Source organism: Streptomyces sp. NPDC056628 (genome assembly GCF_042792555.1).
Classification (GTDB): Bacteria; Actinomycetota; Actinomycetes; order Streptomycetales; family Streptomycetaceae; genus Streptomyces.
Window position 1 is genome coordinate 1 of record NZ_JBHTWG010000035.1, and the last position, 57671, is coordinate 57671.

At 71.7% G+C, this 57671-nt stretch carries 35 protein-coding genes and 3 pseudogenes (1 of these 38 running past the window's edge); 18 read left to right on the forward strand and 20 right to left on the reverse strand.

The window, feature by feature from the left end:
- The first annotated feature begins 140 nt into the window (after positions 1-140).
- The 3 genes from ACFRAC_RS30050 to ACFRAC_RS30060 all read left to right on the forward strand — a co-directional run bounded on the left by ACFRAC_RS30050 (position 141) and on the right by ACFRAC_RS30060 (position 4023).
- Positions 141-638: an Hsp20/alpha crystallin family protein gene (locus tag ACFRAC_RS30050; RefSeq protein WP_382934881.1), complete on the forward strand. Its 498-nt coding sequence runs from the start codon at positions 141-143 to the stop codon at positions 636-638.
- A gap of 767 nt (positions 639-1405) precedes the next feature.
- Complete coding sequence (locus tag ACFRAC_RS30055) at positions 1406-2527, forward strand: hypothetical protein (protein ID WP_382934884.1); 1122 nt, start codon at positions 1406-1408, stop codon at positions 2525-2527.
- 443 nt (positions 2528-2970) lie between these two features.
- Positions 2971-4023: an acetate/propionate family kinase gene (locus ACFRAC_RS30060; protein ID WP_382934886.1), complete on the forward strand. Its 1053-nt coding sequence runs from the start codon at positions 2971-2973 to the stop codon at positions 4021-4023.
- A 437-nt stretch (positions 4024-4460) separates the two neighbouring features.
- Here ACFRAC_RS30060 and ACFRAC_RS30065 read toward each other — a convergent pair.
- A pseudogene (locus tag ACFRAC_RS30065) lies at positions 4461-5144 on the reverse strand (acetoacetate decarboxylase family protein).
- A 250-nt stretch (positions 5145-5394) separates the two neighbouring features.
- On the opposite strand from ACFRAC_RS30065, the gene ACFRAC_RS30070 reads away from it, so the two are divergent.
- A complete protein-coding gene (locus ACFRAC_RS30070; protein WP_382934888.1) occupies positions 5395-6531 on the forward strand; it encodes a PQQ-dependent sugar dehydrogenase in 1137 nt (378 codons plus the stop codon).
- A 224-nt stretch (positions 6532-6755) separates the two neighbouring features.
- On the opposite strand, the gene ACFRAC_RS30075 is transcribed toward ACFRAC_RS30070, so the two are convergent.
- Positions 6756-7763 carry an alpha/beta hydrolase gene (locus tag ACFRAC_RS30075; protein ID WP_382934890.1) on the reverse strand — a complete coding sequence of 336 codons (1008 nt, stop codon included), beginning with the start codon at positions 7761-7763 and terminating at the stop codon, positions 6756-6758.
- Between the two features lie 217 nt (positions 7764-7980).
- On the opposite strand from ACFRAC_RS30075, the pseudogene ACFRAC_RS30080 reads away from it, so the two are divergent.
- A pseudogene (locus ACFRAC_RS30080) lies at positions 7981-8154 on the forward strand (IS5/IS1182 family transposase); the annotation flags it as partial.
- A gap of 12 nt (positions 8155-8166) precedes the next feature.
- Here the strand turns inward: ACFRAC_RS30080 and ACFRAC_RS30085 are convergent.
- Positions 8167-8544: an NEW3 domain-containing protein gene (locus tag ACFRAC_RS30085; RefSeq protein WP_382934893.1), complete on the reverse strand. Its 378-nt coding sequence runs from the start codon at positions 8542-8544 to the stop codon at positions 8167-8169.
- A gap of 388 nt (positions 8545-8932) precedes the next feature.
- Here ACFRAC_RS30085 and ACFRAC_RS30090 point away from each other — a divergent pair, with 388 nt between their 5' ends.
- Positions 8933-9298 (forward strand): VOC family protein, encoded by a 366-nt coding sequence (locus tag ACFRAC_RS30090; RefSeq protein WP_382934896.1) that lies wholly within the window; start codon positions 8933-8935, stop codon positions 9296-9298.
- Between the two features lie 276 nt (positions 9299-9574).
- Here ACFRAC_RS30090 and ACFRAC_RS30095 read toward each other — a convergent pair whose 3' ends face one another.
- Genes ACFRAC_RS30095 through ACFRAC_RS30110 form a run of 4 tightly spaced genes read right to left on the reverse strand, consistent with a single transcriptional unit; the run spans position 9575 to position 14698 of the window.
- On the reverse strand, positions 9575-11482 hold the full coding sequence (locus ACFRAC_RS30095) for a glycogen debranching N-terminal domain-containing protein (RefSeq protein WP_382934899.1): 1908 nt from the start codon (positions 11480-11482) through the stop codon (positions 9575-9577).
- Positions 11479-12810: a hypothetical protein gene (locus tag ACFRAC_RS30100; protein ID WP_382934902.1), complete on the reverse strand. Its 1332-nt coding sequence runs from the start codon at positions 12808-12810 to the stop codon at positions 11479-11481. The genes ACFRAC_RS30095 and ACFRAC_RS30100 overlap by 4 nt, the downstream gene beginning before the upstream one ends.
- Before the next feature lie 20 nt (positions 12811-12830).
- Positions 12831-13631, reverse strand: a complete 801-nt coding sequence (locus ACFRAC_RS30105) for a sugar phosphate isomerase/epimerase family protein (protein ID WP_382934907.1) — start codon at positions 13629-13631, stop codon at positions 12831-12833.
- Between the two features lie 20 nt (positions 13632-13651).
- A complete protein-coding gene (locus tag ACFRAC_RS30110; protein ID WP_382934909.1) occupies positions 13652-14698 on the reverse strand; it encodes a zinc-binding alcohol dehydrogenase in 1047 nt (348 codons plus the stop codon).
- A gap of 128 nt (positions 14699-14826) precedes the next feature.
- Between ACFRAC_RS30110 and ACFRAC_RS30115 the strand changes: the two genes are divergently transcribed.
- The 5 genes from ACFRAC_RS30115 to ACFRAC_RS30135 all read left to right on the forward strand — a co-directional run bounded on the left by ACFRAC_RS30115 (position 14827) and on the right by ACFRAC_RS30135 (position 20370).
- Positions 14827-16230: an ABC transporter substrate-binding protein gene (locus ACFRAC_RS30115; RefSeq protein ID WP_382934915.1), complete on the forward strand. Its 1404-nt coding sequence runs from the start codon at positions 14827-14829 to the stop codon at positions 16228-16230.
- A 31-nt stretch (positions 16231-16261) separates the two neighbouring features.
- The gene (locus ACFRAC_RS30120) at positions 16262-17278 is read left to right on the forward strand and encodes a carbohydrate ABC transporter permease (RefSeq protein WP_382934921.1); all 1017 of its coding nucleotides are present in this window, start codon (positions 16262-16264) and stop codon (positions 17276-17278) included.
- Positions 17278-18144 (forward strand): carbohydrate ABC transporter permease, encoded by an 867-nt coding sequence (locus ACFRAC_RS30125; RefSeq protein ID WP_382934927.1) that lies wholly within the window; start codon positions 17278-17280, stop codon positions 18142-18144. The genes ACFRAC_RS30120 and ACFRAC_RS30125 overlap by 1 nt, the downstream gene beginning before the upstream one ends.
- A 16-nt stretch (positions 18145-18160) precedes the next feature.
- Positions 18161-19363: an ROK family protein gene (locus tag ACFRAC_RS30130; protein ID WP_382934930.1), complete on the forward strand. Its 1203-nt coding sequence runs from the start codon at positions 18161-18163 to the stop codon at positions 19361-19363.
- Between the two features lie 92 nt (positions 19364-19455).
- Positions 19456-20370, forward strand: a complete 915-nt coding sequence (locus ACFRAC_RS30135; RefSeq protein ID WP_382934935.1) for a Gfo/Idh/MocA family protein — start codon at positions 19456-19458, stop codon at positions 20368-20370.
- Positions 20371-20469: 99 nt separating this feature from the next.
- On the opposite strand, the gene ACFRAC_RS30140 is transcribed toward ACFRAC_RS30135, so the two are convergent.
- The 6 genes from ACFRAC_RS30140 to ACFRAC_RS30165 all read right to left on the reverse strand — a co-directional run bounded on the left by ACFRAC_RS30140 (position 20470) and on the right by ACFRAC_RS30165 (position 26850).
- Positions 20470-21687: a PP2C family protein-serine/threonine phosphatase gene (locus tag ACFRAC_RS30140; protein WP_382935028.1), complete on the reverse strand. Its 1218-nt coding sequence runs from the start codon at positions 21685-21687 to the stop codon at positions 20470-20472.
- A gap of 213 nt (positions 21688-21900) precedes the next feature.
- Positions 21901-22164, reverse strand: coding sequence for a DUF2630 family protein (locus tag ACFRAC_RS30145; protein ID WP_382934938.1), 264 nt, complete (start codon positions 22162-22164; stop codon positions 21901-21903).
- A gap of 299 nt (positions 22165-22463) precedes the next feature.
- Positions 22464-23273: an SAM-dependent methyltransferase gene (locus ACFRAC_RS30150; RefSeq protein WP_382934941.1), complete on the reverse strand. Its 810-nt coding sequence runs from the start codon at positions 23271-23273 to the stop codon at positions 22464-22466.
- A gap of 89 nt (positions 23274-23362) precedes the next feature.
- Positions 23363-24421: an ABC transporter permease gene (locus tag ACFRAC_RS30155; protein ID WP_382934943.1), complete on the reverse strand. Its 1059-nt coding sequence runs from the start codon at positions 24419-24421 to the stop codon at positions 23363-23365.
- 515 nt (positions 24422-24936) lie between these two features.
- Positions 24937-25560: a hypothetical protein gene (locus ACFRAC_RS30160; protein ID WP_382934945.1), complete on the reverse strand. Its 624-nt coding sequence runs from the start codon at positions 25558-25560 to the stop codon at positions 24937-24939.
- A 351-nt stretch (positions 25561-25911) separates the two neighbouring features.
- The gene (locus tag ACFRAC_RS30165; protein ID WP_382934953.1) at positions 25912-26850 is read right to left on the reverse strand and encodes a LysR family transcriptional regulator; all 939 of its coding nucleotides are present in this window, start codon (positions 26848-26850) and stop codon (positions 25912-25914) included.
- Between the two features lie 122 nt (positions 26851-26972).
- On the opposite strand from ACFRAC_RS30165, the gene ACFRAC_RS30170 reads away from it, so the two are divergent.
- Positions 26973-27980, forward strand: coding sequence for a DMT family transporter (locus tag ACFRAC_RS30170; RefSeq protein WP_382934958.1), 1008 nt, complete (start codon positions 26973-26975; stop codon positions 27978-27980).
- Between the two features lie 123 nt (positions 27981-28103).
- A complete protein-coding gene (locus tag ACFRAC_RS30175; RefSeq protein ID WP_382934960.1) occupies positions 28104-28679 on the forward strand; it encodes a dihydrofolate reductase family protein in 576 nt (191 codons plus the stop codon).
- Here the strand turns inward: ACFRAC_RS30175 and ACFRAC_RS30180 are convergent.
- Positions 28661-29371: a helix-turn-helix domain-containing protein gene (locus tag ACFRAC_RS30180; protein WP_382934964.1), complete on the reverse strand. Its 711-nt coding sequence runs from the start codon at positions 29369-29371 to the stop codon at positions 28661-28663. The two genes, ACFRAC_RS30175 and ACFRAC_RS30180, sit on opposite strands and share 19 nt — an antisense overlap.
- A 741-nt stretch (positions 29372-30112) precedes the next feature.
- Between ACFRAC_RS30180 and ACFRAC_RS30185 the strand changes: the two genes are divergently transcribed.
- Positions 30113-30997 carry a hypothetical protein gene (locus ACFRAC_RS30185; RefSeq protein ID WP_382934967.1) on the forward strand — a complete coding sequence of 295 codons (885 nt, stop codon included), beginning with the start codon at positions 30113-30115 and terminating at the stop codon, positions 30995-30997.
- On the opposite strand, the gene ACFRAC_RS30190 is transcribed toward ACFRAC_RS30185, so the two are convergent.
- Complete coding sequence (locus ACFRAC_RS30190; RefSeq protein WP_382934970.1) at positions 30972-32165, reverse strand: acyl-CoA dehydrogenase family protein; 1194 nt, start codon at positions 32163-32165, stop codon at positions 30972-30974. The genes ACFRAC_RS30185 and ACFRAC_RS30190 overlap by 26 nt on opposite strands.
- A gap of 360 nt (positions 32166-32525) precedes the next feature.
- Positions 32526-33440, reverse strand: a complete 915-nt coding sequence (locus tag ACFRAC_RS30195) for an SDR family oxidoreductase (protein WP_382935032.1) — start codon at positions 33438-33440, stop codon at positions 32526-32528.
- 591 nt (positions 33441-34031) lie between these two features.
- On the opposite strand from ACFRAC_RS30195, the gene ACFRAC_RS30200 reads away from it, so the two are divergent.
- Entirely contained in the window at positions 34032-34847 is an 816-nt protein-coding gene (locus ACFRAC_RS30200; protein ID WP_382934975.1) for an alpha/beta fold hydrolase, read from the forward strand.
- Positions 34848-35135: 288 nt separating this feature from the next.
- Here ACFRAC_RS30200 and ACFRAC_RS30205 read toward each other — a convergent pair whose 3' ends face one another.
- Positions 35136-36005: a helix-turn-helix transcriptional regulator gene (locus ACFRAC_RS30205; RefSeq protein ID WP_382934977.1), complete on the reverse strand. Its 870-nt coding sequence runs from the start codon at positions 36003-36005 to the stop codon at positions 35136-35138.
- Between the two features lie 162 nt (positions 36006-36167).
- On the opposite strand from ACFRAC_RS30205, the gene ACFRAC_RS30210 reads away from it, so the two are divergent.
- From ACFRAC_RS30210 to ACFRAC_RS30220, 3 genes are all read left to right on the forward strand, one after another.
- Positions 36168-36950 (forward strand): SDR family oxidoreductase, encoded by a 783-nt coding sequence (locus ACFRAC_RS30210; protein ID WP_382934982.1) that lies wholly within the window; start codon positions 36168-36170, stop codon positions 36948-36950.
- A 72-nt stretch (positions 36951-37022) separates the two neighbouring features.
- Positions 37023-37250 carry a tautomerase family protein gene (locus ACFRAC_RS30215; RefSeq protein ID WP_382934985.1) on the forward strand — a complete coding sequence of 76 codons (228 nt, stop codon included), beginning with the start codon at positions 37023-37025 and terminating at the stop codon, positions 37248-37250.
- A 318-nt stretch (positions 37251-37568) separates the two neighbouring features.
- The gene (locus ACFRAC_RS30220) at positions 37569-38243 is read left to right on the forward strand and encodes a CBS domain-containing protein (RefSeq protein WP_382934992.1); all 675 of its coding nucleotides are present in this window, start codon (positions 37569-37571) and stop codon (positions 38241-38243) included.
- Between the two features lie 103 nt (positions 38244-38346).
- Here ACFRAC_RS30220 and ACFRAC_RS30225 read toward each other — a convergent pair.
- The 3 genes and pseudogenes from ACFRAC_RS30225 to ACFRAC_RS30235 form a co-directional block, all read right to left on the reverse strand.
- A pseudogene (locus ACFRAC_RS30225) lies at positions 38347-38487 on the reverse strand (calcium-binding protein); the annotation flags it as partial.
- A 37-nt stretch (positions 38488-38524) separates the two neighbouring features.
- Positions 38525-57229: a hypothetical protein gene (locus tag ACFRAC_RS30230; RefSeq protein ID WP_382934995.1), complete on the reverse strand. Its 18705-nt coding sequence runs from the start codon at positions 57227-57229 to the stop codon at positions 38525-38527.
- A 72-nt stretch (positions 57230-57301) separates the two neighbouring features.
- On the reverse strand, positions 57302-57671 hold the 3' portion of the coding sequence (locus ACFRAC_RS30235) for a hypothetical protein (protein WP_382934999.1). It continues 5 nt past the right edge of the window; only the last 370 of its 375 coding nucleotides appear in the window; its start codon lies off the right edge, out of view; it ends in the stop codon at positions 57302-57304.

Sequence of the window (57671 nt, forward strand, 5' to 3'; positions counted from 1 at the left end):
GGCCGTCCCCGGCACCACGGGCACGTCAGCCGTCGCAGGCCACTCGGACGTCTCCCCCCACACACGTCACAAGGAGTCCGCCTGGCTCGCATGACCCCGAAGAGAGACGAGATCACAAGAAGAAGAAGGAGGCGTTGGGAATGGCTACACCTGTCCGGCACCAGCGGGGTGCCACAATGCAGGCCAGGCCGGTTGGCTGGGCACGCAATCCGCTGACGGAGTTCGACCAACTGCTCAGCGAGATGAGCGGGCTGATCGAATCCACGGTGGGAGCCGCGGCGCCCGCAGTCGCGTGGACACCCCTGGCGGACGTCACGGAGTCCGACGACAGTTTCCGCATCGAGATCGAACTCCCCGGTGTCAAGAGCAAGGACATCGACATCGAAGCGAACGGCCAGGAACTGGTGGTCACCGGAGAAATCAAGGAGAAGGAACGCAAAGGTGTCCTGCGACGGAGCACCCGCCGCACTGGAGCCTTCGAGTATCGGCTGCGGCTGCCGGGAGAGGTCGACACCGAAAAGATCAACGCGCAGATGTCGGACGGGGTGCTCACCATCACCGTCCCGAAGGCGGACGTCGCAAAGCCCCGCCACGTCGAGATCAGCCAGTCGAGTGAAAGCACCGGGAACAGCGGCTGAGACGCGAACGCCGCGGTTCCGGACACCCGTCCGGAACCGCGGCCGGGTTGGCGAGGCGCGACATCCGGGGTGACCCATGCGCGACGACCCGCATCACAGCCCGTCACGGCGGCGGGGGCTCGCCATGTTGCTCGCCAGCGGCTTCCTGTCGGCGCCGCAGACGCCAGCCGCGCAGCAGCCGAAGGGGAGCAGACCCAGCGGGTCAACTCCCCACCAGTCACACGGTCCTGTTCGGGCAAGGCCGACCTCACGAACTGAGCCCGTGAGGCGCCCACAATGAAAGGCGCTCCTCCGGGGGGACGGTTGAGGAGGCTTTCGAGTGGCCCGCAGAACGGCCCAGCTATGCCTACCGCGACCAGGTTGCGCCTTCCTGCTCCCGCGGTCACGGATCAACGACGCCGTCCGCGTGGAGCGGTATGCGCTCACCGGGTTCGAGGCCGACGTCGTGCACCCGACGGGCGGCCCCGGCGAGACTGCCGGGCAGGCCCAGAGGAAGCTCAGGTGGCCCGCCAGCCGTCCCGACGCCGAGGAGCACGCAGCGCTGCGCCTCACAGGCCGGTCGGCGGCGCGGCGTGCGGTGCGTGCCGGGGTGATGCCGGGGAGGTCTTCGCGGTGGTCGACGCGCTCGTGGACCGATGGTCGGAGCGGGTCCTGTGACCGCCTGCACCTGCGGGTGGGGGCCGGAGTGTCACGCGGCGTCGACGTTACCTCTGCGGCGTCTGTGGGCACTTGGGATGCGGCGGGGCAGCCGACGAGGAGGTCCAGTCATGCAGGTCTCGTCGCAGGGCGTTACAGTCGTGGCTCTCTTGGCGGATCCGGACGCGCCGACGGAGATCGCTCAGCGCATGGCCCGGACTCTTTCCTCTCGGCTCGCCGACAAGTCGGGCCAGGGGCGACGGTTCGACGTCGAGGTGGTCAGCGAGCCCTTCACCGCCGGGGCGGAAGACCCGCCCACTTTGATGCGGCGGATCATGGACCGTGGGAGTACGGAGAACTGGGACATCGTCGTGGCCCTCACCGACCTTCCGCTGCACTCACACGGGCGCAGGCTCGCTGTGAACCTGAATCACGAACAGGGCCTGGCGCTGCTCTCCCTTCCTTCACTGGGAGGCCTGCGGCTGCAGACGAGGGCCCGGCAGGCCGTAGAAGAAGCCGTGCTCGGCATGGCGGATCCGGACATGACCGGGGCCGACGGGCCTCCACGAAATCAGCCGCTGCCGGGGCCCTCCGTCGATCGTCCCGGGCCTGATCATCCGGACCAGACCGGTGAGAAGGAGACCGAGGATCTTCGGTACGTCGTCGGTGGGCCGCGCGGTTACCTGAGGGTGCTCGCCGGTATGGTCCGCGCCAACCGGCCGTGGCGGTTGGTGCCGGGCTTGTCGAAAGCCCTGTCGGCCGCGCTCGTCACGGGGGCGGTCGCCACCGTGAACTCCACCGTCTGGACCCTGGCCGCGTCCTTCGGGACGCCACGCCTTGTGATCGCCACGGTCGGATCTGTCGCGATCATGATCGGCTGGCTGATCATAGACGCGGAGCTATGGGATCGATCGGCAGAGAAGTCGCCGGAGGCGAGGCAGAGGACGCGGCTGTACAACGCCTCGACGGTCGCGACCGTCGGCATCGGGGTGCTCGTCTGCTATGCGGGGTTGCTGGTCATCAACTGGGTGTTGGCCCTGTTCATTCTCAACGACCATGTGTTCGCTTCCACGACGCGGACCCCGCTGCACGCCGAGGACTACGTGACGCTGGCCTGTTTTGTCGCTGCCGTCGCCACGGTGGGCGCCGCGCTGGGATCAGGGTTGGAGAGCGACGAGGCGATCCGGGCGGCCGCCTACTCCAAGCGCGAACAGGAGCGTCGCCGCCAGCTTCAGGAGAACCACGATGACTAGCGCGCCGCGGGCCGGCCTGCCGCCGGCCCTGGGTCGGCCCTCCGGTTCGGGCAGGGACCTCGCCTCCGGTCTGCGGGAGGAACCGCCCCCGCACCGCCTGGGGCGTCCGCCGGCAGACGGACGCCACGGCGCCACCGGCGGCTAACGGACAGGTCGACCTGGCCGAGGCGTGGGCACCCGTTCTGGAGGAGGGCGACGGGGACATCGGCGTCCTTCCCGGCCGACCCGCCGAGCCGGGCGGGGCACCACCCGATCATGACCGAGGCCACCCCTGAGCAAAGGTCGAACTCCGCGGCGGGCCCACCGTGCCGGAGGACGCAGCGCACTGGAGGTGCGTGATGAGTGCCGACCGCTCCGACGAGAGCCTTAAGGGTCATGTACTGGTCCTCGCCGCCGGCTCCTCGAGCCTTCACACAGTTCTGTTCGCGGCGGACGGTGAACGGGTGACGGATCGACACTCCTCGGAACCCCCGGGGCCCGCTGCGGCGGCGGAACTACGGAACCTCCTCAGCGAGGTGCCCGCTCCTGCGGCGGTTGGTCACCGCATCGTCCACAGCGGTCCCCACCTGACGGGACATACGCCGATCGACGCACGCGTACGGTCTCTGCTGGCGGACGTCGCCGATCTCGCGCCGCTGCACGTGACCCCTGCCCTGTACGTGGTCGACGCCGCACGGGAACTCCTGCCCGATGTTCCTCATGTCGCCTGCTTCGACACTGTCTTTCACAACGATCTGCCGGCAGAAGCGCGCACGTACGCCGTGCCGGAGCGGTGGCGAGCCGAATACGGGCTGCGCCGGTACGGCTTCCACGGGCTTTCCTACGCGTGGGCCCTGCAGAGGACGGCGCAGGCCCTGGGCCGACCCGTCGACGACCTCCAGGTCGTGCTCGTGCACCTGGGCGGTGGCTGCTCGGCCTGTGCCGTCCGGAACGGACGCAGCGTGGACACCACCATGGGCTTCACTCCGCTGGAAGGGCTGGTGATGAGCCGGCGCAGCGGCAGCCTCGACCCCGGCGCGCTGCTGTGGCTGCAGCGGCGGCATGGTCTGAGTACGGACGAACTGGATGACACGCTCCACCGGCATTCCGGTCTGCTCGGCCTCTCCGCCACCTCCGGGGACACCCGGGACCTGGTGCGTGCCCGCGCGGAGGGTGATGCCGCGGCCGCGTTGGCGCTGGCGACGTTCACGCTCAGCTGCCGCAGGGGCATCGCCGCGATGGCCGCCTCGCTGGACCGGCTGGACGCACTGGTCTTCACCGGGGAGATCGGCGAGGACCAGCCCGAGGTACGCGAGGAGATCTGCTCGGCTCTGGCTGTTCTCGGTGTACGAGGCGGGCTGCTCGTCCCCCCACTGGAAGATCTGATGCGGGAGGGCCACCGGCGCATCGATCAGGCGGTGAGAGGTGTCCCGGTCCTCGTGGTCGCCACCGGCGAGATACGGCAGATCGCAGCCGAGACACGACGGGTACTCGGCATTGCTGACGGGACGCGGTAGCTGTCACCGGTTGTTCGTCGTCACGTCTGGCGCGTGGCCAGTCGTGTTCTGCCCAGTCAGCGGAACGTCACCCTCGAGGTCGACCCCCTGGACGCTGCCCGGAGCCAGGGCTGAGGCGTGCTCGCCGTGGGCCTGCGGAAGCCGACGTCCGCACGCCCTGCCGCGATGTGGCGGTAGCCGTCAACGCGACGAAGCGTCCGACGCGTCCTGGGCTTCGCCTTCCCCGCCGCCGAGCTGCGCCGGGCACAGCCGCGCGCTGTACACACGCTCCGCCGGCTCGCGCTCCGCCTCCGCTGTGCGCCGGGCACGTGCCTCGGCGTCGGCACAGCCGTGGGACGACGGTAACCGCCAGGTCAGCCGCCGGAGCGCGGTGCGAGTGAGGACACGGGCAGGGACCGGGCCGCGGGCGACGCCGGAGCGGGTGGCCTGATCGGTGGTCAGGCGGTGGCTCCTCGCAGCTTGTGCCGGTACGGGACCGAGGTGGGGACCGGCATGTGCAGGGCGAGCTGCCCCTCCGTCATCACGTCGAACTGAACGGTCCTGAACGGCTTCAATGAGCGCAGGTCGTCAACCATACGGCCCTGACCGACCTGGAGGGTGAGGTCCGGTGCCGTTGGCCACGCGGGCGGTCGTCCGGTCGCGGTCGATGTCCACGTCGAGCCCGGTGACCCACTTGGGGAAGCCGTAGCCGTCGTGGCCACATACCTGGGCGATCTCCGTGCTGACCGGCAGGGACAGCACGCATGACTCGAGGCGTTCGTTCTTGAGGCCGGTGACCAGGTCGAAGAAGCCGAGCCCCGTGTGCCGTGCGGGTTTGACGGCGACGCCTACCGCGGCCTCGGTGTAGAAGTCGATGTCGCCGATGTCGTAGCGGAAGAACATGACGGAGACCAGGCCGAGCCCCGGGGCGACTTCCAGGGGCGCCAGCTCTGCGGGCAGCCGGTTCCGATCGCACGCGACGGCGCGAGCGTCGTGAGCCGGGCGGTCGAGATGCGGTAGGAGAAGTTCGGGGTGAGCGTGGGGCCGATCGGGGATTCGACCTGGGTCTTGGGCAGTTGACGGAAGAAATCCACGCCGCTGACGCGCGGGTCGCGGGCGATCTCGTCGAGGTCGGGATCCATGCGGTACCGGTCGTAGAGGCCGCCCTTGGGGGGCGGGGAGCCGGGCGGCGAGGACCGGCCGATTGGCGACGCTCGGCGCAGCTGGTCTATACCAAGGGCGGCCGTCCCAGTATCCTCCCCCGTATCCGGCCGGTAGCACAGGGTTCCCTCCCCACACCCCCCACAGGTTGCACGCTGTCGCAGACGACCCCGCACGACCGGCCCGGGCAGTCACGCGACCTGCCGATTCACCGCCTCCAGGAGGAACACGGTGAGAGTTCGCACCAGAAGCTCGGCGATCATCGGCACCATCTGTCTCGTCGCATCCCTCGCCCTGACCACGGCGTCCGCCGACGAGCCCGCTGCCCCACGGCAGGCGGCGCACATCACCCTCAAGAACGTGGCCACGGCCAAGAACCCCACGGCAGGGGCCGCCGGACCCGGAGGGAAGCTCTGGATCGCCGAACGCGCGGGCACGGTCCGGGTCCTCGGCGACCGGGGCCTCGGCAGGCCCGTCCTGGACATATCGGCGGAGACCACCGTCGACGGCGAACGCGGGCTTCTCGGCATCGCGTTCGACAGACGGTTCGCGCACTTCTACATCTCGTACACGAACCTCGAAGGCACCAGCACGGTGGACGAGTTCGCCGTACGCAGGGGCAAGATCCAGCCCCACACCCGCCGCACCGTCCTCACCCAGACACAGCCCTACGCGAACCACAACGGCGGCGACATCAAGATCGGCCCCGACGGCTACCTGTACATCGCCCTCGGCGACGGGGGCTCCGGCGGCGACCCGCATGGCAACGGACAGAACCTGGGCACACTGCTCGGCAAGCTCCTGCGGATCGACCCCAGGGGCGGCACGCCCTACGCTATCCCGGCGGACAACCCGTTCGTGAACACCCCGGGCGCCAAGGGTGAGATCTGGTCGTACGGACTGCGCAACCCCTGGCGGTTCTCCTTCGACGCGGGCACGGGCGACCTGCTGATCGGCGACGTCGGCCAGAACGACTGGGAGGAGATCGACTGGGCCCCCGCGAGCAGCACGGGCGGAGAGAACTACGGCTGGGGCCAGATGGAGGGCACCCATCCCTTCCGCGGCGGCACGGAGCCCGCGAACCACGTACCGCCGGTCCATGAATACGACCGCACCAACTTCGGCTGCTCGGTGACCGGCGGCTACGTCTACCGTGGCAGGGCGATACCAGCCCTCAAGGGCCAGTACGTCTTCAGCGACTACTGCGACGGCACCATCCGCTCGCTGCGGCTGAAGAACGGCAAGGTGACGGCCGTGAACGACCTCGGGGTCAACGGCGGCGAGGTCATCTCCTTCGCGCAGAGCGGCAGCGGCGAACTGTACGTCTTCGCCATCGGCGGCAGCGTCTTCCGTATCGATCCGGCGTAACGACCCGCAGCCGGCAGCCGGCAGCCGGGCGACCAAGCTCCACCCCGGCGCGCTTGAGCACCTCCGCAGGACTCCCGTCCGCCTCGGCGTCCTCGTCCTGCGTCGCAATGATGCGGCCACGAGGACGCCAAGTCCTGCTCCCTTTGCGACGGGTGGCGATCGTCCGCCGCGGTGCGTGACCTCGTTCCTGAAACTCACCTAGGAACCGGTTGCGGGAAAAAGATTCACTGGCCATACACGTTCAGAAGGTGCTCCAGCCAGTTGCGGCGTGCCGCGACAGCGGCCTTGCTGATCCGTGCCTCGGGGGCTTTCCGGTCGAAACCGTGGATTCCGCCGGGCCACACGTGCAGCTCGGCTTCGCCGCCGGCCTGCCAGATCCGGTCGGCGTAGGCGAGGACCTCATCGCGCAGGCACTCGGCGGAGCCGACGTCGAGGTATGTGGGCGGCAGGCCGGCCAGGTCGGTGGCGCGGGCGGGCGCGGCGTACTGCGGCACGTCAGCTTCGCCCTGGGCGTCGCCGAGCAGCGAGCTCCAGGCGAACCCGTTGCGGCTGCGGTCGAAGAGTTCGACGTCGTCCATCTGCAGGGCTGAGGCGCTGTCGTTGCGGTCGTCGAGCAGCGGGGCAATCAGCAGCTGGCCGAGCAGGCGGGGACCGCCCTTGTCGCGCACGGTCAAAGCGAGCGCGGCGCTGAGGGTGCCGCCGGCGCTGAAGCCCGTGACGACGATGCGTTCCGAGTCGATGCCGAGCTCGTCCGCGTGGTCGGCGACCCACAACAGACCGGCGTAGGCGTCGTTGATCTGGGCGGGGTAGGGGTGCTCGGGCGCGAGCCGGTAGCCGACCGAGATCAGCGTGGCCCCGAACCGCTCGGCCGTCTCGAGTATCTGGTCGAGCCCGGTGCGGTGATCGCTACCGTAGAAGCCGCCGCCGTGGATGAAGTAGAGCGCCGGCCGCGATGCGGGCGCGCCGGTGGGTGTGCACACCAGCAGCGGGATCTCGGGGGCGCCGTCCAGGCCGGGCACCGAAGGCTGGACGACGGTGAAGCGCCCGCCATGGCTGAGGTCCTCGAGCGCCGCCACCGCGGCGTCGACCTCCGCGCGGACCACCGACAGCTTTTCGAGGCTCATCGGCGCCGAGTCCGGTTCCTCCGCCAGGTAGGCGTCATAAGCGATTTGGAGTTCGGCATCGAGAGGAACGGGAACGGCGGGCACGTTCTTTCCGGGTGCAAGATCCATACGCGCACGCTAGCGTCCCTGTTCCGTTCGCATCATCCGGATTTCGGCACCTTGCCGATCGCGCAGCAGGGCCGGGCGGATCAACGGCGCGGGTCAGGCGTGGGCCTGCTCGATCTCGACCAGGCCCACCGAGTAGGTCCGGATCTTGATACCGGAACACAGAAGTGCCCCTGAGCTGCGCTGAACGGACTTATCGCAGCAGGCGACACCGGTTTGCAAGGCTCAGCGCAGCCCTGCGGACAAGGCTTACGACGTGCCTTGCCCGCGGACATGGTTGCGGGGCAAGCGCATCGGGGTGCGCATCGACCGCAAGGGCATCGAGAGTGGCGAACGACGAGGCCGGCGCCGCCTGGTGATCGAGCGGACGATCTCCTGGTTGTCGGCTGTGCGGGTGGCCCGGGGTTCAGGAAGTGCTCACCGTGAGGGTGCCGTCGCCGTAGGACCGCTGTGTTCCGCGCACGAGGTAGGTCGCGGTGGTCGACGCGGTGCCCGGGGTGGCGGGGATGGTGACGGGGACCCTCGCGGTGGCGCCCTGACCCCGCTTCAGGGTGGGCACGGTGACGGACGGCGCGCTCCAGCCGGACGGCAGTTTGAGGGAGACCCAACCCGAGGGCAATCCCTTGTCGTTCTGGCTGACGACTCGGACGGTCACCTCGGTCGCCGTTCCGGCGGGCAGGGAGACGGGCGGGGTGACCGTGACGGGCGCGCAGACGCCGCCGAGCCACCGCATGTCGAAGGACGAGAAGGTGATGTGCTGGTATTTCGCGCGCTCCCACAGCATGCCCACCCGGTCGTTGCCGGCGGTGCCGCGGCCCAGTGGGGTGAGCGTGGAGTAGGCGGCTGCGCCGGTCTCGGCGGTCCTGCGGGTCGGCCAGTTCCACCCGTTGTCGCAGGAGAGCCGGACGGCCCCAACCGATGACCGACCCGCAGAGGGTGCACGACGACCGCCCGGACCAGGGTCGGTCGGCATGCCGATCGGCGCCTCCGACGGCCGAGCATCGGAATCGCTGATCATCAGGCCGGAGACCAGCTGCCGGCACAGCGCAGCCGAGAGGCGCGAACATGGCGCCGGTTCAGGGGATGCGCCCAGCGGTGACGGCGGTTGGGGCGGGATCATGCCCCACCTCTAGGCTGTTGATCGCGGAAGTCCCCGACGGCTCGGAGATGCCATGCCTCTGCGGTTGGTTGCGATAGCGCTGGACTGCCCCGATCCGCTGGCTCTGGCGGCGTTCTATCAACAGGCCACAGGCCTGGCATTGCACCCGAAGTCGGACGCCGACTTCGCGGGCCTCACCGGCGAGCATGGACTCTCGCTCGGTTTTCAACGGGTCGACGGCTACCGGGCCCCGAGCTGGCCTGACCAGATCGTTCCGCAGCAACTGCACGTCTGCTTCAAGGTCGATGAGGACCTGGGAGAAGCCGAGGCACGGCTGAGGGAGCTCGGTGCGGGCAAGCCTGATCATCAGCCTCACGGGGACAAAGCTCGAGTTCTCACCGATCCAGCCGGACACCCCTTCTGCGTCATCGCACGCTGATCGCCGGACACGGACTGCTGCGGCGGAGTGAAACGACGACCCGTGCGGCGTTCTTCGGCCGGTTGACGGTGTCTAGCGTCAGGTTCAGGTGCGTCTTCGCGTCTTCGCCCCGCCGCTCCCTCCAGCCGGCCAGTGGCACAGCGCCTGCCCGGACGGCGCACTGGGTGCGGCGTGCTAGGTGCTCACCTGAGCTCGTTCAGCGGTGCCTCGGCTCCCTACCGCTCCCGGAGGTCGCTCCGAGGCGGGTCGGTGGTGGTCCATTCGTTCGGCTCGGCGTCAGACGGACTCCAGTGCCGTCCGCAGGGCCAGGGGTGTTGCCGCTGCCCAGGCCTGCGGGGAGCAGGAGTGGGGGTAGGGGACGGGCCGGGTGGTCGCGGTGCGGTCGTAGCCGGCCAGTACCTCCGGGAGGCGGTCGCCGTGACAGGCGGCGGCCGCCAACAGGCCCTGGGTGAGTCGGCGGACCTCGTCGGCGAGGCCGTGGCGGGCCAGGCCGAGAGCGATCACGGCGTTGTCGTGGGGCCAGGCGCTGCCGCGGTGGTAGGACAGCGGGTGGTAGGGCTTCTGCCCGGCGGCGAGGGTGCGGACGGCCCAGCCGGAGAAGAAGTCCGGTTCCATCAGCCGCCGTCCGACGCGCCGGGCGGCCTCGGGTTCGAGAATGCCGGACCACAGCAGGTGTCCGGCGTCGGAGGCGAGGGCGTCGACCTGGCGGCCGCGGCCGTCGAGGGCGAGCGCGGGGAAGTCGGCGCCCGTCATCCAGAAGTCCGCCGTGAAGCGACGGCGCAGGTCCGCGGCGCTTTCCCGGAGGCGCTGTGCGTAGGGTCCGTCCTGCCAGAGGACCTCGGCCAGTTCCGCGGTGCGCAGGAGGGCGTCGTAGGCGTAGCCCTGGGCTTCGGAGACGGCGATGGGGCCGTCGGCCTGGGTGCCGTCGGTGAAGCAGACGGCGCCGGCGGAGTCCTTCCAGTTCTGGTTGACCAGGCCGCCGGGGTCGGGTTCGTAGACGAGGTAGCCGTGGCGGGTGAGGCCTCCGTCGGTGAACATCCAGTCGACGGCCCGGCGGGCGTGCTGTTCCAGGCGCCTGGCCACGGAGGGGTCGCCGGTCCGCTGGTAGTGGGCGTGCAGGAGGACCAGGAAGAGCGGGGTGGCGTCGACGGCGCCGTAGTAGCGGCCGTAGGGGACCTGGCGGAAGTGGGCGAGTTCGCCGTGGCGGGTCTCATGGACGATGCGTCCGGGCTGCTCGCGGCTGACGGGGTCGTGGCGGGTGCCCTGGGTGGCGGCGAGTGCGCTGAGGGTAGCGGCGGCCGTCCAGGGGCGGTGGGGCAGGAGGAAGTAGGAGGTGAGCAGGGAGTCGCGTCCGAAGAGGGTGAGGAACCAGGGGATGCCGGCGGCCGGGACGTGGACCTCTTCGCCGTCGACGCCGGTGGCGGTGATGGTGAGCAGGTCCAGGTCGGCGAGCCCGCGGTCACAGGTGCGGGTCAGGTCGTCGGTAGCCGTGGTCGCCGAGAGGGCCGGCCGGGGCAGCGCCGGGGGCTCGGGCAGTCCGTGCGGCCGTGCGTGCACGGTGAGGTGGAGGTCCGCTTCGCCGTGGGCGTCGAGCGGGAGGTGCCAGGTGAGGGTGCGGGCGGTGAAGTGCGGGGTGTCGTCGGCGGGTGTGACGTCGTGGGGAACGGGCCGGGAGGTCAGGGCGGTTGAGGAGTGCCAGTCGGCGCGGCGGTAGTCGAGGAGCACTCCCTCCGAGGTGACGTGGGTGGTGTGCTGGGCGCCGGGTTTGTCGTAGTGGCGGTCGTCGGCGCGGAGTTCGAAGAGGTCGGCGAAGTCGGCGTCCACGGTGAGGGCGACGTGGGCGGTGACCGGTTCGGGACGGTTGCTGACCAGGCGCAGGTGTTCGCTCAACGTCCCTGCGGTGAGGGTCTGCTCGCGGAAGACGGTGTAGGCGGGCGGGTCGTCGCGGGTGCCGGCCGGGGTCAGTACGCAGGTGGCGGTGTCGTCGCTGTCGGCGTCGGCTGGTGCCAGGGCGAGCGGTGTTCCGCCGTCGACGGTGAGCTGCCACCGGCTGAGGTGGCGGGCGTCGCGCAGGAACAGGCCGTCGGGGGTGCGGCCGCGGGTTCCGGTGATGGCGCCCGCGGCGTCGAGGCGGACGAAGGTGGCGTCGCGTACGAGCTGGATGTGGTCGTCGGCCGGGCTCATGCGGTGGGCTCCTCGCGGTCGGCGCACAGCAGGTCGAGGGTGAGCGCGGCGGTCCAGGAGAAGTGCCGGGCGCCGCGTGCGTCGCCGGTGGCGGGATCGACGTACTCGGCGAAGTCGGAGGCTCCCGCTTCGGTGACGATGCCTTGGCGCAGGTTTTCGGCCTGTTCGCGCAGGCCGTGGGTGCGCAGGCCGCGGTGGATGAGCCAGGCGGTGTTGAACCAGGCGGGGCCGCGCCAGTAGCGCTGGGCGTCGAAGGCCGGGCCGGTGAGGTCGTGGCTGGGGACCAGCCGGGTGGCCGGGGCGCTGAAGCGCGGTCCGGTGAGGGTGGCGACGAGCCGGGTCGTGATGTGTGCGGGGAGGCTGGGGACGAGGAGGGGGATCAGGCCGCTCACGCCGTCCTGGGCGACCAGGGTGTCGTCGGTGAGGTCGCGTGCCCGGAAGATGCCCGCCCCCTCGTCCCACAGGCGGCCGACCAGGTGCCGGGTGAGGGTGTGGGCGCGCTCGGTGTGACCGGTGCCGTCCCCGCCCAGTTCGCGGACGATGGCGGCCAGGGCGTGTTCGCCTGCGATGAGCAGGGCGTTGAAGCAGGGGTCTTCGACCGCGAACGCGAAGGAGGTGGCCCGGTCGTCGTAGCCGGCGTCGCGGTAGTCGGTCGCCAGGCGGACGTAACGGCCGTAGTCGAGGTCGGTGGGCCGGTCGGCGGGGTGTCCGTGGTCGAGGTCGGCGCGCCGGAAGGTGTCCGGTGCGGTGGGTTCGACACGGGTGAGGGCGCGGTCCCAGCTGGGGCTGTTGTCCATGCCGGGCTCCCAGGGGTGGACCACGGCGGCCAGGCCCGCGCCACCGAGGTCGCGGCGCGTGAGGAGGTAGTCGTGCCAGGCGGCCAGGCGAGGTGCCACGCGGGCGAGGAAGCCGCGGCGCGCCGACTCGACGGGGTCCGCACGGTGCACGAGCCAGGCGGCCAGGGCGTGGACCGGAGGCTGGACGATGCCGGAGGTCTCGGGGGCGGCGGGTGCGCCCGCCGCACGGCCCGCGCTGGAGGAACGCCAGAAGTCGGGGCTGGGGAAGTAGGCGTCGTGGGGCAGGGCGGGGTTGAAGACGATGTGCGGGACGCGGCCGTCGGCCCACTGGGCGGTCAGGAGGGATTCCAGCTCCTGCTGGGCGCGGCGCACGGACAGGTGCCGCAGGCCGATGGCGATGAACGCGGAGTCCCAGCTCCACTGGTGGGGGTAGAGGGTGCGGGAGGGGACGGTGGAGGTGCCGGTCCAGTTGTCGATGAGGACCCGCGCCGCACCGCGCCGCAGTGTCAGGGCCGCGGTCGCGGTGGGCACGGGCCGATCCAGGAGGGACTTCACGCGCCGGACCTCTTGAGGAAGGCGGGGACGGAGCGGACAGCCTCGACGGGGTCGCCGGTCAGCCGGCATTCGAGGGCGAGATGGCCGTCGTAGCCGATGGTGTGCAGGGCGCCGAGCCAGGCGGGCCAGTCGAGGTGTCCGGCGCCGGGCTGGAAGCGGTTGGAGTCGGAGACCTGGGCGTGGCCGATGAGGTCGGCGTGGGCGAGGATCGCGGCGGCGGGGTCGGTTTCCTCGATGTTCATGTGGTAGCTGTCGATGCCGATGCGGACGGAGTCCAGGCCGACGGTGCGGACGAGGTCGGCGGCCTGCTCCAGCCGGTTGACCATGTGGTCCTCGTAGCGGTTGAGCGGCTCCAGGAAGAGGGTGACGCCCTCGTCACGGGCGTGCTCGCCCAGCTCGGTCAGGCCGGTGAGGAGGATCTCGCGGTCCTCCCCCTCGCCGCGCGGGGGTTCGAAGGGAGGCAGCCGGCGGGAGAACATGCCGTAGCTGGCGGGGGTCTGGGCGCCCAGGCCGCCTATCTCCGCGATCACGGTGAGCTGGGACTTCATCTGGTCGAGGGCGTCGCGGCGCCGGTCGGCGTCGAAGGCGCCGAAGAAGTGCAGCATGTCGACGCACACGGTGGGCATGACCACGCCGTCCTTGCGGGCCTGGCGCAGTTCCTCCAGGCGGGAGGCGAAGTGCAGTTCGCCCTTGCCGCGCAGTTCGATGGCGTCGTAGCCGGCCTGCTGGGCGAATTCCCACTTGGCCTGCAGGGTGTCTCCGGGCAGGAGTTGCTCCTGTGCCGCGGTCTTGAGCATGAGGGGGCCTTTCGAGACGTTCAGAATTCCAGCACGACCTGCAGCGCCTCGGCGGGGCGCTCGTCCAGCAGGACGTAGGCGTCGGCGGCGTCGGCGGCGGGCACGACATGGCTGACGAGGGAGGTGACGTCGATCTGTCCCTCGGCGACCAGGCGCAGGAAGGTCTGCTGGAGGCGCTCGACGGTCCAGCGGTGGGACAGCTGCGGAGGGACGCCGCCGATCTGGGAGCAGACGAGCTGGACGCGGTTGTGGTGGAACTCGTCGCCCAGGCGCAGTCCGATGCCGTCGCCCTGGTAGAAGCCGGATGCCACGACGCGTCCGCCGGCCGTCACGGAGCGCAGGGCCTGGTGCAGGGCCGGGTAGGCGCCGCTGATCTCGATGGCGAGGTCGGCGCCGAGGCCGCCGGTGGCTTCGCGGATGCGTTCGGCGACGGCTTCGGTGCGGGCGTTGAGGGTGGTGTGGGCGCCGTAGCGCTTCGCGGTCTCCAAGCGGCTGTCGAGGGCGTCGACGGCGGTGACGCGGGCGCCGTTGAGCTGGGCGAGGCGGGTGGTGAGCAGACCGATGACGCCCTGGCCGAAGACGGCGGCGTCCTCGCCGAGGTGGATGTCGGCGGCCAGGACGGCGTTGTAGGCGATGGCGCCGACGCGGGCGAAGGCGCCGGCGAGGGGCTCGAGGCCGGCGGGCAGGGTGTGGCCGATCATGCGCTCGGCGGGGACGATGCCTTCGCTGCGGTGTCCCCAGATGCCCCAGACCAGGTCGCCGGGGCGGGGCAGGCCCGGGACGCCGTCGAGGTCGGGGGCGGTCTCGACGACCTCGCCGACCTCGGAGTAGCCCCAGCCGGCCACGGGGTACTCGATGCCGGCGGCGCCCTCGCGGAACAGGCGGGCCTCGGGATCCCAGGTGCGCGTCAGGTAAGGATTCGTGCCGCGGTACGCGGTGAGTTCGGTGCCGGCCGAGATGCCCGAGTAGCGGGTGCGGACCCTCAGATGACCCGGGGGCAGATCGGCGGTGACCTGCTCGGCGACCTCCACCTGACGGGGGCCGGTGAATTGGACGACACGTTCCACGGATGACTCCGGAAGGGGGATTGCGAGTGCGGTTGCGTCGACAATAGCCCCCACTTATGTCTTGTCAACACGCATAAGTGATGCTGAGATGCGTGAGCAGTAGACGTAAGTCGGAACGAGGACACGCAATGCGCACCAAGAGCCGGCGATCCAACGCGATCGCGGTGGGCATCACCGCAGCCCTGACACTCGGGCTGCTCACGGGCTGCGCCAGCAGCACCGGGCCCGGGAAACCCGACCGGGAGATCACCGTCTGGACGCAGGAGAACCTGCCGGACCGGGTCGCGGTCACCCAGAAGATCATCAAGGGGTTCGAGGAGGAGACCGGGATCAAGGTCCACCTGGTCGGCGTCGACGAGGGTCAGATGCCGCAGCTGATCATGTCGGCGGCGGCCTCCGGCACACTGCCCGACGTCATCGGCGCCGCCCCCATGGGCCAGGTCTGGCAGATGTACAGCAACGGCCTGCTCAACACCGACATCCCCCGACGGATCGTCGGTGAACTGGGCCGCAGTACCTTCAACGCCAACGCGCTCCAACTCACCTCAGACGGCGCCACCAGCCTCGGCGTCCCCTCCGACGCCTGGCTCCAGCTGCTGGTCTACCGCAAGGACCAGCTCGACCAGAAGAACCTGGCCGCCCCCGGCACCTACGACCAGGCGCTCGCCGCCGCCAAGGCCCTCACCACCAAGGGCTCCTACGGCATCTCCGCGGCCACCGACCCCAGCGACGCCTTCACCTCGCAGAGCTTCGAGAGCCTCGCCCTCGCCAACGACTGCCAGCTCGTCGACGACCAGCACGCGGTCGCCCTCGAATCCCCGCAGTGCGAGACGGCGTTCACGACCTACGACGCACTCGCCCGCGACTACGGGGCCCCCGGCACCCAGACCGTGGACTCCACCCGCGCCACCTACTTCGCCGGCCGGTCCTCGATGATCATCTGGTCCTCGTTCCTGCTCGACGAGCTCGCCGGCCTGCGCAAGGACGCCCTGCCCAGCTGCTCTCAGTGCAAGGAAGACCCCCGCTACCTCGCCCGGAACAGCGGCATCGTCACCGCCATGAAGGGCCCCGACGCCGCCGAGGCCGCCCAGTTCGGTGAGATCACCTCCTGGGTCACCACGAAGACCGCCGAGACGGCGGCCTCCCAGGAGTTCATCGAGTACATGATGGGCACCGGCTACGAGTCCTGGTTCGGCATGGCTCCCGAGGGCAAGATCCCCGTCCGCAACGGCACCGCCACCCAGCCCCACCGCTACCTCGACGCCTGGCGGCACAGCGAGATCGGCGTCGACACCAAGAAGCCGTTCGACCAGGTCTACCCCGCGAGCCTGCTCAACCAGCTCGCCGCGGGCGTCAGCGACATGCGCCGCTGGGGCATCACCCAGGGCGAGGGAGCCCTCGTCGGCGCCACCAACGGCGAACTGCCCGTCCCCAAGGCCATCGGCGCCATGACCAGCGGACAGATCTCCCCCTCCGAGGCGGCCCACGAAACCGACGACGACGTCTCCGCCCTGCAGAAGTCCCTCCAGTAGCCGCCCGCATGCACGTCACAAAGGTCCGCTCATGACAACAGCCCCCGCCGGCGCACCGCAGCGCCGCGACACCCACACCGCGCCGGCCGAGCGCCCCGCCGAACACCGCCGGCCCATGACCGCCAGCCGCCGCGCCAACCGCGCCGGCCTGGCGTTCGTCTCCCCCACCTTCATCGTCGTCCTCGTCGTGGTGATCCTCCCCATCGCCTGGACGATCCTGCTCGCCTTCCAGCACGCCAAGCTCGTCGACATCCAGGGCATGGGCCTGTTCGGCAACTGGACCCTCGACAACTTCGACCAGGTCTTCGCCTCCGCCGGCTTCTGGTCCAGCCTCACCACCACCCTGCTCTACACCGCGGGCTCCACCTTCGGCTCGGTCGCCCTCGGCCTGATCGCAGCTCTCGCCCTGCGCAAGCCCTTCCGCGGCCGCGGACTGCTGCGCGCCGCCATGCTGTTGCCCTACGTCGCCCCCGTCGTCGCCGTCGCGTTCGTCTGGGAAGTCGCGCTCAGCCCGCAGTACGGCGTGGTCAACGACTGGGGACGGCGGCTGTTCGGCTGGGACGACCCCGTGGCCTTCCTCTCCACCCGCGCCTACGAAGTCGACGTGCTGGGCTGGCACTTCGACATCCCGCTCGCCCTGCTGACCGTCATCGCCTTCGAGTGCTGGCGCTACTTCCCCTTCGCCTTCCTCTTCATCCTGGCCCGTCTCCAGGCCGTCCCCGGCGCCCTGGAGGAAGCCGCCCTCGTCGACGGCGCCACCCCCACCCAACGCTTCCGCCACATCCTGCTGCCGCAGCTCATGCCGGTCATCGCCCTGCTGTGCGTCCTGCGCTTCATCATGACGTTCAACAAGTTCGACGACGTCTACCTGCTCACGGGCGGCGGCGCGGGCACCGACGTAGCCGCCGTGCGCGTGTACGACTTCCTCACCGCCCGCTACGACGTCGGCGCCGCCGCCGCCCAGGCCCTGGTCCTGGCCGCCTCGCTCATGATCCTGCTCGGCTTCTACTTCAAGTTCTTCGGCAACAAGGTCCAGGAGGAGTCGTGATGACGCGCGCCCGGTTCGAGGAGAGGTTCTTCGGCGTCCTGCGCTGGTTCGTCATCGCCTTCCTCGCAGTGATCACCCTGCTGCCCTTCTACTACATGCTGCTGCTGTCGCTGAGGCCCATCGACGCACTGCTGCTCGACCCCGGATCCCTGTGGATCTCCGCCAAGGACTTCACCCTCACCACTTACCGCGACGTCCTGCGCTCCACCGACGCCGGCGGCCAGGGCTTCCTGAAGTTCCTGCTCAACTCCGCCCTCGTCTCCCTCGGTACGGTCGCCCTGACCCTGCTGGCCGCCGTCCCCGGCGCCTACGCCATCAGCCGCCTGAAGTTCTTCGGCCACCGCCAGGTCAGCGCGCTCTTCCTGGCCGTCTACCTCTTCCCCGCCACCCTGCTGGCCGTGCCGCTGTTCGTCATCTTCGCCAAGCTGCACCTGTCCTCCAGCCTGACCGGACTCGCCATCGTCTACGTCGCCCAGACCGTGCCGGTGTCGATCTACATGCTGAAGAACTACCTCGTCACCGTCCCCTACTCGATCGAGGAGGCCGCGGCCCTGGACGGCGCCAGCCGCCTGCAGACCGTCCGGAAGGTGATCCTGCCCGTCGCCCTGCCCTCCCTCATGGCGACCGGCCTGTACGTCTTCATGATCGCCTGGAACGAGTTCCTCTTCGCGCTGCTCTTCCTGGCCGCCGACCCCGGCGAGTGGACCGTCTCCCTGGGCCTGGCACAGCTCTCCAACGGCGTGGAGGTGCCCAAGACCGTCCTGATGGCCGGGTCCGTGGTGCTGACGATCCCCGTGGTACTTCTGTTCTTCGCCGCCGAACGCCTGCTGACCGAAGGTCTGACCAGCGGTGCCGACAAGAGCTGACCACATGAGGGGCCAGATGCTGACGACGAATCAGGTCACCGCCGGAGAGCTGCTGGAACTCATCCGCAGCGGACGGGCCAACACCCGCTCCGATCTGCAACAGGTCACCGGACTATCGCGGTCGACCGTGGGCCAGCGTCTGGACCTGCTCAACCGCGCCGGCTGGCTCAAGCACACCGTCGGACCCTCCACCGGCGGGCGTCCCACCCAGCAGATCGTCTTCGACCCCTCGCACGCCGCGGTGATCGCCGTCGACCTTGAGACCCGCCACGCACGGGCCGCCGTACTCGACCTCGCCGGCACGATCCTCGCCGAGCAGACCGGGCCGATGCGCATCAGCGACGGCCCCGACAACGTGCTGGACGCACTGGGGGGCTGGTTCCCCGAGCTGATCACCGCGGCCTGCGTCGACGCCGAACGCGTCTGCGGCATCGGCCTGTCCGTCCCCGGACCCGTCGACTGGAACACCGGACGCGTCGTCCAGCCCCCGATCATGCCCGGGTGGGACCAGTTCCCCATCCGGGAACGCCTGCAAAGGGCCTACGCCGAGCACGTCGGCCCCAGCATGGAGAACGGCCCCGTCCCCGTCTTCGTCGACAACGACGCCAACCTCATGGCGCTGGCCGAGCACCAGGCCAACCACCGCGACTGCACGGCGTTCGTCCTGGTCAAGGTCTCCACCGGCATCGGGGCCGGCGTCGTCGTCGGTGACGAGGTCTACCGCGGTATCGACGGCGGCGCCGGCGACATCGGACACATCCGCCTGCACGACCGGCCCGACGTGCTGTGCATGTGCGGCTCCCACGGCTGCCTGGCCGCCGTCGCCAGTGGCCGCGCGATCGCCGGTCAGCTGTCCGCCCTGCACACCGACGCCGCCTCGGCCTCCGACGTCAAGCGCCTGCTGGCCGAGGGCAACCCCGACGCCATCCGGCTCGCCCGCGAGGCCGGCCGCCGGGCCGGGGAGGTCCTGGTGACCGTCGTCAGCCTCCTCAACCCCGGAGTCCTCATGATCGCCGGGGAGTTGTCCGGGGCCCCGTTCATGACCGGCGTCCGCGAACTGCTCTACCAGCGCGCCTTCCCCCGCGCCACCGCCAACCTCCAGGTCGTCACCTCACGCCTGGGAGACCACGCCGGCGTCATAGGTGCGGCCTCCATGGTCGTGCAGTTCCTCTACTCCCCCGCCCGCGCCGACACCCGACTGGCCGCCCTCACCTCGTGAAAGGCGCGACGCCCGCGGCGAGAGCCGTCCCACCCCCACCGTTCCGCGGGCCGTGCCCAACCGAGGGCCCGAGCACAGACAGGACCACCGCCGTGACCACCCCTTCCGGCCCCTTCACCCACCCGCCCGTCGAGGTCGGCCTCGTCGGCGCGGGGCCCTGGGCGCGCGCCATGCACGCCCGCATGCTCGCCGCCGGGCCCGAGACCCGCCTGACCGCCGTATGGGCCCGTCGCCCCGCGGCAGCGCAGGAGACCGCAGCACCCTACGGCGCCCACGTCGCCTCCTCCTTCGACGAACTCCTCGACCGCTGCGAGGCGATCGCCTTCGCCGTACCGCCCGCCGTCCAGGCCGAGCTGGCCCCCCGCGCGGCCCGCAGGGGGAAGGCCCTGCTCCTGGAGAAGCCCCTCGGTCCCGATCTCGCCGCCGCCGAACGCGTCGCCGACGCCGTCCAAGCCGCCGGCGTCGTCTCCCAACTCGTGCTGACCAAGCGCTACCACCCGGCCACCGACGCCTTCCTGGAGGCCGCCCGCGCCCACGAGATCACCGGCGCCCGCTCCTGCTACCTTCACGGCGCCTTCCTGGGCGGGGAGTTCGCCACCGGCTGGCGACTGGAACACGGCGCGCTGCTCGATCTCGGCCCGCACCTCCTCGACCTGCTCGACACCGCCGTCGGCCCCATCAAGGCCATCCGCAGCAGTGGCGACTCACGCCGCTGGATCGAGCTGACCTGCGAACACGAGAGCGGCGCGGTCAGCCAGGCGTCCCTGTCCGGCGCCGTCGCCGTACCCCGCGCACTCACCCGCATCGACCTCTTCGGCCCGCAACAGCCTTTGTCCTACGACACGGCCGACATCGACCACGAGGAGTGCTGGCCGATCCTGCGCCGCGCCTTCGCCACCGCGGTGCGCACCGGCCGACCCACCGCGCTCGACGCGACACGCGGGCTGTACCTGCAGCGCCTCATCGAACAGGCGACCCGCTCCCTGGCGGACCGCCCAACGGCCTGACCCACCGGCGCTCCGATACCGCCCGCATCCGCTCGCGGTTCCGCCGACCGGCGGCAACCGCCTCGCCCGCACGCCCGCGCGGGCTGCGGGCCGGGTGGTTCACGGGGTCAACTCCCCCTGGTCACCGCCGCGCCATTCGGTGAGCAGGACGGTGGCGTCGTCGTCGAGGTTGCCGTCGTGGTGCTCCATGACCGCCGTCATCAGCCGGCGGAGGGTCTCGTGCAAGCTGAGTCGGCCGGAGTGGTGGCGGCGGATGAAGTCGACGAACCGGTCCCGGCCGAACTCCCGTCCCCAGACGTCGCGGGCTTCGACGACGCCGTCGGTGTACAACAGGAGGCGGTCGCCGGGTTGAAGCTGCTCCCCGGCCGTGACGATGGGCAGGCCCAGGTCGGCTCCCATGGGCCCGGCCGGCGGGCAGGACAGGTCAGTGGTCCATCGGTTGTCGCGGATCAGGATCGGCAGATGGTGGCCACGGTTGACCCACGTCAACGTACCGCTGCTCATGTCCAGTTCTGCCAGGATCGCCGTCACGTAGCGGCGCGCGTCGAACTGCTCGATCAGGACGCGTTCCACTTGCCGGCTGGACTCGTCCAGTGAGGCCCCCTGTCGGCGGGCGTTACGGCAGGCGGACACGGCCACGTTGGCCGTGATGCCGGCGGTCGTGTCGTGTCCCATCGCGTCGAAGACGCCAAGGTGGAGGGTGTGGCCCGCCACGGCATAGTCGAAGGCGTCCCCGCCCACCTGGTAGGCCGGTTCCATCACCGCCCCCACAGTCACGTCGTGCCCGGCATAAGCGGGCGGCGGGGTCAGATTCCACTGCATCTCCGCGGCCACGTTCATCGGCTCGGTCCGCACCAGACGCGCGTGGGAGTCGCTGACAGCCCGTTTGCTCAGAAGCAGCAGGGCAGCCACCGAGGCAAGATCGCTCAGGGCCTGGCGGACGGCTTCCGTGTCGGCGTCGGTGTCGGCCCGCAGTACCCCCAGCCGCTCCACACCGTCGGTGACAGCCACCCACCAGCGCCGCCGGGCGGCATCGCCGGCCCGAACCTGTGCGGCTTCCGGGATCACTTCCACGCGCTGGTACGCCTGCCCGGGCAGACTGCCCGACACGGTGAACGACTGCCCGCCCTCCCCCGCATCCGGACCGTGGCCGGTGAGCTGGCGCAGCACTGTCTCCCGCATGTCCACCACAAAGAGCAGCACGTCGTACATGCCCACGCCGGCGGCGTGATCGGCGATCAGACGCGGCAGCTGCTCGAACGTTGCCGTATGGCTGACCTGCATCAACCGCAACAGCGACGCCGCACAGGTCTCGATCACGGTCAGGTCCCCTCGCCGGCCGGACGCACGGGCCCTGCACCGCGTGCCACGCCACGGCTGAGGCCGTTCCTCCACTCCAGTGTCCTGCGAGTACCCGCTTTCCGACGGCATCCCCGATCCGGTCAACCTCCTTCGAGGAGCAGCGCCGCCTCATCGGCATCGAATGGTTGCGGCCGCTTCATCGGCGGAGCCGTTCACCGGGGCCTGAGGTCAGGAAAGGTAGTCCTCCACCTGCGAGGCCGGGCGCACCTGCGCCTCCGCAGGGTCCTGCCCGGCCGCGGCCCGGGCACGGCGCTGACGCAACAGGTCCCAGCACTGGTCGAGCTCCGTCTCCAGCTGGGCCAGTCGCTCGTGCTCGGTCGGCTGGTCGATGGTGTTCTCGGCCAGGCGGTCGCGCAGGTCCTTCTCCTGGCTGATCATCTCTTGGATACGACCGAGGATCTGCCTCTCGGCGTCCGCTTCGGGGTTCGACATGGATCGCTCCCTCACAATGTGGTGCGTCTCGGCATTCCGGCGGCCTGCCGAGTCCGCTCCGTCCGAGCCTCTCGTGTATTGGACGGCCGCGCTCGCAGCCGAAGAGGTGTGGATCAGTCGGTCCAGGCGTTGAAGAGCTTGGTCAGGCGAGGGCCTTGCCGCCCTTGCCACCCCCCACGACGAGCAGATCGACCTCCTCCACGCCGGTGTCCGCCTGCGCGATGCCCCACTCCTCCACCGACAATCCCGTACCCGTCCATCGTCATGCGGCCACCCGTCCGCCGCACCCGACACACGTCTCAGGTCTTGCGGGCCATGCCGGCGACGATGAGGCGTTCCCAGACCGTGAGCTCCCCTTCACCTCGGGCTGGGTCGGACTCGTCCGGCCGCCACAGGGACGCGGGGACGATCCCCGGGTCGAGGATCTCCAGGCCGTCCAGCAGGGAGGCGATCTCCGCGTCCGTGCGCCATCGTCCGCGGCCGAAGGTCTGCTGGAGCACCTTTTCGGCCTCCACGGTCTCGGGGTTGTCGCCGGAGCGGAAGTGACTGATGAAGAAGCAACTGCCGGAGGGGACCTGGTCGCGCCAGTAGCGGACGATGCCGGCCGGGTCCTCGTCGTCGTTCACGTGGTGAAGGATGGCGCTGAGGATGACGGCCACGGGACGAGAGAAGTCGATGATCTCGAGCGTGGCGGGGTGGCGGCGGATGCCTTCGGGGTTGCGCACGTCGACCGCGACGACGCGGGTCAGGTCGTTGTTCTCCAGAAGCGCGCGGCCGTGGACCAGCACCTGGGCGTCGGTGTCGACGTAGACGACCCGGGACTCGGGAGCGTGCCGTTGCGCGACCTGGTGGACGTTGTCCGCGGTGGGCAGGCCACTGCCCAAGTCGATGAACTGCCGGATGCCAGTGGTCTTCGCGATCTCTCCGACCGCCCGGGTCAGGGCCGCACGGTTGGCGAAGGCGATCGCCACCGAACCTGGCAGGTCGCGCTTGAACGTGTCGCCGATCTCGCGGTCCACGGCGTAGTTGTCCTTGCCGCCGAGCAGGTAGTCGTAGACACGGGCGATACTGGGCCTGGTCGGATCGATGGCGGAGCCTTCGTGCGTCATGGCGGCCATTCTTCCCGGCGACATGGCGTGCGCACTCCCGCTTTCGGCACACCCGTCGACCGGCCGGACGGCTGCCACGAGCGCCGGTGTCAGGCGCCGTCGCTCCCGGGTGCCACGTCGTCCGCCGGCCGGCGCTCCCGCCCGCCCGGGTGGCGGTGCCGCCAGATCAGGAACACCGCGCAGGACACCACCGCCCAGCCGGCCAGCACCAGGAACGGGAAGGCGTGCTGGTGCCGGGGGAAGTACACCGCCGTGTGCTGGGCATTGACCGAGGCGCCGGGCGGCAACCACCGTCCGATGACGCCCAGCGCCGACGGCAGCAGCGGCCACGACACCGCGCCGCCCGACGACGGGTTGCCCAGCAGGACCATCACGCCCCAGGTCGGGATCATCGCCCATCGACCCATCCACGTGTTGAACATGGTGAAGGTCATGCCGCTGGCGAACATGGTGAGCGCCAGGATCAGCCACGACTCCACGAACGGCAGATCGAGCGCGCCGAGCAGCCAGTCCACGGCCGCTGCGATGGCGAATCCGCCGAGCAGTGAGTAGGCGGCCGTGAAGGCGATCCGCTCCAGGGCGGTGAGCCCCCGGGCGTGCACGCTGAGCTGGATCGCGCCGACGAAGCCGATGATCACCGCGGCGAGCGAGATGTAGAAGATCGCCAGGCCCCGCGGGTCGCCCTTCTGCAGCGGATTGACGTCCCGGACGGTCACCGACATCCCGGTCGCCCGTCCCACCCTCGGCGCCGCCTGCCGCAACAGCTCCGCCACCGAGGCACCGGAGGCCGACGTCACGTCCAGCAGCACGTGCCGCCCGTCGTCACGCACTTCGAAGATCGCGAAGACACGCTGCTCCTCGACGGCTTCCAGCGCCGTCTCCCGCGAGTCGTAGACGCGCGCGTGCAGCGAGGAGTTGAGCGCCTTGCCCATCCTCGACAGGAAGACCTGGGCCCGCGCGTCCTCGTACGACCCGACGACGGCCGTCGGGATCCGGCGCGGGGTCGGATTGGCCATGGCGTACGTGTACGACCAGGCGAACAGCCCGGCCGCCGCGGCCAGGATGAGTGTGAGCACGGTCGCCGGCCACAGGGGCGTCCTGCGGAAGCGGGCCCAGCGGCCCTCGGGCTCTTCCGGACTGTCTTGCACGTTGCCCGTCCTTGGTCCTTGCGGCTCCTGCTGCCGACTCGCACGCAGGCAGGCCGGACTGCGTCGGGGCCGCACCGGCATGCGTACGAAGCGCTCCACGACGGACTGCGCCGGCAAGCGGAGGATCCCGACCGCCTCCCGCAGCACACGGCGGCACGACGTCGTGAGGTGCGGCTCCATCGTCACGCGGTAGGCACGGCCATCCGGTCACCGACACCCTGCTCGGTCGGGTGAAGACCGCCGCGACGGGAACGGCGGACGTTCACCGCCCCCTCCCCTGACAGGGCCCCTGCCCAGGGGCCTGCCTCACTCGACACCGCGGCCGGCAGCCCGTTCCCCGCCTCCACCACGCACAAGGGAGCCGGCCGATGGCCGATGCACCGTGGCCAGGCCGGCCCGCCCATCGAGGCTCTCCCGGCTGCTACGCACCCGTACGCACCGGACCGGGACCGGGCCGTCCCTCCGATCCCCGTACCGAAGGGACGGCCCCGGCCACCATTGCGGTGGCCGCCCGGTCAGTACAGCTTGTTCACCGCCGTGGTCGTGGTCTTCTTGAAGGCGGCCACCGGCGCGTCGCCGAAGTCGCCCATCTGTCCCCACTTGACGACGGTGACCGTGTTGCCGTCCCGCCCGACCGACAGCAGGGCGACGTCGTTGGCCCCCCACGACGTCTCGGTGTGCAGGCCGCGCACGCGAGCGCCCTCCTCGACGGGCAGCTTGCCGTAGTCCCGGACCTCGGCCTCGACGTCGGGCGAGGATGCCTCGATGCGCTCGGCGCAGGTGCGGATCAGGTCGTCGTAGTGCTTCGCCAGGGCCTTGGCGAGAGAGGCCGAGTCCGCCACGACGGTCAACTGCACGGCGCCGGTGTCCAGATCGGTCCAGAACTCCCGGTTCCGGTAGTCGTAGGAGGGCACGCCCTCCGTGCTCACGCAGAGACCGAGCCCCTCCGGGAACCCCTCGGTGACCGGCCCGGCGGTCCACGACGACGTCGGGTGCGGGGGCAGTTGGGTGGCTGACAGGAACTTGGGCACGGCGGCCTTCGGCGCGGCGCCGGCCGACGGCGCTGCGAGAACCGTGCCCGCCGTCAGGGCGGCGACGGCGAGCGCGGTCAGAGCGCTCGTTCGGATACGCATGGACATGGGTGTTCCCCCGTGGATGAGTGCGTGGACCTGAATACCGGCGGCAAGGCCGGCTGGTCAGCCCGGGCCTCATCGCCGCGACACCAAAAGCATCAACGGTCACAACGGCCGAACGCAACAACCAACGGGCGATCAACCACCATGGAACCATCCCATGCCTTCTGACCTGCGGGAACTTGGGGTGCCTGGGACACCGTTCCGAGCCTCCTTCAGCGAATGAATGCCATCAGTTCCCCGCGGCATGCCTCTCGACGTCCAGCGTGCACGACCGGATGCTGAGTGCTCTTGGTCGGCCCGCCGGCGCAACCCGTCCACGCTGCCGCGCGGTTGACGGCGAGCCACCGACCACTGTCAGATCCCCGGGGCCGTCCCGGCGCCCCCCTCCTGCGTCAGAGGGCCGGTGGCGCAGGCCGCGCCCCGCAGCGCCTTCAGCAGGGCGCGCGGCGCGGGCTGTTCCAAGGCGATCTCCCGTACGGCCGCCGAGATCACCCGGAACGGTTCGGGGCCCCGGACCGGGCGTACGACGACCCCCGGGTGACGGGCGCGCAGTCCCAGCATCGGCATCAGGCCGACGCCGAGCCCTGCCGCGACGAAGCCCTGAGCGGTGGCGTAGTCCTCGCTCTGGACGACGAAATCAGGGCTGAACCCCGCAGCCGCGCAGGAGTCGATCACCGGTTCCAGACAGGGCCCGGGAGGCTCGCTGCCGACCCACTGCTCGCCGGCCAGTTCGTGCAGGTCGACGACCTCCTCGCCGGCGAGGGGATGGCCGAGGGGCAGTACGGCGGCATACGGGTCATCGAGCAGCCGGACGAGTCGGAAGCCGTCTCCGGCGTGGTCAGCCGACCGGACCACCACGGCCAGGTCGGCCCGGCCTCGCGCCACTTCCTCGAAGGGATCGTCCGGATCGCTGAGTCGAAGGTCGACACGGACTCCGGGGTGCTCGACGCGGAGGCGGGCCAGGGCCGGGGCCACCAAGGTGGATCCCGCGGTGGCGAAGTAACGCACGGACAGGCGGCCGGTGCGTCCGGCGCGAAGGTCGGCGAGGGCGCTCTCCGCCCGGGCGAGCGCCGCGCTGATCAGAGCCGCGTGCTCGGTCAGCAGCAGGCCGGCGGCCGTGGGCCGCACACCCCGGCCGACTCGCTCGAAGAGTGCCGTACCGGCTTGTCTCTCCAGGGCCGCGATCTGCTGACTGACGGCGGACGGTGTGTAGCCCAGATGGGTCGCGGCGGCGGTGACCGTTCCGCTCGTGACCACCGCGCGCAGGACCTGGAGTCGCCTCACATCAAGCATGTAGTGCAGCTTAACAATCCAGGTAGAACTATTCGCTTGTTCTGAAGGTCGGGCTGAGGCAGGTTCGTAGGGCCCGAGATCGAACGAGCCGTCGGACCTGGTGGGGAGAACGCAGTATGAGCATGGGGAGTTTGAAGGGCGTCGTGCGGGTGGTGGTGCTGGCCTTGCTGTGGGGCTCGACCTTCCTCTGGATCGAGCTTGCGCTCCGGGGGCTCTCTCCGCTCCAGGTCACGTTCGTCCGCTGCATACTCGGCGCGCTCGTCCTCGCCGTCGCCTGCCGTGTGTCGGGCCGGCGCTTTCCGCGAGGTGCCTCCGTCTGGCGGCACATCATCGTCGCGGCCTTCTTCTGCAACGCGCTGCCGTTCGCGCTGTTCAGCCTGGGGCAGCAGACCGTCGACTCGGGTCTCGCCGGCGTCCTCAACGCCACGACGCCGCTCTGGTCGATGATCCTCGGGCTCGCCCTGGGCTCGGAACGAGGTCTCCGCCCGGTCCGCCTCACGGGCCTCGTACTCGGCTTCGCCGGTGTGCTCCTCGTCTTCGCGCCCTGGCAGACGACGGGGCGGATCGGCTGGGGCGCTCTCGCCATCCTCGGAGCGGCCGCCAGTTACGCCGTCGCGTTCACGTACATGGGCCGCACCCTCGTCGGGAAGGGAACGCCCACCCTCTCCCTCTCCGCCGGCCAACTCGTCGCGGCGAGCGGGCTGACCGCTCTCGCCATGCCGTTCGGCGGTCTGGAGCCGGTCGACGCGGGGCCCGTGGTCGTGATCGCGGCCGTCGCCCTCGGCGTCCTGTGCACCGCGATCACGTTCCACCTCACCTACCGCATCATCAACGACGAGGGGGCCACCAACGCGGCCGTCGTCGGGTACCTGCTGCCGGTGGTCTCCGTCCTCCTGGGCGCGATCGTCCTGGGTGAGGACCTGAGCGTCAGGGTGGTGCTGGGCATGGCGGTCGTCCTCGCCGGCGTCGGGATGACCCGGGCCACGCAGGGGAAGGCCGCCGCCCCGGCTCCGGCCAGCGGAAAAGAAGGGAAAGGACCGTTCGCAACCCCCGGCGAGGTAACCGCCGCGGAGGACGCGGCCGGCGACACCCCGTCCGCCCGGCCTGTGGCTGCGGAGAGCGCACGCTGAGCGGCGCGTCCCTGCCTCTCGCGGTCGGTGCTGCTCCCACCCGGTGTCGTTTTCGTCCAAGACGCCGCCGCGGCCCGGACCTAGCCTGAGGTCAGGAGCTCAGCCCGTGATGAGGAGACACAGATGCGTAAGCTGGTCTACACCGGATTCATGTCGCTCGACGGCGTTCTGGACTCGCCCGGTGGACCCGAGGAAGGGCACCGCAGCGGTGGCTGGGTGGTGAAGGACCTGGAGTTCGTCCCGGAAGCCTGGTCGCTGAAGGCCGAGGAACTCGCCGATACGACGGCGCTGATGTTCGGCCGTCACAGTTACGAGGCCTTCGCACCGCTCTGGCCCGCCTCCGAGGACCACGCCTCCTACAAGGAACTGCCCAAGTACGTGGTGTCGAGCACCTTGCCGGACGACGCCCTCGTCGACGGATGGGGGCCGCTGACGATCCTTCGCACGACAGAGGACGTCGCCGAACTCAAGGAGAGCGAGGGCGGGTCCATCTACATCCACGGAAGCGCCGACCTGGCGCGGCGGCTGTCGGAGGCCGGCCTCATCGACCAGTACAACCTGCTCGTCTTCCCCGTCCTCCTCGGCGCCGGCAAGAGCCTGTTCCACCGGGCCGACCGTGACAAGCAGATGCTGTCCCTGCGGGAGTCGGACAGCTATTCCAACGGGATCCTGAAGCTGGTCTACGACGTCGAGCGCTGAGCCAGGTCGAGTGCGATCGCGCCGCCCGTGCCGTCGCGCAGTTGTCCGGCGGTACGCCCCACGTAGGTGCGCAGCGCCCGGGCGAGGTGCGGTTCGTCGAAGTACTCGAACTTGGCGACGACGTCGGCGGCCGTGTCACCGGCCGTCAGCAGTTCCGCCGCCGTACGGGCCCGCTCGATCTGCCGCACGGCCCCCCGTGTCAGACCGGTGGCGGCCCGGAAACGGCGCTCCACGGTCCGGCCCGAGACCGCCGGTTCGTGCCCTCGCAGCACCTCGGTGACGAGCGGGTCACGCACCACGATCCCGGCTTTGACCAGCCGGTCCACCAGGGCCTCTGCGTCATCGGCACCCGGTGTCCGCCAGCGGGCGCCGTCCAGTCGGAACGTCCGGCGTGTGGTGTCGGGGAGCTCTAAGCCGCCGTCGACCAGCTCGGGTGTGGGCAGGACCCGCAGCGAGGTGCCGACGGCGAACTCGATGCCGGTGAAGGCGGCGCCTTCCGGGACGGGCGCCGTGCTCGCGCGGGTCTCCGGGCCGGTGACGGCCGCGTAGTGCCTGCCGTCCTGCTCCCAGAACACCAGGCCCCAGCGCACACCCGCCACGGATGTCATCGTCGTGACCCGCTCGCTGGTGCAGGTCCATACGCTGTCGACCCACGGTGAGTCCGACCGCCGTATCTCGAAGCGCAGCTCCACGCTCGCAGGATACGACGGGGCGGCCGCGGGCACCGGCCGGAACCGGGTACCGGGCCGGCGGACTGTGCGTCACCTGGGGGGGAGATCGTCATGCCGGACGAACTGACCGTCCGCCGCATACTCGGCGACCAGCCGTTCGCCGGGATCGGTCGGCCGGTGTGGGCGGTGACGGACGCGCCTCACGGTTGCGTCATCGCCGCCGGTGACCTCGGGCATGTCATGTGGCGCGGTACGGGCCAGTGGCTCGGCCACCGGATCGGCGTGTACGAGGCCGGCACCCTCCGTCCACGCCACGTCGTCGCCTCCCGCTACCCCGTATGTGCCGTCGAACCCCACCCCGAGCTGCCGCTCGGGAGGACGACAGGCTCGCGATGCTGCTCTCCCCCGAGGACAGGGACGGCGGCTTCCGCACGGGCTTCGAACTGGCCGTCGCGGCGGACGACTGGCTGTCCGCTCCGCCCGGTCTGGTCGACCCCGATCGCGCATGCCATCCCATGATCGAGAGCGGCCTCCTGCACGACCCTGGGGTGGAAGACGCGCTCGCGCGTCTGACGCGGGGCCGTTGGCGGCGGCGAGCGGAGGTGCGGGACCTCGCCGTGCTCGCGGACGGCCGGGTGCTCGCCACCGGCCGGCACACGGACCTCGAGTGCTGGGATCCGTCGGGCGCGCCGACATGGGCACTCCCCGCGACCGGGGAGGGCGGCCCGCGTCGAGGCGGCCCCGGACGGCCGGTCGGCGTGGGTGACCTACCAGGGCTACCGGCGCCACGAGGTGACGGGCCGGCAGGTCGACCGCGGCACCACCGTGAGGCGGATAGCGACGGCGGACGGCCGTGTGATGGACAGCGTGGACATGTCGTCGGCCCCGGCGCCATCCGCCACGGACGAGGGCTGGCTCGCCCTGTGCACGCGAGGCCGCGAGGCACGGGTGGCACTCCTTCTCGCCCCCACACACCAGGAAGCGGCACGTCTCGGCCTGGCCCCCAACCGTTCCAACTCCCCCACGCTGCGGGTCAGACACAGCGCGCGTCTGCTGTACGTGGACGGTCCGGGCCCAGGCGACGACGCACCGTGGATCAACGTGATCGAGCCCGCGGGCGAGCAGGATCGGGCCGTTCCGCGCGCCCTGTTCCCCTTGCGCTGGGACGCGGCGTCAGCGCTCCAGCCCTGGTACGGGCCCGCCGTCGAGTTGACGGACGCCCTCGTCCACGCGGGCCGGTCCTACCGACAGGGCGCCACCTACGCGGAGGCCCGCGAGGGCACGTACGTCGTGAGCCGGGGCCTGCCGGACGGGGCGGCACGCTGGGTGCACGAGACCGACGAGCCGCTCGCCGACCTCGACGGCGACGAGCGGAGGGTCTACGTCGCCTACCTCACGGGTGAGGTGGAGACCCTGGACGCGGCGACCGGCGAGGTGCGAGCCCGGCACACCTTGAGCGCCCACGGCCACCCGGTCACACCGATGTCCATGGCGTACCGGGCGGAGCGGCGGCGGTTGGTCGTCGGACGGTGGACGGGCGGATCCTGGACTGTTCGGTCCGGGAGTGACCGGGCCTCCAGGAGCCACCCACCACAACAGGATTCCATTGTCCGCCGAGCCATCAGACGAACGCGCTCTCCCCGGTGATCGCCTTGCCGACGATCAGCGTGTTCATCTCCCTGGTCCCCTCGAAGGAGTAGATCGCCTCCGCGTCCGCGAAGAAGCGTGCGACGTCGTAGTCCAGGACGATGCCGTTGCCTCCGAAGATCTCCCGCGCCCAGGCCACGACCTCCCTCATACGGGCCGTCACGTGGGCCTTCGCCAGTGAGGAGTGCTCGTCGCGGAACACGCCGGAGTCCTGCAGCCGCGCCAGTTGCAGGAGCATGCCCCAGCTAGAGGTGATGTTGCCCAGGCTCTTCACCAAGAGGTCCTGGACGAGCTGGAAACCCGCGACCGGCCGCCCGAACTGCTGCCGTTCGGTGGCGTAGCGCAGTGCCAGTTCATAGGCGCCGATCATCACCCCGAGCGCCTGCCAGGCGACGCCGCTGCGCGTGGCACGCAGGATCTCGGCGACGTCACGGAACGAGGACGCGTTCTGCAGACGGTCGTCCTCCGGTACGCGGACGTCCTCCAGGGTGATGTCCGCGTTCTCGACCATGCGCAGCGAGGTCTTGTTCGCGATCCTCTCCGCCGTGAAGCCCGGGGTGCCCTTGCCGACGACGAACCCCTTCACCTGGTCGTCCTCGACGTCGCGCGCCCAGACCACCACGTGGTCGGCGAAGGTCGCGTTTCCTATCCAGCGCTTGGCACCGTTGAGGACCCACGTGTCGCCTTCGCGCCGGGCCGTGGTGCGCATGCCGGCCGCGATGTCGGAGCCGTCCAGCGGCTCGGTGAGCGCGAAGGCGCCGATGGTGTCCATCCTGGCCATCTTGGGCAGCCAGCGGTCGCGCTGAGCCTGGTCGCCTCCGGCCTGGATGGCGTACATCGCGAGCCCGTTGTGGACGCCGAAGAAGGTGGCGACGGATGCGTCGACCCGGCTCATCTCCATCGCCATCATCCCGGTCAGCAGGTGGCTGGCGGCGGGGCCGTGGTCGCCGTAGCCCTCGTAAGCCAGTCCTACCAGTCCGCTCTCCCGGAACCTGCCGATGAGTTCCCTGGGGAAGACGCCCTCGGCCCAGTGCTCGGCCACCAGCGGCGCGACCTGGTCCCGCATGAACTCCCGCGTCCTGACCAGGGTCTTGCGCTCCTCCGGCGACAGGGCGGCCTCGAAGTCGTAGAAGTCGGCGGCGTTCTGCGGATCCGTATGCGTAGTCATGGATGCCGTCTTCCACGCTTCCGCCGCGTGATGCGTGAGCCCGGACCGTCCTCCTCGAACGGGCCACGTCGGGTCCGAGGCCGGGGCGGGCGCTACGGCCGGTGGTGCTTCCGGAGGGCCCGGACCGCCGTCGCGACGGCTTCGTCGGCACTCGTCGAGCGGCCGTCCCCATCGGCTGCCACCCACGCCCGCCCGTCCTGCGCCGCGCGGGCCACGTCGCGTCCACCGGCGCGGTGCGGCTGGGGCTGGTTTCCGGGCGGCCGTCGGCGGCCCGGAACCACACGGCCGTGGGCCGGCACCGAAGTGTGGGTCAGCCCCGGAAGCCGAACCCCGGGAACCGGTCACGCGTCCGCGCAGGCGTCATCGCGGGGGGCGGGACCGCTGGGCATCCGAGCTGTAGGCGTCCCAGTCGGCTCGTCCGCCCGCGCCCATCACCCCGACGTCGACCGCGAGCTCTGCGGCGGTCGATCGTCGCAGCTCGCTACGGGCCACGCGGGTGACCAGGGCGGGAAACAGCGGGCGCAGGGGCTGGCACCAGCGCAGCCAAGGTGGAGCGTAGATGTGGAGGGCGCGGCGGTGGACTCCGGCGGTGAGCCACCCGGCGACCTGGTCGGGGCTGTGCACACGGCGGGCGAACCACGGCTGGTGTGCCCGCAGAGCCCGCAGGACCGGGTGATCGTCCAGTCCGCTGATCATGTCGGTTCCGGTCCAGTGCACGTAGGCGATGCCGACGGCGACACCGTCGGGCTCGACCTCGCCGCGCAGGGCCCGTGCGAAGGATTCCGCACCGGCCTTGGAGGCGCAGTAGGCGCTCATCATGGGTGCCGAGCCGAAAGCGGCGGTCGAGGCGATCTGCAGGAAGTATCCGCGGGTACGGGTCAGGTGCGGCAGGAAGGCGCGGGCGGTGTTGGCCGCACCGATCAGGTTGACGTCGATGACACGCCGCCACAGGTCGGCGTCCGTCTGGCGGAACGGGCCGCCCGCCGCCACGCCGGCGTTGGCGACGACCACGGACGCGTCCCCCAGTTCCCGCGTGACCTGCTCCGCCGCGCGGTCGAGTGCGTCCTGGTCGGTGACGTCCGCCTCGACACACAGGGTCGGGCCGGGAAGTGCCGATGCCGCCTGATGGAGGGACTGCGCCTCGCGTCCCAGCAGGGCGACGTGCATGCCGGCGCCGGACAACTGCCGTGCGAGAGACGAGCCGATTCCGCGGGCGGCCCCGGTGACGACCGCGACCCGCCCCCGGAGAGGGTCGTGGACGGCGTCGTTGCGCATACGGTGCTCGCTCTCCACTGCTATGACGTGTCGGCGCATTCTGCGTGTGCCCTCCCTGGCACCAAGGCGGCTGAAACCCTGCGCGGCGCCCTCTCATTCCTTCGGACCCCTTCAACTGCGTCAGGCTCCGTCGGTCGAGGGCTCGCCACGTATTCGCCGAGCGGGCACTGTATGGATGCAGACCCGCACCTTCCCCTGCCTCAGGCAGGCGGCGCCGGCGCCGGACGTGCGTCGACGTGGCTTCGGCCGCCAGTGGTGCGCATGGGTTTCCTGAAGGCCGTCATGCGCCGTCCGGCGGTGATCGCGGCCCGAATGCTCCGGGGCGGCAGGTGTCAGCCGGCCGTGGGGGTCCGCTGACCGCTGGGGGCGCCGAGCTGGAGACGTGGCAGGACCTTGCCCGCTCCTCCGACGTCGCCCGTGCCTGACCCCGATCGAGGCCTTGATCACTCATGGCTTCGATCACCGAAGGCCCTGGCTTGCGAGCGCGTCGGCGAGGGCCCGCACCCGGCGAGCGTGGCGTGGGCCCCGCTCGGCGACGTGTGCGGTGTACGCTGCCGCGACGACCCCAACACCCCGTACGAGGACCGCCCGATGAGCCGAGCACTGGTGAACGGCGCCACGCTCCACTACGACGACATCGGCCCCTCGACGGGGCTGCCGGTCCTCCTGATCCACGGGCACCCGTTCAACCGCACCCTGTGGGCTCCGCAGAGCGAGCAACTGGCCGCGGCCGGCTACCGCGTCGTCACCCCGGACCTGCGGGGGTACGGCGACAGCGACGTCTCTCCCGGGCGGGTGTACCTGTCCGACTTCGCAGACGACCTCGTCGGTCTCCTGGACTCGCTCGGCATCGACCAGGCAGTGGTCGGCGGTGTCTCGATGGGCGGTCAGATCGCCATGGAAGTGCACCACCGCTACGCCCGTCGCGTGCGCGCTCTCGTCCTGTCGGACACCTCTGCGCCGGCCGAGAGCGCCGACGGCAGGGCGTTCCGCAATCGCCTCGCCGACCGGTTGCTCGCCGACGGCATGGCCGGCTACGCGGACGAGGTCATCGACAAGATGCTGGCCGCCTACAACGTCACCGCTCTACCGGACGTCGCCGCACGTGTCCTGGCGATGATGCGTGCCACCGACCCCCGCGGCGCCGCGGCCGCCCTGCGCGGGCGGGCCGAACGGCCCGACTACCGGGAGACGCTCACCGGCGCGCGGTGCCCGGTACTGATCGTCGTCGGTGCCGACGACGTCTACACCCCGGTGTCCGACGCCGAAGCCATCAGCCGCCTGGTGCCGCACGCCGTACTGTGCGTCATCGACGGTGCCGGGCACCTTCCAGGCGCAGAGCAGCCGGAACGCTTCAACAAGGCTCTGCTGCACTTCCTGCAGACACAAGTCGCCGACCTGGCCTGACGAAGCGATGTGTACAGAACCGGTCTCGGACTCGAAGGACCCGGCCGCGGCCGAGTGGGCACAGAGGGATCACGAGGCGGCAGCGGCGGCAGAGACGGCCGACGGGTCGCAGGACCAGGTCCCACCCCGCCCCTGAGGGGCGCGACGCCCCCTCGGGGCCGATCATGGCAGGCACGACGACGGACTCGGCGCGGTCGCCGACGCCGCGTCCCGGACCGTCGGTGGAGTCGGTCGCGGTCAGTCCGGAAGCGCGGCGTTTCGCCACCCTCGCGGCGGCGTCGCCGGCGGTTACGGTGCCTCGCCCTCCGGAACGGTCATCTGCTGGGTCCCGATGACGGACAGCAGTTCCAGTTGTTCGGCCCCCTCGCTTCCGGGCGGAGCGGTGAACCACAGCAGGCGTTGCCGTCCGTCCTCGCTGAGCAGGTTGAAGCAGTCGAGCTCGATGACGCCCAGCATGGGGTGGACGATCCGCTTGTGATCCATGCGGCGCACCGCCACATCGTGGGTGTCCCACAGCGCTGCGAACTCCTCGCTGCGGCGGCGCAACACGGCGATCATCTTAGAAACCTCGATGTCCCCGCCTCGCCGGGCAGCGGCTGCCTGGAGGTCGGCGACGAAGACCCGCGAGTGGTGTGCGTGGTCCTCGGGCGGGTAGATCTCGCGGGTCTGCGGATCGGTGAACCAGCGGTACACCAAGCTGGCCGCCGGGCCGCGCCGGGCGGGGGAATCACCGAGCAGGGCCCGGGCCAGGTCGTTCTCCACGAGGGTCTCGTGCAGATCGGTGATGACGCGGACGGGGGTGTTGGACAAGCGGTCCACCAGGCCGAGAAGCGCGGGCTGCACGTGTGCCGACGCCCCGTGCGCCGACGGCGGGACCGGCCGTTCGGCGAGGTGGAACAGGTGGTCCCGCTCGTCACGGTTCAGGCGCAGAGCCCGGGCGAGGGCGCCCAGCGTCTGGGCCGAGGGCTGCACCCCGCTCTTCGCGCTGCCGCGTTCCAGCTCGGTGTAGTAGTCCACCGACAGCCCGGCCAGCTGCGCCACCTCTTCACGGCGCAGTCCGGGGACGCGTCGGCGCGGACCGTGCGGCAGGCCTACGTCGGTGGGGCGGATGCGGTCGCGTCGCGTCCTGAGGAAGGCACCGAGCTCTGGGAGGTTCACCCCTCCATGGTCGCCTGCGGGCCGTGACGCAGCCAGGGGGTGACAACCCCCGGGTAGACGCAACCCTGGCTGGCGACAGGCCGCCCACGGACGATGGTCAGGACATCGGGGCGACGGCAGGACCGCGACCCATCCCCATCCCCATCCCCATCGGAGTCAGGCATGTCAGTCCCCACTTCCCCCGAAGGAACCACCGCCGCACCCCCTTCCTCCGTCTCACGCCGCGTCGCGATCGTCACCGGTGGCTCACGCGGCATCGGGCGGCGGGCCGTCGGCCGACTGGCCGCCGACGGGTGCGCCGTCGTGGTCGGCTACGCCGGCAGCCAGGACAAGGCGGAAGCCGCCGTCAAGGAAGCCGTCGCCGCCGGCGGCCAGGCCATCGCCGTACGCGCGGACGTCGCCGACGAACACGCCGTCGCGACCCTGTTCGACACGGCCGAGGAACACTTCGGCGGCGTCGACGTCGTCGTCCACGCCGCCGGCCGCATGGCCCTCGCCCCCATCGCCGAACTCGATCTGACCGTCCTGGACGAACTGCACCGCACCAACATCCGCGGCACCTTCGTCGTCGCCCAGCAGGCCGCCCGACGCGTCCGCCCCGGCGGCGCGATCATCACCTTCTCCACCTCCGTGGTGAAGCTCTCCTTCCCCGGGTACGGCGCCTACGCCGCCAGCAAGGGCGCTGTCGAAGCCATGACGCTCATCCTCGCCCGCGAACTGCGCGGCCGGGACGTCACCGTCAACGCCGTCGCACCCGGCCCCACCGCCACCGACCTCTTCCTCGACGGGAAGGACGAACAAACCATCGCCCACCTCGCCTCCCAACCGCCGCTCGAACGCCTCGGCACCCCCACCGACATCGCCGAAGTCGTCGCCTTCCTCGCCTCCCCCGCCGGTCACTGGATCAACGGACAGGTCGTCCGCGCCAACGGCGGAATCATCTGAGAACGCCCGCCCCGCGCACATTCCGTCGCGCACAGCTCCGTACAGCGCCTCACCGAGAACGGGAAACCAGTCATGCCTTTCGCCAACTTCAAGATCCCCGCGAAGACCCTCACCACGAAGCAGAAGGAGGAGATCGTCACCCGCACCACCGAGCTGTACGTCGAGCTCTACGGCGAACGCGCCCGCGCCAACACCATGGTCCTCGTCGAAGAGGTCACCGACGGCGGCTGGGGCATCGGCGGCAACGTCCTGACCCTCGCCATGCTGGAAGAGGGCACACCGACCGGCACCGAGGCCTGACGCGCTCGCCGCTCACTCGGTCGGGGGCAGCCCGTCCGAGTGAGCGCCCGCCCGGTCGACCGGGCGGGCGCACCGCAACGGCGTTCACATGTTCGATTCCAGTCGTGCGGATCACACGCCGCAGGTCGCGTCGCCGTCACCGAGGACCACCGGTGATGTGGGGCGATCCCCAGGTGGTCGGCCGTCGCGCGAACGGCTGTCTGGGCTGCCGCCTTCCCCACGCATACGACTATGTTCGAAGGAGGGAGCGAGGGGCATCACCGAGGCGCCACCGGACGCTTCCCCTTCACAACGGTGGTGGGAGAAGGGAATGCCTCGATGAACCACCAGAAGGTGCGCGACCAGATGAGCGAGGCTGTCGTCCGTGTCCAGGCCGGTACGCCGTTCAAGGAGATCGCCCACCTGCTCCAGGAGTACGACATCACCGCCGTTCCCGTCGTGGACGACCAGAACCGTCCACTGGGTGTGGTGTCGGAGGCGGACCTCCTCCAGAAGATGCGGGGCGAACCGCAGGACGCCGAGGACGGGTCCGACGCCTCCGCGGGGCCGGGAAAGGCCCGCGCCATCGACGCGGCGGGGCTGATGACGTCGCCGGCGCTGTGTGCGCGGGAGGACTGGAGCGTGGTCGACGCGGCCCGGATGATGGCGCGACACGGCGTGAAGCGGCTCCTCGTCGTCGACGCCGACGGCCGTCTGATCGGCGTGGTGAGCAGGAGTGACCTGCTGCGGGTGTATCTGCGGACGGATCAGGCGATCCGCAGGGAGATCGTCGAGGAGGTCCTCGTCAAGGCCCTGGGCGAGTCCCCTTCCGAACTGCAGGTGGACGTCACGCACGGCCATGTCGTGCTCAGTGGGCGCCTGTCGTCCCGGACGGCCGTCCCCGTGCTGGAGGACATGTGCCGGGAGGTCGACGGGGTCGTGGCCGTGGAGTTCAGGCCGCTGCGCGCGGCGGGCCCCGACGACCCGTCGGGGCCCCCGTCCCGGGCCGTCTGAGGTGGCCTCGTCGCCCTTGCCGATCCTCGGTCGTGACGGGGGACGACGAGCCCGTGCGCCGCACCGGGGGCCTCGTCGCGGACGAATCAGGCGTCGGCGAGGCGAGCGCGGGGGCGGCGAGCGAAGGTACGGCGGCGGCGTGCTCCTCGGCGCTGACCCGGCCGTCGCCATCCGTGTCGAGGGCGGCCTGGAGTTCGCGCCACCAGGCGGCGAAGGCGTCGTAGAGCCGGGTCTCCTCGGGTTCGCCTGAAACCTCGATCGGCACGCTTCGCTCGGTCAGGTCAGGTCAGGTCGGTCTGCTGGATGCTGTCGCCGCGGTTGTTGATCGCGAGGTAGGTGCCGATGCGCCGGAAGTCGTTGATCACCCCGAACATGCTCTTGTCCGACGGGACGAGTGCCCGCAGCGGGGAGTCGGCCGGCAGCCGGGCGAGGAGCGCCTGCTTGTAGGCGTTGAAGACCTTCGCCGTGTAGCCGGGCTCCATCGCCGCGTTCATCCGGTGGTCGTTGGTCACCGCGATCGAGGCGAGGTCCATCAGGTAGCAGTCGAACAGGTCCGTCACGTCGCCGGACCGCGCGCCCTCCGCTCCGGCGACCGCGTCCCGCTCCAGGATCCCGGCCATCGACACGACGATGTCGCGGTAGATCCCGTGGCGGGTGCTGCTGGGGAACGCCGCCATGATGTGGTCCGCCTGGCCCGCGTTCTCGGTGTTCATCGTGCGGGGGGTGCGCAGATCGGTCAGGCCGGGTACGGCGAGCGGCACGCCCGCGAACATCTCCTCCTCGTCGGGGATGCTCCTGTTCCGGGAGGCGAGGGGGTGCAGGCCGATCTCATGGGCCAGCATCCCCATGATGTGGCCGATGCCGTACTTCTCGAAGTAGTAGCTCGCGAGGTTGATGTCGACCCCGGCCTCGCCTCGGTCGATCACGTCGGCCGGGGTCTCCGTGGTGCGCAGATGCAGGGTGATGCGGCAGGGGCGGCCGCCGACGTACTCCCGGATCGTGTCGTGCCTGCGCAGCAGGTCGATGATCCGGACGGCCTTGGCGAGGTACCTGTCGTCCGTGGACCTCAGATTGGTGAACGCGAAGTTCCCCGGGGAGGGGTCCGCCGAGGTGTTCGGCTCCTGCTGCATCCGCGCCGGGACCCCGTCGGCCGCCGCGGGGTCGACGTCCCGCTCGGGCAGGGAGACCGGGTCCACCCAGACCGACGTGTGCGGGACGGGTACGGCCGCGGCACGGGCCGCGTCCCAGGTCGGCCGGGTGTCCGCCGCCGGGGCAGGTGTGACGTCCCCGACGAGGGCGCCGAGCAGGGCCAGGTGCCGGTCGCGGAGGCCGCCGACGGCGAGTGAGGAGTCCTCGGGGGGCTCGTTCGGAGCACCCAGCAGGCTGCCCGGTACGTGCGGGCGGTGCGGGGACGCCGCGTCGCGGTACTCGTCGCGCAGGCCCAGCTGGTGGGTGAGCTCGTGGACGAACTGGACCGGGTCGGCATCGGCCCACCAGGTGTTCTGGTCCATCGCCCGGTCCCGGCCCACCAGGTCCACGGTCAACTGCGGGCCCTCGGACGGGTCCACGTGCTCGACGGTCACGTGCAGGCGGTCACCGTTCGGCAGACGGTGGGCGGGGGCGTTGAGGAACTCGCGCACCCCTGCCGCGAGCCGTTCGCGCACCCGCGAGGCCTCATCCTCCGGGCCCCGGATCGCCAGGCGCACGGTGAGGTCGGTGACGGTCTCGCCCTCGTACCGGAAGCGCCGTGCGTCGAAGCCGGCCCGCACCACGAAGCGCGGACGGCGGTCGCGCGAGCGGGGTGTGACCGCGCGGGTCTGCTGCGGAAGCGGGTCCGTGCCCTGCGGCAGACGGGGTCGCGCCCCGTCCTCGACCAGGGGCTGCTGGATGCTGTCGCCGCGGTTGTTCGTCGCCAGGCTGGTGGCGAGCTGGGCGAAGTCGCGTACGACGCCGAACAGTCCCTTGTCGGCGGGCAGCAAGGGGCGGGCGGGGCTGTCCTCGGGCATGTGCTGGGCGAGCAGGGCCTTGTACGCGTTGTAGACCTTGGCGGTGTTGCCGGGCTCCTTGGCGGCGTTCATGCGGTAGTCGCTGGTGATCGCGATGGACGCGACGTCCATGAGGTAGCAGTCGATGAGGTCCGTGACGTCCTTCGCCTTCGCACCCTCCACGCCCGCCCGCGCGGCCCGGGCCAGCATGTCGGCCATCGTCAGGACGATGTCGCGGTAGATCCGGTGACGGGTGCTGCTGGGGAACGCCGCCATGATGTGGTCCGCCTGGCCCGCGCCGTCCGTGTTCATGGTGCGCGGAGTCTTCAGATCGGCCAGCCCGGGCACCGGGAGCGGAATGCCGTGGAACATCGCTTCCTCGTCCGGGATGTCCCGGTTGCGGGAGGCGAGCGGGTGGAGACCGATCTCGTGGGCCAGCATCCCCATGACGTAGCCGATGTCGTACTTCTCGAAGTAGTAGCTGGCGAGATTGATCTGCACGCCGTCGTCGCCCAGGTCACGTACGTCGGCAGGCGTTTCCGTGGTGCGCAGATGCAGGGTGATGCGGCAGGGGCGCCCGCCAATGTAGTCCCTGATCGTCGGGTGGTCCCCGAGCAGTTCGATGATGCGCACGGCCTTGTCGCGGTACCGCTCGTTCGTGTGCTTCAGGTTGGTGAACTCGAAGGTGCCGGACTTGAAGGGCGTGAGCGTGCCGTCCTGCGGCACGCGGGCGGGGACGCCTATGCCGGTGTCGCCCGGCCGGGTCCCGGGCAGGGAGACCGGGTCCACCCAGACCGACCGGCGGGGAACCGGTGCGGTGCCGGTACGCGCCGCGTCCCAGGTCTGCTCCTCGTCCTGGGGGTGTGGGCTCGGGGTCACGGGTCCGATGAGCGCGCCGAGCAGGGCCAGGTGCCGTCCGCGGAGGCCGGAGGGGGTGAGTGACGCGTCGTCGGGCCGCTCGTCCAGCGCCCCGAGGAGGCTGCCGGGGATGTGGGGGCGGTGCGGCGCGTCGGCGTCCCGGTACTCGTCGCGCAGGCCCAGTTGATGGGTGAGCTCGTGGACGAGCTGGACCGGGTCGGCATCGGTCCACCAGGTGGTCTGGTCCATCGCCCGGTCCCGTCCCGCGAGGTCCACGGTCAGGTGCGGGGAGTCCTCCGGCCGGACGAGTTCGACGGTGACGTGCAGCCGGTCGCCGTTGGGGAGCCGGTGCCCGGGGTTGTTCAGGAACTCGTGCACGCCCGCGGTGAGCCGGTCGTACACCTGGGCCGTCTGTGCGTCGGTGCCGCGCAGCGCGACGCGGACGGTGAGGTCGGTGACCGGTTCGCCGTCGTAGGAGAAGCGGCGGGCGTCGAAGCCGGAGCGCACCACGAAGCGGGAACGGTTGTCGCGTCGCCGCTGTGGTGTACCGGTCGGCGGCAGGGCCGTGCCGGCACCTGTCTGAGGAAGGCGCGGGCGGGCTTCTTCGTCGGTGGCGGTGGCGTCGGCGGTGGCGGTGGCGGTGGCGGTGGCGGTCTGGATGCTGTCGCCCTGGTTGTTGAACGTGAAGCTGGTCCCGAGACCGAGGAAGTTGCCGGTGACGTTGTACCAGCTCTTGTTCGGGGGCAGCAGCGGGCGGACGGGGCTGTCGTCGGCCAGCTGCGCGACGAACATCTCCTTGTAGGCGTTGTAGACCTTCGCCGTGTAGCGGGGCTCCCAGGCCGCTTCCTTGCGGCGGTCGTTGGTGACCGCGATGGTCGCCAGGTCCATGAGGTAGGTGTCGATCAGGTCGGTGACATCCTTGGCCTTCGCACCCTCCTCCCCCGCCTGGACGTCCTGGGCCAGCACGCCCGCCATCCCCACGACGATGTCGCGGTAGATCCGGTGACGGGTGCTGCTGGGGAACGCGGCCATGATGTGGTCCGCCTGGCCTGCGCCCTCGGTGCTCATGGTGCGCGGTGTCTTCAGGTCGGTCAGGCCGGGTACGGCGAGCGGCACACCCGCGAACATCTCCTCCTCGTCGGGGATGCTCGTGTTCCGGGAGGCGAGCGGGTGCAGGCCGATCTCATGGGCCAGCATCCCCATGATGTGGCCGATGCCGTACTTCTCGAAGTAGTAGCTCGCGAGGCTGATGTCGACCCCGGCCTCACCCCGGTCGATCACGTCGGCCGGGGTCTCCGTGGTGCGCAGATGCAGGGTGATGCGGCAGGGGCGGCCGCCGACGTACTCCCGGATCGTGTCGTGCCTGCGCAGCAGGTCGATGATCCGGACGGCTTTGTCGCGGTAGGTCTCGTCGGTGTGCTTCAGGTTGGTGAACTCGTAGGTGCCCGACCGGAAGGGGGTGAGGGTCGCGTCCTGCGGCATGCGCGCCGGGACCTCCGCCGGACCGGTCCGGGGCAGGGAGACGGGGTCGACCCAGACCGACCGCCGAGTGACGGGCGTGGCGGCCGTTCGCGCCGCGTCCCACGTCCCGCTCTCCTGCTGCGGTTGGGGCGTCACCTCGCCGATCAGGGCACTCAGCAGCGCCAGGTGCCGGTCGCGGAGGCCGGCGGCGGTGAGCGAGGCGTCCTCGGGTGGTTCGTCCAGGGCACCGAGGAGGCTGCCCGGGACGTGGGGGCGGTGGGGGGAGTCGGCGTCCCGGTACTCGTCGCGCAGGCCGAGCTGATGGGTGAGTTCGTGGACGAGGTGAGCCGGCGACGCGTCCGCCCACCAGGTCGTCTGGTCCATCGCCCGGTCCCGGCCCGCGAGATCCACGGTGAGGTGGGGTGAGTCGTCGGGGTCCACATGCTCGACGGTCACATGCAGCCGGTCCCCGCCGGCCAGCCGGTGCCCGGGGTCGTTGAGCAACTGCCGTACGCCTTGGTCCAGTCGGCGGCGTACCTGCTCGGCCTGGTCCTCGGGGCCCCGGATCGCCAGACGCACCGTGAGGTCGGTGACCGGCTCGCCTCCGTACGAGAAGCGGCGCGCGTCGAAGCCGGACCGCACCACGAAGCGAGGGCGGTGGTCGCGTGGGCCGCGTGGGACCGGCGGGGTGGCGGTGGGCTCGCCCGGACCGGACGACGCGGTCCGCGGCAGTCGCGGGGATGTGCCCGGCGCCGGGGAGTCGGGCAGGTCGTCGGTGTCCATGGCCTCGTCGCCGGACTCGTACTCGGACGAGGACCCGGCGGGGTACTGCTCGCGCGTCCCCTCGGTCCGCTCGCCCTGGAGTACGCCGCCCTGGTCGAGGTAGGCGCCGATGTCCTCCGCGTTGTCCCTGATGTGCTGCACCAGGTGCGGCCGTTCCCGCATCCACCGGGGCATGCGCCAGCCGGGGAAGAAGATGCCGTGGGTCCCGGACGCCTGGACGCGGTGGCCGAGCGGGCGTCCGATGTGTTCGTTGACGGCCTGGTAGGCGAGGTCGCAGGCGGCGCAGGCCATCTTGAACCCGCCCAGCGGCAGGGTCCGGGGCGCGTTCGGGTCGCCGGGGTTGTTCTCCCAGTGGGCGACCCAGTGCCCGAGGAGGGTGAGTTCACCGTGCTCGGAACCGTGTTCCCCGGGTGCCGGGGTCCCGTCCCGGCCCGCCACGTTGAGGATGCGCGGGTTCGCCAACGCCCGTTTGACGAGGTCGAGTTCGGGTGAGTCAGGATGGTAGAGGCGGTACCAGCCGGTGGCCAGGGCCCGCAGCTTCGCACGGTCCCGGACATCCCGCGCGACACCGGGTCGCCGTCGCGCCAGCCACCGTTCGTCGCCCCGCCAGTGCTGCCGCTCCGCCCTCAGACGCCGCTGCTCCTGCTCGGCGGCCGTCTCGTCCGCCAAGAGCGTGTTCCACTGCTGCTCCAGGGTGTCGTCCCACTCCCCCGTTTCGTACTGCTGCTCCAGCCGCGTCCGCAGGCCCGCCTGTTCGGCGGTCCGGTCGGCGAGGTCCCGCTCCTCCTGGTCGAGCCGGGCCGCCCACTGCCGGTGGGTCTCCTCGTCCCTGGACCATTGCTCGAGCTCCCGCACCCGCTGGGTGCCGCCCGGCTCCTGTCCGGTGACGAACCAGCGCAGTTCCTGTTCGACCAGGGCGGCCTCGTCGGCGGTGAGCGCCTTCGCGCCGGTGTTGCCGGCGATGCCGAGCGAGCCGTCCGGCAGCACGGTGACGGCGATGTGCGGGGTGACCTGGGCGTCGGCCTGGCGGTCCGGTTTGCGGAGCACGTCCTTCACCAGGCGGGCGACCCGGTCCAGCATCCGCAATGTCACCTGGCGGTCCCGCTCGGACGTGCCGGGCGGCCTCGTCTGCGTGAAGGGAACCCCGGTCCCGAGGCCGAGTGCCTCCCGCAGCTCCTCGTACTCCTCGGACGACAGCCTGTCGGCCTGCTCCACCAGGTCCAGGGCCTCGGGCACGCCGATCCCCGTGTGCTCGGTGAACGCGCTGTCGAACGCCACGTCCGGGAGGCCGCCGAGTCGTGCGTTGCGCCGCCGGACCACGTCCAGCAGGGCGTCCGCCCTCAGCTCGGGCTCCTCCAGCAGGGTGGCGAACTCGACTGCGAACGGGTGTTCCGGGTCCGTCTCGACGGCCTCCCGCTCGCTCTCGGAGCCGGAGTCGAGGTCCATCTCGACGTCCGAGTCCGCTTCCGCGTCCGTCGCCCCGCCCGCCCCCGACAGTGTGTGGAGCTCGTACGCCTCCTCCTCGCCGGGCACGCCCGGGAGGTCACCGCCGGTCCGCGACGGGACGGCGGCCGGGTCCCTGTCCGGGTCCGGTACCGCGGGGCTCGGCGCGGGTGCCGGGGTGCGCGGGAGCAGCGGGACGAAGTCGCCGCCGCGACGCCGGAGTCGAAGGTGCGGGCCTGCTTCGCCGGACGGGCCGGGGTAGGTGTGGGCGGTGCCGTCCTCCTCGACGAGGGTGAGGGTGGTGCCCGTCGCCGCGGCGGCCCACTCGGCCACCGCGCGGTCGGCCCCGGGGCCCCAGGGAGCCTCGGCGAGATGGCGGCGCAGGTGGCTGTCGCGGGCGTGCCGGCTCGGCGCGGGCGCGCCCGGGCGGACGACGAGGGGCGGGGGCGCGAAGAGCGTGTCACGCTCGGCGCGGGCGCCGGGCAGGCCGTTCAGGCGCATCAGCTGGGCGGGCGGCATGTCGGCGCGCCGGCGCAGTCGTCCCGCTTCGTGGTGGTTCAGGCCGGGCTGTCGGGACGCGTGGTGCAGGGCGGTGGAGAGCGCGGCGAAGAAGCCGTTGCCGCGGCCGGTGGGTGTGCCCTGGGTGTAGGTGGCGCCGTCCGGTGCGGTGAGGACACCGTCGCGGTCGAGACGGTAGCGCGGGCCGGTGCTGTCGGCCGGCGGGTGCCAGGGCGGGGTGGCGTGGCTGCGGTGCGCCGGGGCGGGGTCCGGGATTCCGTCGTCCGGGGTGGTGCCCGAGGTGGTCGCCGTCGCCGGCAGCGCGGTGGCGACCGGGGCGGGGGTTCCGGGCGGGAGGGCGGCGTGGAAGTAGCCGTCGGCGGCGAGGAGGACGGGATCGGTGGCGGGGTCGACGGCTGCCGGGTCGGTGCCGTGCGGGAGGAAGCGCTGTTCGCGGCCTTCGCCGGTCACGACGATCAGCGGGGTGCCGAGAAGCCGGGCGGCGAGGGCGGGCAGCAGGTCGGCGCCGCCCTGGTCGCCGGCGCGGCGTTCCGGCGGGGCGGGGTGTGCGGTGTCCGCGGCCGCGGTACCGCCCTGCGGCGGCTCGCTGGTGAAGGGCCGGAGCAGGGCGGCGGTGGCGAGCGCCACGCGTTGCCCCGGGGTAGGCCAGAGTGTCTGCGGGAGGCGGCCGAACGCGTCGAACTCGGCCTGCTGGGCGGGGGTCAGCCGCACGCCCGCGAAGGCGAGTTCGTCCTGGGTGAAGGTGTCCGCGGCGTCGAGGGCGAGGGCGTCGAGCAGGTCCTCGTTGCGGCTCTCGCCCAGTTCCCAGGCGAGACGGTCGCGGGCGGCCCGGACGGCTTGTTCGGTGATGGCCGGATCTCCGGGAGCGGCGGTGAACCGGGCCGCGAGGCCGGTGCCCAGGAGGTGGGGCAGCCGGCCGCGGTCCTGGGCGACGGCGATGAGCGCGTGGAAGAACGAGGCGCCGTCGTGCGGCATGTCGTGCACCTCGCGCACCAGCGTGCCGTCCGGCGAGGTGAGGGTGCGCGGGGCGGAGTCGGTGGCGTCGGTGATGCGGTACGGCTCGGGCGCCTCGGAGCGCCACGCCGGCTCGGTGTGCTCCTGCGCCCGGTCCGGCACCGGGACGGACGCGCGGCCCTGGTGGTGGGCGGTGAGGCGGGAGGCCGCGAGGTGCAGGCGGTGGTGGTCCGCGGCGGCGGAGTCGGTGTGCGCCTGCCAGCGGCGGACCTCCTCGCGGGCGGCCTGCCAGGCGGCGACGGCCGGCGACTGGGCCACGGCCTGCGGCAGGACGGTCGGCCGGTCGGGGTCGTCGTCGCCGAGTGCCGCCCGCTCGTGCGGGGTCAGTGCGAGCCAGGTCTCCCGGGCGCGGGCCCGGGCGTCGTAGTAGCCCTTCTCCGCAGCGGCGAGGTCGCCGGCCGCCTTGGCCATGGCGTCCCAGGCCGCGCCGACCTCGTCGGGGAACGTGGTGTCGTCCAGAAGGCCGTAGTCGCGGGCGATGTCCTCGCGCAGCCAGACCAGGGCGGTGGTCTCGGCCTCGGCGGCGCGTGGGCCACGCTTGGCCTTTCCGAGCGCTTGCAGGGGGCGGCTGTCGGTGAAGTGGTGGTCGACCTCGGCCACGGTCAGCCAGCTCACCGGAATCGCGAAGAGCATGCTGCGGTCGGTGACGACCTTCAGATGGGTGCCGAGGGTGGTGTCGACGGTGCCCTTGAGGGCGGTGCTGTCGTTCGCGCCGCCGACGGGGACCGAGGCGCCCGGGTTGGTGAGGCCGGCGTTGCTGTTGCCCGCGAGCGGCGAGGTGCCGACCATGCCCTCGACGTTGTCGGTGATGCCGGCCTCCAGCGCGTCGGAGGTCTTGGAGCGCTGCATGGCCTCCATGCGCGGCTTGTTCTCGACGGCGAGGAGCCGGGCACCGGTGCGGTGCATCTTCGCGTAGAGGCGGGAGTCGGCGGTGTGGGACTGGCCGAAGAGGCGGGCGGACGCCTGGGCGGGGAGCTGTGAACCGTTCACGCCGAGGGCCTCCAGGAAGCCCGAGGTGAGGCCGACCTGGGTGGTGGCCTCCTGCTGGGCCTGCGCGGGGGCGGTGCCGGGGCCGGTGAGCGGGGTGAGGCGCGCCATGCGCACGCGTTCGGTGAGAACGTCGCCGGTGTGGCGGCGGCCGAGGTCGCCGTCGCCGAGGCCGTCGGCGCGGGCGGTGGCGAGGGTCAGGGCGTCCTGCACGTTGGCCGCGCCCCGGATGTCCACGGCGAGGATGCCGGAGCCTATGCGGTCGTCGAAGGGCAGCACGTCCGGGTCGGCCCGGCCGGTGCCGTCGTCGCCGGTGCGCCAGGCGGCGACGCCCTGCGGGCAGGCCTGCTCGGCGCTCAGCATGGTCACGGCGCGCTCGGGTTCGGGCACGTCCTCCTCGGTGAGCATGCCGTCGGTGCCGTCGTCGGTGGGGGTGAGCAGGGCGGCCGGGACGATCTCGTTGAGGGTGCCGACCGATGCCACGGCGCGCGGGGACAGGCGCTCGCCGGTCGCGTCGGTCATGGTGACGGTCAGGATGTAGCTGGTGGCGATCTCGGCGTGCGCCTGGGTGGTGGCGATGTTCGGCATCGAGGTGTTGCCGGTGGTCTCGGTCCGGGTGCCGGCACGCTGTTTGGCGGCGGTGCCCTGGAGCGAGGGATTGGCGAGGAGGATTCCGCTCTCCGCCGCGCGCTGCCCCGCGGCGAGGGTGACGTCGGCGCCGCGGTCCTGGGAGGAGCTGCCGGAGTTGTCGCGGCTGGTGGTGCGGTAGTCCTCCAACTCGAAGCCGGTGCGCAGCCGTTCGACGGTGGTGGTGCGCGGGGTCAGGGTGAACCGGACCTGTGCCGGGCTGCCGCCGACCGGCAGACGGCTGGGGTTGCGCCAGGTGCGGTGGCGCACCGGCAGGGTCATTCCGTCGGTCGTCAGCTCGTGCAGATGGGCACGCAGGAAGTCCGGGGAGAGCCGCTGGAGGACCTGTTCCCGGTCGTGGGAGGGAACGCCGATCCTCGTCATCCGCTCCATGAGCTGCCGGGCGGCATGACTGGCGTCGAGCCGGCCGCTGGGGTGGCCGGGGAAGCGGCGGCCGCGCAGGAAGGGGGGCACGCGGTAGCCGCGGCCGAGGTTGCGCGGGGTGGTGGTTCCCAGACCGTCCGGGGCGAGCCCAGCCTCGATGACGTCCTGCATGGGCAGATGGAACATCACCGCGTCGCGTACCCGTTGCAGGGCGGCGGCGGCGCGGCGCGGGGCGAGTGCGCGCCCGAGGCGCCCGGAAAGGCGTCCGGCGGCGGAGCTGATCGCGGTGCCGGCGCGGGTGCCCACGGTGCCCATCGCCGCCGTCCAGCGGTCCCGTACGGCGATGGTCTCGGTGGCGTCGGCGACCACCAGGTACATCCGGCCCGCGTAGGTGAGGGTCGTGTTCCGTCCCCGGGTGAGGGTCTGCGCGACGCTGCGGCCCTTGCCCCAGGCGTACTGGAGCGCGGTCGAGTAGGAGCCGACGACGGCCGGTCCGCCGGGGGCCTGCTGGAGCGGCATGTCGGCGCCCTGGACGCCGAGGGTGGTGTGCGACACGGTGCTCGCGCTGCCGGCCACGCGGTGCTCGTTGCCGATGGTCGCTTCGAGGCTGGCCGCCTTGGGGTCGCTCTTGACCCTCAGGTTGTCGAGTGCGCCGCGGACGGCGGCCTTCAGGTAGTGCGTCTGGAGCGGTCCGGCGCCGTTGAGCCCGGTGATACGGGAGCCGAACGGGCCCAGATACTGGCCGAGTTGACCGGCCACGTGGAGGTCGGCCATGGCCCGCCGCAGTGCGCTGCGCACCGGCGCGCCGGGTGCGCTGACATGCCAGGAGGTGCCGGAGGCGCGGTCGGCCGTGTCCTGCATCAGCTGCTGGCGCTGCGCGCCGCCCTCGGTGCTGAGCACCACGTGCGGGGCGCGCAGCAGCCTGCGGACGAGCCGTTGCCCCGCGGAGTCCGCTCTCGGCAACGGGCTGGTGCCGTCGAGGAGTTGGTCGGCCTCGGCGGCGGAGAGCCGTACGGGTGCGGTCGCCGGCGCCGGTCCGGCGGGGGGCGGGTCGGCGGGTGCGTGGCGGTCGGAGCCGTGCGCGGCGGGCACGGCGAGCTCCACGCGCCCCACGGTCTCGCTGCCCCGCTGGAACAGCGGGCGCTCCTCGACCTTGCTGACGAAGACGCCGGCGCCGAGGAGGCCGAGCGAGGCGAGTCGGGCCCAGCCGCGCGGGCGCCGGTGGCCTTCGAAGGAGGCGCCCAGTTCCACCTGGTAGCTGTAGAGGTCGGCGCCGTTCTGGTAGGTCAGGTGGTCGTGGGTGACCGCGGCGGTGCTGCGGGTGCCCTTCTGTTCGGTCCTGGCGTAGCGGGCGCCCACGGACACGTTGCCGGTCTGGCGGGGCAGCCCCGCCTCGGGCACCTTGTCGTGATCGCGCGGGGATACGCCCACCTCGAGGCCGGCGGACAGGGTGGTGGACGCCTGCTGCCCCTGCCCGGACACCTCGGTGCCGATCACCGCGTTGCGCAGCGAGCGTTCGCTCATGGTGGTCTCGAAGCGGCGGTCGGTGAGTCTCGCCCGCAGGATCAGCGTGTGGTGGCCGCGGCGCACCTTGCCGTCCTCGGTGAGGGTGACCGGGACGCCGGTGCTGGTCAGGTCGTCCAGACTCTGCGCCAGGGTGGGCCGGTTGAGCGCCTCGCGGACCTGCCGGTCGTTGTGCAGCGCGGTCCGCATCCTGCCGTCGCCGTACCAGAAGCGCGCCAGCCGCGGGTGCCGCAGCATCGACGGCGGGACGAAGAGGGACGGGTAGGAGCGGTGCAGCGTGTCGAGGACGGTGTCCGCGAAGACGCGCAGCGGGTCCTGGGCGACGGAAGGCCCGGCGTGGTTCTGGGGCTGGTTCGCCGGCTGATTCTGTCCGCCGTTCGCCACGGCGTTGCCCGCGCGGTCGGGGCGGAAGCCCTCGGCGCGGACCTGACCGCCGAGGTGTACCGGGTCCTCCCGGGTGAGGTACCAGGGCACCGGCGGCTCGGCGTCCGGGTGGGGGCCGGTCCGTCCGGGCGTGCGGCTGTCCCAGCCGGCGAGCCGGCGTGCGTCCTGGGTGGAGATCCAGTCCAGGCTGACCACGCGCACCGGACGCGCCGCGGACGCCGGCTCGCCGGCCTTGCGCACCATGAGGGTGCGCTCCACCCGGTAGAGCGCGACCGGGTGGTTGCGCAGCCGTCCGGTGGTCTTGCGGGCCGCGTCGGTGCCGAGGTGGTGGCCGCGCCCGGAGCTGAGGTCCGCGCGGACCAGCGGCCCGCCCTGGAGGCGTACGTCGGTCTCCGGGCCGACGAGGGTGTGGTTGGGGCCCGCGGTGATCTGGATGCCGAAGCGGGTGTCGCGGACGTGGCCGCGCTCGTTCTGGTACGTGGTCTGCGTGAGGTCGCGCAGCTCCGCCTTGACCGACTCGGCGACCAGGGTGGCACGGTGCGGGATCGACCGCTCGACGACGAGGTGCCCCAGCGGACGCAGGGCGCTCCCCTGGGTCAGCTCGGGTCCGCTGACCGGCCCGGCGAACCGGCCGAACAGGGCGAGCAACCGTCCCGGACGGACGTACGAGACGAGGGTGCGGTGCGCCGAACTGCCGGGCCGGGCACCGGACAGGGCGAGCGCGACGTCCTCGGGCGGGTCCACCAGGTGCAGTCCGGTGGTGTCCGTCATCCGCGGCTCGGTCCCGTCCGGGAAGGTGAGCGTGCGCGGGGCCCGGCGGGGTCCGCCGAACGGCACGGTGAGGTCGTCGGGCAGGCGCCAGCTCAGGCCGTCCCGCACGGCGAAGTGCGCGGTGTGCACCTGGCTGCGCCGCCAGTTCGGTCCTGTCGCGGGCGAGGTGACCGGGCCCGGGGCCTTCGGTCCCTCGGTGACGCGCTCCACCCGTACCCGGTAGTGGACGTCGTCCAGGTGCAGGTGCGAGCCCTCGTGGGCGCGGTGCTCGGTCTGGTCGTACGCCTGGGTGCCCAGGGAGTAGTCGGTGCGGCGGGTCCAGCCCAGCGAGACGCCGATCTTCAGCAGCCAGTTGAGCGGGGGGCCCATGCTCAGCGCGGCGGCGATCCGGCGTCCCTGGCCGACGCTGCGGCCGCCGCCCGTACCGGCCTGGCCGCGCCGCATGGTGTCCACGCGCGTGGTGCCGCCGTGCACGTCGGAGAAGCGCTCCCAGCGGTGGTACGGGATGGCCTCGACGGTCATCTCGTGGCCGACGCCGGACTTCTCCCGGCCCACGAGGCGTGCGCCGCGCGGGGCGGTGAAGGCGCCGGGCTGGTCGGTCAGCAGGCGCAGCAGTTCCGCCTCGTCGAACTGGTCGCGCAGGTTCTTCGGCAGCTGCCCGAGGATCTCCTCGGCGACCTGCTCGGGCGAGCGCAGGGTGAGCACGCCGGGGCCCGCGAAGAGACCGGTCGGCCGGCTTCGGCGGGTGGCGTCCGCACGGGACGCCGGGCCGCCGCCGTCCGGGCCGGGGTCGGCGCCCGGGTCGATGAGGACGGTCGGCAGCCGGCTGCCGTCCTCGAAGGTGACGGTGCGGGGCGGCGGGCCCGGCGGGCGGGCGTCCGGGCCGGTGAGCAGGCGGGCCGGGCGGTGCCGTTCGAGCTGTGTCTCCAGCGGCACCGGGTCGCCCCGGTCGGGGGTGTCGGTGGCGGGGCTGTCGAGGTCGGTGACCCCGCCCATGCCGCGCAGCCATTCGGCGAAGGGGTCGTCGCCGTCCGTCTCGCCGGTGGCCGGGGCCTCGGGCGTCGTGCCGGTGCCGGGCACGGGGGCGAGCGGGGCGGTGGCCGGGATCAGGGCGTCGTAGTGGTCGGTGCCGTTGTAGGCCAGGTGCAGGGTGCCGCCACGGCCGCCGGGATGGAGGGGGGTGACGAGGGTGGTGGCCGGTGCGTGCGGGTCGGCCTGGACGAGGCGCAGGTCGAGGTCGAGGGTGTGCGCCAGCGCCTGCGGGAGCACGTCGGCGAAGGGAGAGGCCCACAGCCCGGCGTGTTCGGCCGCCGCCGCGACGAGTCCTTCGGTGCCGAGCCGTCGTGCGTCGTCCGGGGTGGGCGCGATCTGGGCGAGTTGCGGGTAGCCGCTGTCCCTGAGGATGCGCCGCCACCGCCGGGCGTCGCCGTCCTCGACGACGGCCTGCGCGATGCCGTTCCAGCGCTGGGTGATCCTACGCTGCGCGTCGGGGTCGCGTACCCCGGCGAGCGCTGTCATGCGCAGGTCGTCCACCACGGCGAGCACCGGGTCCGGGGTGGCCTCGGCCGCCGCGGCGGCCAGTTCGGAACCGGCGATCCGGTCACGCAGCAGGCCGCGCAGCCCGGCGACGTTGCGCGCCGCCCACGGGGGTGGGACGTCCTGGCTGCGCGCGCTGTCGAGCAGCGCCCGGAACAGGCAGTTCCCGCCGCCCGGTGTATCCAGCCGCCTGAAGGTCCGGCCGTCCGCCCGCACGTGCTCCGCGCTCGTGGTGTCCTTGCTGAACAGGGTCAGGTCCTCGGCGAGGCTCTCCGGGCGGCTCGGCGCCGGAGCGAGGTCGGGCCTGCGCCGGGCGAGTTCGGCGGTGTCGTCGGCGCTCAGGGCCAGCTCGGAGAGCGGCAGCGGAGTGCCGGAGAGCGACCAGGTGATCTGCGCGGACGGCGCGTAGGTCAGTCCGCGCACGTCGTCCGGGGAGACCAGGGTGTCCGGCGGGAGCGCGGGAGGCGGCGGGGGCAGCAGGGCGTCGAGGGTCGTGTCCGGTCCGGCGGTGCCCCGCAGCTCGGCCGCGGCGCGCAGAAAGTCCGTGTACTGGTCCGTCGTCGGTCCGGCCGCCGGGTCGACCGCGACGCCGGGCCGGTCGCCGACCATCCGGCGCAGCAGGTCCGGTGTCATCCGGCCGTCGCCGTAGCGGGCCGCGGTCTCGGGGTTCAGCCAGCGCAGACCGTCCACGTACGCCAGCGCCGCGAGCAACTCCCGGTTCTCCGGACGCTGTTCGGCGTCCGGACCGAGGGCGTCGCGCAGGGTGCGGATCTGCTGGAGGGTACGGGCCCGGGCGAAGGCGTCGGCGGGGCCGGGGCCCGAGTGCAGACCGGCATCGCGGGCGAGAGCGTCCAGGTCGGCGCCGCCGGGCTCCGGAGTGAACAGCCGCCAGCGTCCCGGCCCGTCCGAGCCCTCGGTGAGCACCGCACGGACGTCGCCCTTCCCGTCCCGCGCCGTGCCCACCTCGGTGGTCGGCGCGTACACGGGCCGTCCGGTGCGGTTCGCCACGTGCTGGGCCACCGGCAGCCCCGCCACGTGCGGCTGCCGTCCGGTCTCGCAGGAGAACAGCACGAGGGGGCGGGACCGGTCACCGTCCCGCGCCCAGGACCTGAGCACCTCCCCGAGCTGCACACCGCTGACCTTGACGGCGGGGCGTGCGGCGTCGTCGGTGCCGAGTGTGACGGTACGCGGAGTGCCGTGCCCCACGAAGTAGTCGGCGCCCTCGTCGGTGCCCGCGCCGGGCAGAGCGGTCGATGGGCCGGTGAACACCGTGCGGGTCGGACCGGACGGAGTCGGCCCCGACATGGTGCGCACCCCGCGGAAGGTGTCCTGGTCGAGCAGCGCCCGGCGGCGCGTACCGCGCGGCGTCCCGTCGTCGGCGGGGTCCTGCGAGACGGTCAGCGTCCGTATGGCACGTCCCGGCCGCGGTTTCACGGCGGTCTCCGGCACCCAGCGGCGCAACTGGGCGAGCGGAACCGTGTGGCCGTCCAGGGTGGTGACCACGGATTGACGGGCCGGGGTGCCGCCGTCGTCGGTGGGCTCCTTGTGCCCGGCGCCTTCCGCGGGCCGCACAATGACGCGGCCTCGCGGTGGCTGGGCCCCGGATGTGTCCGGTGTCGCCGGTGGAGGCGGGGGCGGGGTGCCGTCGGCGCCGGGCCCGCGTCCGCCACCGGTACCGGGTGCGTTGCCGCCGGTTCCGTCGCTCTGCCCCGACTCCAGGTGCAGGTCGGTGGCCGTGTCCGTCCAAGGAAGGGACAGGGTGGCGAACTTGGCCGCGGCGGGGACGCCGGAAACGCCGCCGGGATCGAGGGCGGTGCCCGTGCCGCGCGGAGGCGTAGGCGACTCCGTGAGCACCTTCTCGGGGGGTGGGGCGGCGGTGGTGCTCACCGGGCCGCCGCTGTCGGTCGTGGCGGTCGTGGCGGTGCTCTGGGTGGCGGGGCGGGGTGCCGGGCCGAGCGCGTCGGCGAGTGGCAGGAGGACGTCGGCCGCGGGGAAAGCCGTCTCCGGGGTGACCATGCTCGCCATGGGGCCGTCCGCCGTGGGGCCGTCCGGCGTGGGGCCGTCCGGCGTGGGGCCGTCCGGCGTCGGCAGGGAGCTCGTGAGCGGACGGACGCGGACCGGAGCGCCCGGCCCCTCCCGCGTCAGCTCGACGGCGGTGCGCGTCGGCCGCCCCGCCCCGTCGGGCGTGACCGCCGGCCCCAGTACCACGGCGCGGTCGGCCCCGGCGCGGTTCAACAGGCCGGCCGCCTCCGGCGAACCCTCCCCGGGCGGCGGCACCTCCGAGACGACGATCGTCAGCGGCGGAGCCTGGGACACGTCGCCGGTGCCGGCGTAGGACCCGGTGGTGCTCACCTTCGGCGGAGCGCCACCGAGGTCGGCGTCCGGGGTCAGGAAGTGATCGGAGGAAGAGGGCGGCCCGGCCGGGAACGCGGCCTCCTGGGAGGAGGTGCTGTACGGGGAGACGGTGCTGTCCGGGACGGACGTGGTCTCCGCGGAGGCGGAGGTTTCCGAGGTCACGGCGGAGACGGAGGTTCCCGAGGTCACGGAGGGCTGTGCGGAGCCGTTCTGCGCGTGGTGCGGGCCGTCCTGCACCGGCGTGGTGTCCTGCGCATGGTGCGGGCCGTCCGCCACCGCCGTGCCGTCCTGCGTGGCGCGTTGATCGTCCGACACCGTCGTGGTGTCCGACGTGCGCGCGCCCTGGGGCTGCGAGCCGGAGGAGGCGTGAGGGCCGGGGGCGGTCTGGGAGCCGGGGGCGGTCTGGGAGCCTCCTGGCGCGGGCGCACCACCGGGCCGGGCGCCGCCGGTGCCTGAAGCGGGCGCCTGCTGGGAGCCGTTGGACGCGACGGGGCTGCCGCCGGCCTGGCCCGGAACTCCCTGCCCGGCCGAACCGTCGGCGTCACTCTGGACAGTCCCGTTCGAACCGCTGTTGACGTCGATGCCCGGCGACCCCGTCCCGCCGACCGCGTCCTCCACCGTCGTCGCCGTGCCGAAGCCGTCCAGGGCCCGCCGGACCTCGTCGGCGGCGACCTGGACCGCGGGTCCCTCCCCCAGGGGCACCACCCGGACCTCGGGCACCTGCGAGAGGGCACCGTGGACGGTGTCGCGGACGTCGATCTCCGCTGTGCCGGGCGGTTGGGCGCCGCGCAGGGCGGCGATGTCGTGCAGGGCCTGCTCGCGGAGGCCGGCGGGTCCGTTGTGGACCTGCTGCCACAGGGCGTTCTCGGCGGCCGACGTGGGCAGCGGGCCCGGGGAGTACGCCGGGGGGTCCTGGGGGGTGTAGGGCGGAGGGTCCACGCTCGTGTACGGCGGCGGGCCGTCCGCGGTACGGACCGGCGGGGGCGTGCGCGTGGAGCCGCTGTCGCCCGTGAGGTCCGTGTCCGGGGCACCGCCGGCGGGGCCCGGCCCGTCGCCGTCCCGGGTGCCCGAAGAGTCGGCGGTGTCCCGGGTGCCGGTGTCCCGTGTGTCGCCGTCGCCGGTGGAGACGGTGGGCGGCTGATGGCGCAACTTGTCGATGACGTGGCGCAGTTCGGCACCGCTGTTGAGGGCGGTGTCGGTGAGCGTGGCCTCGACCTGGCTGCTGATGCCCGCGCCGACGAAGGTGGACCAACTGGTGGACCAGTCGCCGTCGAAGGCGCCCTTGATCAAGATCTCCGCGAGCGCCTCGCCGGCGCCGGCCGCCAGGAAGTCGGACGTGCCCTTGATGCCGTAGTGACCGGCCAGTGCGCCGGGACGGTCGGCGTTGTCGCGCAGGATCCGGCTGTTGCGCCACAGGTTCGGGTTGTTCCGGAAGGAGAGCGGGCCGTTGTTCCGGAGGGTCAGTGGCGGGGTGTGCGGGACGCCCGGGCCATTCGCCTTCGGGCCGGGGTCCGGCCGCTCCTTCGGGGTGGGCCCGGGGTCGGGGTCCGGCTTGGGGCCGGGGCCGTGATTCCCGAACTCGGGGTTCGGGGTGTTCTTGAGGTGGGGGTTGGGCTTGAAGTCGAGGTCGGACCCGTGCTTGAGGAAGGTGCTGTCGTAGCTCCTGACGATCTTCTTCGCGATGTCGTCGAAGATGCTGGTGAGAAACCCTGCGGCGGCGCCGAACGCGGCGGACTTCAGGATGTCCTTCCAGTCGAAGCCGTCGGGGCGGCGGCCGTTCGGAGCGAAGTTCATCATCGCCAGCCGCACCGCGAAGGTGGTGAACGCCTCGGCGAACGCCTCTGTCAGCGAGGGCGCCAGGTGCAGCCGCTGGAGCAGGCGGGTGAGCGTGGTGAGGATGAGGAAGCGGCTGCGCAGCTTGGCCATCATGATCTGGCTGGCCGAGGCGCCGCCGGTGAAGAAGGACATCGCCAGGTAGATGGCGATCTCGATGAGCAGCCGGATGACCTCGGCGATGACCTGCCACTTGGACTCCATGATGTCCATGGAGGTCTTGCGCCGACCCTCGGCGATCTTGTCGAGTTGTTCGGCGAACTCGCGGAGGTAGTTCTTGCCGCCGTCGTCGATGAGCATGCCCATCGCCTTGGCGTACGACTTGGACAGGTCGTCCGGCATCACCTCGGCGATGTCGTGGACGGACTTGTCGATCAGCGAGGACAGCCGGTCCACCTTGCGGCCCAGGCCGGAGTAGGGCCGCCGGCTCTCGTAGGCGAGGTCCTCGTCGGCGTCGATGAGCTTCTCCCCGGTGAGGATGAAGATCATCGCGTTGACCTCGGGCGATGCCTTGATGCTCATGGCCTGCCGTCCCGGGAGCAGGACGGAGCGGCCGCTCCCGGGGTGGTGCGGGAGCGGCCTGCGGTGCGCGGATCAGCGACGGCCATGCCCGCCCGGGCCGTCACCGTTCAGGCCGTCGGTCTCGATGCGCTTGTCGACCCGCTCGATGTCCTCGAGGTGGCGGTCGCGGGTGTCCTTCATCATCCGGACCTGGCTGACCGTGGCGTCGGTGATGCCCACGACCGCGTCGCGGATGGACATCATGGTCTCCTTGGTGGTCTGGCGCTCCTTCTGCTCCTGCGGTTTGGCCTTCTCCGCGAACTCGCCCTCCGTGCCGGGCCAGGTGACCGTGGGCGCCAGGTCGTCGAGGAATTCCTCGGTGATGTTCTTGGCCAGGGTGCCGATCTCCTCGAGCTGCCTGGCCAGGGCCTCGATGCGGTTCGGGTCGGCGTAGTACCGCTGT

Bases quoted from the DNA above. Each gene is read 5' to 3' on its own strand.
- ACFRAC_RS30050 (WP_382934881.1), top strand. From the start codon at position 141: ATGGCTACACCTGTCCGGCACCAGCGGGGTGCCACAATGCAGGCCAGG.
- ACFRAC_RS30055 (WP_382934884.1), top strand. From the start codon at position 1,406: ATGCAGGTCTCGTCGCAGGGCGTTACAGTCGTGGCTCTCTTGGCGGAT.
- ACFRAC_RS30075 (WP_382934890.1), bottom strand. From the start codon at position 7,763: ATGGATCTTGCACCCGGAAAGAACGTGCCCGCCGTTCCCGTTCCTCTC.
- ACFRAC_RS30085 (WP_382934893.1), bottom strand. From the start codon at position 8,544: ATGCTGTGGGAGCGCGCGAAATACCAGCACATCACCTTCTCGTCCTTC.
- ACFRAC_RS30090 (WP_382934896.1), top strand. From the start codon at position 8,933: ATGCCTCTGCGGTTGGTTGCGATAGCGCTGGACTGCCCCGATCCGCTG.
- ACFRAC_RS30095 (WP_382934899.1), bottom strand. From the start codon at position 11,482: ATGAGCCCGGCCGACGACCACATCCAGCTCGTACGCGACGCCACCTTC.
- ACFRAC_RS30105 (WP_382934907.1), bottom strand. From the start codon at position 13,631: ATGCTCAAGACCGCGGCACAGGAGCAACTCCTGCCCGGAGACACCCTG.
- ACFRAC_RS30115 (WP_382934915.1), top strand. From the start codon at position 14,827: ATGCGCACCAAGAGCCGGCGATCCAACGCGATCGCGGTGGGCATCACC.
- ACFRAC_RS30120 (WP_382934921.1), top strand. From the start codon at position 16,262: ATGACAACAGCCCCCGCCGGCGCACCGCAGCGCCGCGACACCCACACC.
- ACFRAC_RS30125 (WP_382934927.1), top strand. From the start codon at position 17,278: ATGACGCGCGCCCGGTTCGAGGAGAGGTTCTTCGGCGTCCTGCGCTGG.
- ACFRAC_RS30130 (WP_382934930.1), top strand. From the start codon at position 18,161: ATGCTGACGACGAATCAGGTCACCGCCGGAGAGCTGCTGGAACTCATC.
- ACFRAC_RS30145 (WP_382934938.1), bottom strand. From the start codon at position 22,164: ATGTCGAACCCCGAAGCGGACGCCGAGAGGCAGATCCTCGGTCGTATC.
- ACFRAC_RS30150 (WP_382934941.1), bottom strand. From the start codon at position 23,273: ATGACGCACGAAGGCTCCGCCATCGATCCGACCAGGCCCAGTATCGCC.
- ACFRAC_RS30160 (WP_382934945.1), bottom strand. From the start codon at position 25,560: ATGTCCATGCGTATCCGAACGAGCGCTCTGACCGCGCTCGCCGTCGCC.
- ACFRAC_RS30165 (WP_382934953.1), bottom strand. From the start codon at position 26,850: ATGCTTGATGTGAGGCGACTCCAGGTCCTGCGCGCGGTGGTCACGAGC.
- ACFRAC_RS30170 (WP_382934958.1), top strand. From the start codon at position 26,973: ATGGGGAGTTTGAAGGGCGTCGTGCGGGTGGTGGTGCTGGCCTTGCTG.
- ACFRAC_RS30175 (WP_382934960.1), top strand. From the start codon at position 28,104: ATGCGTAAGCTGGTCTACACCGGATTCATGTCGCTCGACGGCGTTCTG.
- ACFRAC_RS30190 (WP_382934970.1), bottom strand. From the start codon at position 32,165: ATGACTACGCATACGGATCCGCAGAACGCCGCCGACTTCTACGACTTC.
- ACFRAC_RS30195 (WP_382935032.1), bottom strand. From the start codon at position 33,440: ATGCGCAACGACGCCGTCCACGACCCTCTCCGGGGGCGGGTCGCGGTC.
- ACFRAC_RS30200 (WP_382934975.1), top strand. From the start codon at position 34,032: ATGAGCCGAGCACTGGTGAACGGCGCCACGCTCCACTACGACGACATC.
- ACFRAC_RS30210 (WP_382934982.1), top strand. From the start codon at position 36,168: ATGTCAGTCCCCACTTCCCCCGAAGGAACCACCGCCGCACCCCCTTCC.
- ACFRAC_RS30215 (WP_382934985.1), top strand. From the start codon at position 37,023: ATGCCTTTCGCCAACTTCAAGATCCCCGCGAAGACCCTCACCACGAAG.
- ACFRAC_RS30220 (WP_382934992.1), top strand. From the start codon at position 37,569: ATGAACCACCAGAAGGTGCGCGACCAGATGAGCGAGGCTGTCGTCCGT.
- ACFRAC_RS30230 (WP_382934995.1), bottom strand. From the start codon at position 57,229: ATGAGCATCAAGGCATCGCCCGAGGTCAACGCGATGATCTTCATCCTC.